The 57,671-nt window shown below is 49.3% G+C and carries 55 protein-coding genes, 1 other RNA gene and 2 other annotated features (1 of these 58 cut by a window edge); of the genes, 9 read left to right on the top strand and 47 right to left on the bottom strand.

What is annotated here, in order from left to right:
* The 20 genes from rny to FC99_RS13795 form a co-directional block, all read right to left on the bottom strand.
* Nucleotides 1–291 carry the 5' portion of a ribonuclease Y gene (rny, locus tag FC99_RS05530; RefSeq protein ID WP_048732102.1) on the bottom strand. It extends 1,269 nt beyond the left edge of the window, so the window shows 291 of its 1,560 coding nt (coding positions 1–291); its start codon is at nucleotides 289–291; the stop codon falls past the left edge of the window.
* 226 nt (nucleotides 292–517) lie between these two features.
* Nucleotides 518–1,657: a recombinase RecA gene (recA, locus tag FC99_RS05525; protein ID WP_048732104.1), complete on the bottom strand. Its 1,140-nt coding sequence runs from the start codon at nucleotides 1,655–1,657 to the stop codon at nucleotides 518–520.
* A gap of 90 nt (nucleotides 1,658–1,747) precedes the next feature.
* On the bottom strand, nucleotides 1,748–2,998 hold the full coding sequence (locus tag FC99_RS05520; RefSeq protein ID WP_048732106.1) for a competence/damage-inducible protein A: 1,251 nt from the start codon (nucleotides 2,996–2,998) through the stop codon (nucleotides 1,748–1,750).
* Between the two features lie 631 nt (nucleotides 2,999–3,629).
* Nucleotides 3,630–4,217, bottom strand: a complete 588-nt coding sequence (pgsA, locus tag FC99_RS05515; protein ID WP_048732107.1) for a CDP-diacylglycerol--glycerol-3-phosphate 3-phosphatidyltransferase — start codon at nucleotides 4,215–4,217, stop codon at nucleotides 3,630–3,632.
* Nucleotides 4,218–4,289: 72 nt separating this feature from the next.
* Nucleotides 4,290–5,228 (bottom strand): helix-turn-helix domain-containing protein, encoded by a 939-nt coding sequence (locus FC99_RS05510; RefSeq protein ID WP_048732108.1) that lies wholly within the window; start codon nucleotides 5,226–5,228, stop codon nucleotides 4,290–4,292.
* A 116-nt stretch (nucleotides 5,229–5,344) separates the two neighbouring features.
* Nucleotides 5,345–6,631, bottom strand: a complete 1,287-nt coding sequence (gene yfmH / locus FC99_RS05505; protein WP_048736238.1) for an EF-P 5-aminopentanol modification-associated protein YfmH — start codon at nucleotides 6,629–6,631, stop codon at nucleotides 5,345–5,347.
* On the bottom strand, nucleotides 6,624–7,904 hold the full coding sequence (yfmF, locus tag FC99_RS05500; protein WP_048732110.1) for an EF-P 5-aminopentanol modification-associated protein YfmF: 1,281 nt from the start codon (nucleotides 7,902–7,904) through the stop codon (nucleotides 6,624–6,626). Before yfmF ends, yfmH begins: the two co-directional genes overlap by 8 nt.
* 204 nt (nucleotides 7,905–8,108) lie before the next feature.
* Nucleotides 8,109–8,957 (bottom strand): amino acid ABC transporter substrate-binding protein, encoded by an 849-nt coding sequence (locus FC99_RS05495; RefSeq protein ID WP_048732112.1) that lies wholly within the window; start codon nucleotides 8,955–8,957, stop codon nucleotides 8,109–8,111.
* Between the two features lie 12 nt (nucleotides 8,958–8,969).
* A complete protein-coding gene (locus tag FC99_RS05490; RefSeq protein ID WP_048732114.1) occupies nucleotides 8,970–9,605 on the bottom strand; it encodes an amino acid ABC transporter ATP-binding protein in 636 nt (211 codons plus the stop codon).
* 18 nt (nucleotides 9,606–9,623) lie between these two features.
* A complete protein-coding gene (locus tag FC99_RS05485) occupies nucleotides 9,624–10,265 on the bottom strand; it encodes an amino acid ABC transporter permease (RefSeq protein ID WP_048732115.1) in 642 nt (213 codons plus the stop codon).
* Nucleotides 10,266–10,475: 210 nt separating this feature from the next.
* Nucleotides 10,476–10,703: a binding site (T-box leader), on the bottom strand.
* 913 nt (nucleotides 10,704–11,616) lie between these two features.
* On the bottom strand, nucleotides 11,617–12,423 hold the full coding sequence (minD, locus tag FC99_RS05480) for a septum site-determining protein MinD (protein WP_048732118.1): 807 nt from the start codon (nucleotides 12,421–12,423) through the stop codon (nucleotides 11,617–11,619).
* A 2-nt stretch (nucleotides 12,424–12,425) separates the two neighbouring features.
* Nucleotides 12,426–13,094 (bottom strand): septum site-determining protein MinC, encoded by a 669-nt coding sequence (locus tag FC99_RS05475; protein WP_048732120.1) that lies wholly within the window; start codon nucleotides 13,092–13,094, stop codon nucleotides 12,426–12,428.
* An 18-nt stretch (nucleotides 13,095–13,112) separates the two neighbouring features.
* Nucleotides 13,113–13,646, bottom strand: a complete 534-nt coding sequence (gene mreD, locus FC99_RS05470) for a rod shape-determining protein MreD (protein ID WP_048732122.1) — start codon at nucleotides 13,644–13,646, stop codon at nucleotides 13,113–13,115.
* Nucleotides 13,647–13,658: 12 nt separating this feature from the next.
* Nucleotides 13,659–14,510 (bottom strand): rod shape-determining protein MreC, encoded by an 852-nt coding sequence (mreC, locus tag FC99_RS05465; RefSeq protein ID WP_048732124.1) that lies wholly within the window; start codon nucleotides 14,508–14,510, stop codon nucleotides 13,659–13,661.
* A gap of 89 nt (nucleotides 14,511–14,599) precedes the next feature.
* Nucleotides 14,600–15,604, bottom strand: coding sequence for a rod shape-determining protein (locus FC99_RS05460; RefSeq protein ID WP_048732126.1), 1,005 nt, complete (start codon nucleotides 15,602–15,604; stop codon nucleotides 14,600–14,602).
* 151 nt (nucleotides 15,605–15,755) lie between these two features.
* Nucleotides 15,756–16,421, bottom strand: coding sequence for a JAB domain-containing protein (locus tag FC99_RS05455; protein ID WP_048732127.1), 666 nt, complete (start codon nucleotides 16,419–16,421; stop codon nucleotides 15,756–15,758).
* A gap of 41 nt (nucleotides 16,422–16,462) precedes the next feature.
* A complete protein-coding gene (locus FC99_RS05450) occupies nucleotides 16,463–17,785 on the bottom strand; it encodes a bifunctional folylpolyglutamate synthase/dihydrofolate synthase (protein WP_048732129.1) in 1,323 nt (440 codons plus the stop codon).
* Nucleotides 17,786–18,305: 520 nt separating this feature from the next.
* A complete protein-coding gene (locus FC99_RS05445; RefSeq protein WP_048732130.1) occupies nucleotides 18,306–20,972 on the bottom strand; it encodes a valine--tRNA ligase in 2,667 nt (888 codons plus the stop codon).
* A gap of 70 nt (nucleotides 20,973–21,042) precedes the next feature.
* Nucleotides 21,043–21,258, bottom strand: a binding site (T-box leader).
* Nucleotides 21,259–21,281: 23 nt separating this feature from the next.
* The gene (gene tpx, locus FC99_RS05440; RefSeq protein WP_048732132.1) at nucleotides 21,282–21,791 is read right to left on the bottom strand and encodes a thiol peroxidase; all 510 of its coding nucleotides are present in this window, start codon (nucleotides 21,789–21,791) and stop codon (nucleotides 21,282–21,284) included.
* A 200-nt stretch (nucleotides 21,792–21,991) separates the two neighbouring features.
* The gene (locus tag FC99_RS13795) at nucleotides 21,992–22,153 is read right to left on the bottom strand and encodes a hypothetical protein (RefSeq protein WP_156166873.1); all 162 of its coding nucleotides are present in this window, start codon (nucleotides 22,151–22,153) and stop codon (nucleotides 21,992–21,994) included.
* Between the two features lie 347 nt (nucleotides 22,154–22,500).
* Between FC99_RS13795 and FC99_RS05435 the strand changes: the two genes are divergently transcribed.
* Entirely contained in the window at nucleotides 22,501–23,487 is a 987-nt protein-coding gene (locus FC99_RS05435) for a D-2-hydroxyacid dehydrogenase (RefSeq protein WP_048732134.1), read from the top strand.
* 190 nt (nucleotides 23,488–23,677) lie between these two features.
* On the opposite strand, the gene thiI is transcribed toward FC99_RS05435, so the two are convergent.
* From thiI to ezrA, 3 genes are all read right to left on the bottom strand, one after another.
* Nucleotides 23,678–24,895: a tRNA uracil 4-sulfurtransferase ThiI gene (gene thiI / locus FC99_RS05430; protein WP_048732136.1), complete on the bottom strand. Its 1,218-nt coding sequence runs from the start codon at nucleotides 24,893–24,895 to the stop codon at nucleotides 23,678–23,680.
* A gap of 30 nt (nucleotides 24,896–24,925) precedes the next feature.
* Nucleotides 24,926–26,071: a cysteine desulfurase family protein gene (locus FC99_RS05425; RefSeq protein ID WP_048732138.1), complete on the bottom strand. Its 1,146-nt coding sequence runs from the start codon at nucleotides 26,069–26,071 to the stop codon at nucleotides 24,926–24,928.
* A gap of 618 nt (nucleotides 26,072–26,689) precedes the next feature.
* Nucleotides 26,690–28,417 (bottom strand): septation ring formation regulator EzrA, encoded by a 1,728-nt coding sequence (ezrA, locus tag FC99_RS05420; protein ID WP_048732140.1) that lies wholly within the window; start codon nucleotides 28,415–28,417, stop codon nucleotides 26,690–26,692.
* A 186-nt stretch (nucleotides 28,418–28,603) separates the two neighbouring features.
* Between ezrA and FC99_RS05415 the strand changes: the two genes are divergently transcribed.
* From FC99_RS05415 to FC99_RS05405, 3 genes are all read left to right on the top strand, one after another.
* The gene (locus FC99_RS05415; RefSeq protein WP_048732141.1) at nucleotides 28,604–29,071 is read left to right on the top strand and encodes a GAF domain-containing protein; all 468 of its coding nucleotides are present in this window, start codon (nucleotides 28,604–28,606) and stop codon (nucleotides 29,069–29,071) included.
* Between the two features lie 198 nt (nucleotides 29,072–29,269).
* Nucleotides 29,270–29,875 carry a 30S ribosomal protein S4 gene (gene rpsD, locus FC99_RS05410; RefSeq protein ID WP_048732143.1) on the top strand — a complete coding sequence of 202 codons (606 nt, stop codon included), beginning with the start codon at nucleotides 29,270–29,272 and terminating at the stop codon, nucleotides 29,873–29,875.
* Between the two features lie 113 nt (nucleotides 29,876–29,988).
* The gene (locus tag FC99_RS05405) at nucleotides 29,989–30,189 is read left to right on the top strand and encodes a hypothetical protein (RefSeq protein WP_048732145.1); all 201 of its coding nucleotides are present in this window, start codon (nucleotides 29,989–29,991) and stop codon (nucleotides 30,187–30,189) included.
* Nucleotides 30,190–30,254: 65 nt separating this feature from the next.
* On the opposite strand, the gene FC99_RS05400 is transcribed toward FC99_RS05405, so the two are convergent.
* The gene (locus FC99_RS05400; RefSeq protein WP_048732147.1) at nucleotides 30,255–31,301 is read right to left on the bottom strand and encodes an AI-2E family transporter; all 1,047 of its coding nucleotides are present in this window, start codon (nucleotides 31,299–31,301) and stop codon (nucleotides 30,255–30,257) included.
* A 118-nt stretch (nucleotides 31,302–31,419) separates the two neighbouring features.
* Nucleotides 31,420–32,019, bottom strand: coding sequence for a DUF1054 family protein (locus FC99_RS05395; RefSeq protein WP_048732149.1), 600 nt, complete (start codon nucleotides 32,017–32,019; stop codon nucleotides 31,420–31,422).
* 74 nt (nucleotides 32,020–32,093) lie between these two features.
* On the opposite strand from FC99_RS05395, the gene FC99_RS05390 reads away from it, so the two are divergent.
* The 5 genes from FC99_RS05390 (at nucleotide 32,094) to FC99_RS05375 (ending at nucleotide 35,395) form a co-directional block, all read left to right on the top strand.
* Nucleotides 32,094–32,549, top strand: coding sequence for a YueI family protein (locus tag FC99_RS05390; RefSeq protein ID WP_048732151.1), 456 nt, complete (start codon nucleotides 32,094–32,096; stop codon nucleotides 32,547–32,549).
* Between the two features lie 44 nt (nucleotides 32,550–32,593).
* Nucleotides 32,594–33,841, top strand: a complete 1,248-nt coding sequence (locus FC99_RS05385; protein ID WP_048736239.1) for a replication-associated recombination protein A — start codon at nucleotides 32,594–32,596, stop codon at nucleotides 33,839–33,841.
* A 41-nt stretch (nucleotides 33,842–33,882) separates the two neighbouring features.
* A non-coding RNA gene (gene ssrS, locus FC99_RS14455) (6S RNA) lies at nucleotides 33,883–34,073 on the top strand.
* A gap of 458 nt (nucleotides 34,074–34,531) precedes the next feature.
* The gene (locus FC99_RS05380) at nucleotides 34,532–34,819 is read left to right on the top strand and encodes a hypothetical protein (RefSeq protein ID WP_048732153.1); all 288 of its coding nucleotides are present in this window, start codon (nucleotides 34,532–34,534) and stop codon (nucleotides 34,817–34,819) included.
* Between the two features lie 96 nt (nucleotides 34,820–34,915).
* Nucleotides 34,916–35,395, top strand: a complete 480-nt coding sequence (locus FC99_RS05375) for a universal stress protein (RefSeq protein WP_048732154.1) — start codon at nucleotides 34,916–34,918, stop codon at nucleotides 35,393–35,395.
* A gap of 115 nt (nucleotides 35,396–35,510) precedes the next feature.
* On the opposite strand, the gene FC99_RS05370 is transcribed toward FC99_RS05375, so the two are convergent.
* The 22 genes from FC99_RS05370 to glyA all read right to left on the bottom strand — a co-directional run bounded on the left by FC99_RS05370 (nucleotide 35,511) and on the right by glyA (nucleotide 57,088).
* Complete coding sequence (locus FC99_RS05370; RefSeq protein WP_048732156.1) at nucleotides 35,511–36,368, bottom strand: helix-turn-helix transcriptional regulator; 858 nt, start codon at nucleotides 36,366–36,368, stop codon at nucleotides 35,511–35,513.
* A 416-nt stretch (nucleotides 36,369–36,784) separates the two neighbouring features.
* Nucleotides 36,785–38,386 (bottom strand): glycerophosphodiester phosphodiesterase, encoded by a 1,602-nt coding sequence (locus FC99_RS05365; protein ID WP_048732158.1) that lies wholly within the window; start codon nucleotides 38,384–38,386, stop codon nucleotides 36,785–36,787.
* A 260-nt stretch (nucleotides 38,387–38,646) separates the two neighbouring features.
* Nucleotides 38,647–39,789 carry a D-alanine--D-alanine ligase family protein gene (locus FC99_RS05360; RefSeq protein ID WP_048732159.1) on the bottom strand — a complete coding sequence of 381 codons (1,143 nt, stop codon included), beginning with the start codon at nucleotides 39,787–39,789 and terminating at the stop codon, nucleotides 38,647–38,649.
* Between the two features lie 74 nt (nucleotides 39,790–39,863).
* Nucleotides 39,864–40,832: a DUF2785 domain-containing protein gene (locus FC99_RS05355; protein WP_048732161.1), complete on the bottom strand. Its 969-nt coding sequence runs from the start codon at nucleotides 40,830–40,832 to the stop codon at nucleotides 39,864–39,866.
* A 22-nt stretch (nucleotides 40,833–40,854) separates the two neighbouring features.
* On the bottom strand, nucleotides 40,855–41,706 hold the full coding sequence (locus tag FC99_RS05350) for an SPFH domain-containing protein (RefSeq protein WP_048732163.1): 852 nt from the start codon (nucleotides 41,704–41,706) through the stop codon (nucleotides 40,855–40,857).
* A 787-nt stretch (nucleotides 41,707–42,493) separates the two neighbouring features.
* Nucleotides 42,494–42,796, bottom strand: a complete 303-nt coding sequence (locus tag FC99_RS05345; protein ID WP_048732165.1) for a glycine cleavage system H family protein — start codon at nucleotides 42,794–42,796, stop codon at nucleotides 42,494–42,496.
* Nucleotides 42,797–42,813: 17 nt separating this feature from the next.
* On the bottom strand, nucleotides 42,814–44,019 hold the full coding sequence (locus FC99_RS05340; RefSeq protein WP_048732167.1) for an FtsW/RodA/SpoVE family cell cycle protein: 1,206 nt from the start codon (nucleotides 44,017–44,019) through the stop codon (nucleotides 42,814–42,816).
* Between the two features lie 218 nt (nucleotides 44,020–44,237).
* Complete coding sequence (locus FC99_RS05335; protein ID WP_048732168.1) at nucleotides 44,238–44,462, bottom strand: DUF2969 domain-containing protein; 225 nt, start codon at nucleotides 44,460–44,462, stop codon at nucleotides 44,238–44,240.
* A gap of 12 nt (nucleotides 44,463–44,474) precedes the next feature.
* Complete coding sequence (yidD, locus tag FC99_RS05330) at nucleotides 44,475–44,768, bottom strand: membrane protein insertion efficiency factor YidD (protein ID WP_048732170.1); 294 nt, start codon at nucleotides 44,766–44,768, stop codon at nucleotides 44,475–44,477.
* A 24-nt stretch (nucleotides 44,769–44,792) separates the two neighbouring features.
* Nucleotides 44,793–45,800 carry a rod shape-determining protein gene (mreB, locus tag FC99_RS05325; protein ID WP_048732171.1) on the bottom strand — a complete coding sequence of 336 codons (1,008 nt, stop codon included), beginning with the start codon at nucleotides 45,798–45,800 and terminating at the stop codon, nucleotides 44,793–44,795.
* Between the two features lie 753 nt (nucleotides 45,801–46,553).
* The gene (gene murA / locus FC99_RS05310) at nucleotides 46,554–47,861 is read right to left on the bottom strand and encodes a UDP-N-acetylglucosamine 1-carboxyvinyltransferase (RefSeq protein WP_048732177.1); all 1,308 of its coding nucleotides are present in this window, start codon (nucleotides 47,859–47,861) and stop codon (nucleotides 46,554–46,556) included.
* A gap of 30 nt (nucleotides 47,862–47,891) precedes the next feature.
* Nucleotides 47,892–48,119, bottom strand: coding sequence for a DUF1146 family protein (locus tag FC99_RS05305; protein WP_048732179.1), 228 nt, complete (start codon nucleotides 48,117–48,119; stop codon nucleotides 47,892–47,894).
* Nucleotides 48,120–48,329: 210 nt separating this feature from the next.
* Entirely contained in the window at nucleotides 48,330–48,749 is a 420-nt protein-coding gene (locus FC99_RS05300; protein ID WP_048732181.1) for a F0F1 ATP synthase subunit epsilon, read from the bottom strand.
* A 13-nt stretch (nucleotides 48,750–48,762) separates the two neighbouring features.
* A complete protein-coding gene (atpD, locus tag FC99_RS05295; RefSeq protein WP_048732183.1) occupies nucleotides 48,763–50,178 on the bottom strand; it encodes a F0F1 ATP synthase subunit beta in 1,416 nt (471 codons plus the stop codon).
* Between the two features lie 22 nt (nucleotides 50,179–50,200).
* Nucleotides 50,201–51,100 carry a F0F1 ATP synthase subunit gamma gene (locus FC99_RS05290; protein ID WP_048732185.1) on the bottom strand — a complete coding sequence of 300 codons (900 nt, stop codon included), beginning with the start codon at nucleotides 51,098–51,100 and terminating at the stop codon, nucleotides 50,201–50,203.
* A gap of 30 nt (nucleotides 51,101–51,130) precedes the next feature.
* Nucleotides 51,131–52,672 (bottom strand): F0F1 ATP synthase subunit alpha, encoded by a 1,542-nt coding sequence (atpA, locus tag FC99_RS05285; protein WP_056986486.1) that lies wholly within the window; start codon nucleotides 52,670–52,672, stop codon nucleotides 51,131–51,133.
* Nucleotides 52,673–52,702: 30 nt separating this feature from the next.
* On the bottom strand, nucleotides 52,703–53,245 hold the full coding sequence (gene atpH / locus FC99_RS05280) for an ATP synthase F1 subunit delta (RefSeq protein ID WP_048732188.1): 543 nt from the start codon (nucleotides 53,243–53,245) through the stop codon (nucleotides 52,703–52,705).
* A complete protein-coding gene (atpF, locus tag FC99_RS05275; RefSeq protein ID WP_048732190.1) occupies nucleotides 53,235–53,750 on the bottom strand; it encodes a F0F1 ATP synthase subunit B in 516 nt (171 codons plus the stop codon). The genes atpH and atpF overlap by 11 nt, the downstream gene beginning before the upstream one ends.
* 59 nt (nucleotides 53,751–53,809) lie before the next feature.
* Nucleotides 53,810–54,022 carry a F0F1 ATP synthase subunit C gene (gene atpE, locus FC99_RS05270; RefSeq protein ID WP_048732192.1) on the bottom strand — a complete coding sequence of 71 codons (213 nt, stop codon included), beginning with the start codon at nucleotides 54,020–54,022 and terminating at the stop codon, nucleotides 53,810–53,812.
* Between the two features lie 32 nt (nucleotides 54,023–54,054).
* Nucleotides 54,055–54,774, bottom strand: coding sequence for a F0F1 ATP synthase subunit A (gene atpB, locus FC99_RS05265; RefSeq protein ID WP_048732193.1), 720 nt, complete (start codon nucleotides 54,772–54,774; stop codon nucleotides 54,055–54,057).
* Between the two features lie 344 nt (nucleotides 54,775–55,118).
* A complete protein-coding gene (upp, locus tag FC99_RS05260) occupies nucleotides 55,119–55,748 on the bottom strand; it encodes a uracil phosphoribosyltransferase (protein ID WP_048732195.1) in 630 nt (209 codons plus the stop codon).
* 98 nt (nucleotides 55,749–55,846) lie between these two features.
* On the bottom strand, nucleotides 55,847–57,088 hold the full coding sequence (gene glyA, locus FC99_RS05255; protein WP_048732196.1) for a serine hydroxymethyltransferase: 1,242 nt from the start codon (nucleotides 57,086–57,088) through the stop codon (nucleotides 55,847–55,849).
* Nucleotides 57,089–57,671: the final 583 nt, after the last annotated feature.

The raw sequence follows: 57,671 nt of genomic DNA, 5'->3' as shown, positions 1-57,671 counted from the left end.
TAACGTTTCTTCTCGTTGAATCAACCGGTCTTCTTGCTTCTGAACTTCGGCACGACGTTCTTTCAGCTCTTGTTCGACCTCTGCACGATACTTATGACTGTCCTCTTTGGCTTCAAGTAAAGCCTCTTTGGTAGCAGTCTCAGCTTGCTTTTTGGCTTCCGTCAAGACACCTTCAGCAGTGTACTTGGCAGCATCTAGCTTGCGTTCATGGACAGATTTGCGAAAATAATACCCGCCCACAACACCAACAACGATAGCGATGATTGCGAGGATTATAATTGGAACACTCATGATTCCACCTCCGCATCATCAAAAATGACTAATTTAAAATCAGACTTTTTTTAGATGGTGATTATGATAACTGACACAAGTTCAATTTTAATGGTTGCCATGAACGCTGTCAACTAAACTCACTGGAATCTCGGCCGGTTGGCCCGAAAACATTTACGGCAACTAAAAAAACGCTGTGGTTCCCCGACTCTCGGTCGAAGAAGAAACAACGTTTTACAGGAACAACTTATTTATTTTCTGGTTTTTTGGTCGTATCTGGGGTCAAGTTCATCTGAGTGGCCGTCTCTTTTGGCTTTGCCTTAGATTTGGCATCCTTCTCAGTGGTCTTATCTTTACCCTTGGCGTCAGCCTTAGCCTTCTTAGGGGCATCGTCCTCATCGGCAACACCGTAAGCGGCCCGGACCCGTTGGTTCACTTCAGCCATCATATCAGCGTGGTCAGCCAAGTATTGTTTGGCATTCTCACGACCTTGGCCGATCCGGTCTTCGCCATAAGAGTACCAAGAACCGCTCTTATCAACGATGTCCTTTTCAACGGCCATGTCGATCAGCTCACCGGTTTGTGAAATTCCACGACCATACATGATATCGACTTCGGCACGCTTAAATGGCGGCGCTACCTTGTTCTTAACAACCTTGATCCGTGTCCGGTTCCCAATCACGTTGGTTCCGTCCTTGATCTGTTCCGCACGCCGCACTTCCAAACGAACTGTAGCGTAGAACTTTAAGGCCCGACCACCAGGCGTGGTTTCAGGATTACCAAACATAACCCCAACCTTTTCACGAATTTGGTTAATAAACAGCGCAATCGTCTTGGTCTTGTTGATCGTCCCGGAAAGTTTCCGTAAGGCTTGTGACATCATCCGAGCTTGGAGGCCCACATGAGCATCACCCATTTCACCCTCGATTTCGGCACGCGGTACCAAGGCGGCAACGGAGTCAACGACCACGATGTCAACGGCACCACTGGAAATCAAGGCGTCAGCAATTTGCAACCCCTGTTCACCGGTATCCGGTTGTGAGAGTAGCAGATCATCGATATTAACTCCTAAGGCCGTTGCGTAAGCTGGGTCCAAGGCGTTTTCAGCATCGATATAAGCCGCGGTCCCACCCCGCTTTTGCACTTCGGCAACAGCGTGTAAGGCTACGGTCGTTTTCCCTGAAGATTCTGGACCGTAGATTTCTACGATTCGTCCTCGGGGATAACCGCCGACTCCTAACGCTACGTCAAGAGCTAACGAGCCAGATGGTACGACGCTTACTTGCATTTTGGTATTGTCGCCCATCCGCATGATGGACCCCTTACCAAAGTCTTTTTCAATTTTCTTCAGCGCTTTATCTAACGCCGCTTGTCGTTCGTCAGCCATCCAAATCCTCCTTTGAAACATCAATATTCAAGTAACACTATACCGGCTTATGTTCGAAAATGCAAGCAAAAGAAGAACAAAAGTTCCCCTTTATTTTTTATCTCGCAAAATCCGGCGAATCCAGTCTAATCCGGTCATGACCGTTCTTTCACGAATCTTAGCCCGGGTGCCGGCCAACCGAATCAACTGAGCCCGTGGAGCTTGTCCTCGCTGAGCTAAGCCGACCCACACGGTCCCCGCGGGTTGGCCCTCCAACGCATCCGGACCGGCGACACCGGTAAAGCTCAATCCAAAATCGGTGTCCAATTTTTGGCGGGAACGTTCCGCCATTTCCTTGGCCGTAGCTTCACTCACGACCCCTTGTTCGGCGATCGTTTTTTCAGGCACACCCAGTAACGCATGCTTTGCTTCGTTGGCGTACGTCACAAAACCACCGGGGAAGATAGCTGAGACTCCAGGAACATCGCCTAACGTACTCTGGAATTCACCAGCCGTTAAACTTTCGGCCGCCGTAATGGTTAAGTGGCGGGCAATCAGCTCGTTCACGACCACTTGGGCTAACGTATTGTCATCGCCGTAGCCGTAAAGGTAGTCGCCCACTCGGTCTTTGATCGTCGCAATCATGTCGTCCAACAAGCGTTCGCCAGCCGCCTCATTTTCAGCGCTAGCCGTTAACCGCAGTGTAACCTCGGTTTCCTTGGCATATGGGGCAATCGTTGGGTTCGTCTGGTTGGCAATCAAGTCGCCCAGTTCCGTCACCAGCTGCGATTCGCCAATACCGAAGAACCGTAGTACCCGTGATACCAAATATTCTTGGCGTTGATAAGCCTGCTTTAATCGCGGTAAAGCTTCCTTCAGAAACATTGGCTCCAATTCACTTGGCGGCCCAGGCAGCAACATCATATCTGCCCCATTAGGAGACTGATAGAAGGCACCCACAGCCATTCCCGTTGTATTCTTAAGGGATTGACTACCAGCTGGATAAAGCGCCTGTAAACGATTATTAGGCGTCAATTTTCGACCGGTTACAGCAAAGTGATGTTGAATCTTTGCCATAGCAACCTCGTCTTCAACCAACTTGACCCCTAGTAATTGGGCAACGGTCTGTTTGGTCAGATCATCCTTGGTTGGCCCTAAGCCCCCGCTAATGATAACCAAGTCACTCCGCGACCGCGCCCGTTCCAGCACCGCCGTTAACCGATCGGCATTGTCGCCCACTAACGAATGATAATAAACTTCGATTCCGGCTTCGGCTAGCTCGCGCGCAATAAACGCCGAGTTGGTATCCACCACTTGTCCCAATAAAATTTCCGTTCCAACGGCAATGATCTCCGCTTGCATTGGTGACCCCTCCTACGGTTACATAGTTATCTCCGCAAAAACTCTACGAATATTTTTTATTTAGCAAAACTTTTTTGAAATTAATTTGATTAAAACTTGGCAACCTAGTGTTCACCTCGCCTTACCGGCCGCCAGATATGGGCTGGAACGGTGCGAACACAACTTGAAGCCTCGAAAAACACGAGTCTCCAAGCTTGGTTTTCTGCTAAGCTGGCCAGAAACGCCAACTAAGCAGAACGACGCGCCTGAGCCCATATCTGCCGACCTCTCGGCTTACACTCGTGCTCTATGACAACTTTGAAAAAAACTAATATATGTTGGCTATAACTGCAAAAAATTTACAATCCCTGACATCTATCGTTGGCACGCTCAATCTAAGCCGGAGGAGGCCAGGGATGTAGCCAGCCGTGAAAATGGTGTTAACTGGCGGTTCATCAGCCAGTTTACAGCATGGGCGACTTTGAAGACACACGATTTGGGTGTGGCTTCAAATCGAGCGAGAAGCCCGCCTCTCAGGCTGAAGCGTCCCCACAGCAGGCGGAATCCCTGGCAGCCGCAGTGCGAACAGTTTGACATCTTCCCTCTAACGACAGATAACCTTCGTTAGTCAACGAAGGTTATCATAACATGTTTATTCTGCTGAGGACTCTGCGAAGACTTCGCGATTCTTCACGAAGTAGTCGATCCCGGAGTAAATGGTGAAGAAGAGGCAGATGTAGAAGAAGATCAACGCCATTGGAATGTGAATCGCGCCAAAGCCGATGTTATTCAACAACAAGAGGATGATCCCAACCATCTGCGTGGTCGTCTTGATTTTCCCTGGCCAAGCGGCGGCGAGAACCTTGCCACCAGTCTCAACCACGATCAACCGCAGTCCGGTCACCGCCAACTCCCGGCAAACGATGATGGCTACACCCCAAGCTGGGACGGCCCCCATGTTGACCAACAGAATGAAGGCCGTCATGACGATCATTTTATCCGCCAAAGGATCAGCAAACTTGCCAAAATTTGTGACTAAGTGTTGCCGCCGAGCAATCTGACCGTCCAAAAAATCCGTAATGGAAGCTGCCGCAAAAATCAGTGCACCCCAGATTTGCGTCACAGGAATCGCCGTTCCTAACCAGGTCACCGTTCCCCAGTCCAAGGGTAGGACCAGTAATAACAGAAAGACCGGGATCAAAATGATTCGAATAATAGTTAACCGATTCGGCAAGTTCACAAAAAATTCCTCCTTAAATTCCCACTTCACACAAAAAGCGCGCCAGTCGCCACGGACCGACCCGCTCTTTGACTATTTGAATTCCAAAATAACACTTTGTACTTGAGACGTGGTGGCCGTCGTACTACTTGAACTCGTAGTCGTCGTATCACTCGAACTCGAGCTAGAAGCGTTACTAGTGGCCGTGGTTGACGTAAAGTCAAAGCTCTTCCCATCGACCTTCACCTTAGTTGCCGGTGCGTTCCCAAACTTAAAGGTCACACTCGTCGCAGAACTAGGTAACGTCAAGGAATGCGTAGTTGAGCTGGACAGAGTCCCTTGCCAAACCGTGGACCCATTGGCCGTTACAGAGAGCCAAGCGCTCCCGGTTGCGGACAAGCTGATTTTTGGCTTAGAAGCGGCATTCTTCATTTCCCAAGTTGACCCAGAAGTCGTGGTGCTCAACTGTTTGAAGCTAGCCGTCTTCTTGGATGAAGATTTCTTAGAAGAAGACTTCTTGCTCGAACTGCTAGACTTCACACTACTACTGCTACTGCCAGAAACACTCACAGAACTGCTATCAACGTTATTCTTAGTCGACGTGCCGCCATTACGAGAAGCGGCCACCCAGATCCCAATCAACACGACCAGCACGACCACAACGATCCCGACAATAGGAATCGTCCGCCGTAACTTCACGTAGCGTTCATCGACCTGCCGTTGTTGCGAACGGGTCTCGGGATTGTTTTCGTTGACTTTATCAACGTACTCTTGCGTTTGGGTACTTGGTAAAGCACTGTCAAACTGCTTTAACAGTTCTGCACCATCCAAGTCAACCATGTCCGCATATTGTTTGATGAAGGCCCGGACGTAAAAATCCCCGGGGAGTTCGTCAAAGTTTTGGTCTTCGATTGCAATGAGATAGCGTTTCTGAATTTTCGTCGCCTGTTGCAGGTCGTCTAGGGTAAAGCCCTTGGCGATCCGCGCATCCTTTAGCGTCTTTCCCAATGTAATTTTACTGTTATCACTCATGATTAAATTCTCCACCTGTTCAAAATTTCTCTATCATGCAAAGTATAGCATAGGCGCCGCCGCATTTTTAGCAACTGCTCCCAGATTTCAGGATTTAACGGTTTCTTAACCTCCAGTTAGGGCAAAATCGTGTAGGTCGTACGCTGACTGTTGGTTAAGAAAGTTTGGGTAACATCTATGAGGTCCGTGAACTGCATGCGTTCGAGCGTTGCTAGCTCATCAAAAATAGTTGCCCCCGCGAATAACGGCCCGTCGTACTGGTTGGCAATCGCTTCAACCGAATTAATGGCCCCGATGATGCGACCAATGGCTTCCCGCTTGACCAGTTCAAATTGGCTTTCTGCCGCCGCCAACTGAGCCGGTGCATCATCTAAGATCGCCGTCAACTCACTAATGAAGGTCTCCGGATCATCCGTATCACCGGCCAATTGGGCAAACTGGGCCCCTCGTTGGACCTGGAAATCATAGCCAAAACTGTCATCGATCACGTTGGCATCATATAATCGCAAATAATTATCACTGGTATCGTTAAATAACAGATCAAATAGTAATGACAATGCCACACTGTAAGCTAATCCCGCTCGGCCACTTGGGACCTGATTGAAGCCCCGGATACCAATGCTGACCTTAGGCCGCGTCACGGCTAAATGACGGGTCACGGCCGGCACAATATCCGCTGGTGTCGCTTGGGGACTCGGAATTCGTTTGATCGGTTCAGCGGGGCCAAAGTCTTTACCAGCTTGATTGGTCGTCACCCAGTCCAAGGTTTCCTCTGGGTCAAGTTGGCCCACGACCACCAAACTCATGTTGCTGGGATGGTAGAACGTGTTATAGGCCGCGTACAGATCATCGGCCGTAATCTTGTCAATGGAGTCCACGGTCCCTGCAATATCAATGTGCAACGGCTCTTTGGGATATAACTGACCAATCATTCCAAAGTAGCTCTGCCAGCCCGGATCATCATCGTACATCTGAATTTCCTGGCCGATAATCCCCTTTTCCTTGTTCACCGTTGCCGCCGTAAAGTATGGCTGCTGAACAAAATCCAAGAGAATATCCAAGTTTTCCTTTAAGTGACTAGTCGTCGAGAACAAGTAACTGGTCTGCGTAAAACTCGTAAACGCATTGGCGCTGGCACCATACTGACCAAAGAGGTCAAAGGCGTCATGATCCTTCTTTTCAAATAACTTATGTTCCAAAAAATGAGCAATTCCGTCCGGAAAACGCACGGGTTCAGTCTGCCCACGGGGAACAAATTCGTTGTCGGTCGACCCGTAGTCGGTCGTCATAATCGCAAATGTCTTATGAAAACCAGCCTTAGGCATCAAAATTACTTTTAACCCATTAGCTAATGTGGTTTGGTAAATGGTCTCGTCCAACCGGTCGTACACTTGTTTATTCAGCATGCTGGGCACCTCCATGTAAGCAGTAAGTCGCCTGTAACGTTACCTTTTGCGCAACGCGTTGGACGTCAGCGATCGTCACGGCCGCCAAGCGTTCCTGCCATTTCTTTAAGGGTTCATTTAATTGTGTAAGTTGTGAGTTCAAGAGACCGGTCAACCGACGTTGCGGGCTATCTAGCCCAGCCAGGCGGGCATTTAATAGGCTCGCCTTTACCTCGGCCAATAGGTCCGGCGTCAGTTCGCCGCGCTGTAAGGCCTGTAATTGCTCGCCAATAATGGCCACAACGCGATCCTGATTTTCGGCTTGAATCCCGGCTTGCACGGACAGGGTCCCGGTAAATGGGCTGTAGCCACTACTTGCATAGTAGGCCAGACTCGCCTTTTCCCGGACGTTCGTGAAGAGCAAGGACAATGGTGAACCCCCGAAGGCCGCATTAAAGACCACGGCAGGCAGAAAGTCCGCATCATCCCGATAAACCGGTAATTGATACCCTAAATTCAGCTTGGCCTGGACAACGGGGGCAACATCGTCCCCATTTTGGACGTGGTCGCGCTTCTCCCACCGATAATATGGCGACTGGTCAGCCACCGTTCGGTCGGTCAACGGCCAGTCAGCTAATGCGGTCTGAACCCGTTCAGGCGTCACGTCACCGATAACGGCCACGTGGACCGCATCGTTTGCCAACATGTCATGGTACGTCTGCAAAACGGCCGTGGCTGACAACTCACCGAGCGTAGTGATATCACCCAATGCGCTCATGGCTTGAGCTGGCTGACCGGTGAATAAGAGTTCTTGTAAACGCCGGTTAGCGAGGTACTGTTTATCATCGTCCAGCGATTTAATCGCCGTCAATAAGTTCTGCCGTTGCTGGGTAAAGGTTGCCGGATCAAAGTTGCCCTGTGGTAATAAGGGGTTAAACAAGACCTCCCGTAAGAGAGCCATCCCCTGTTCAAACAATGGCGTCTTATCCGCAAATTGGTCCAAATACTGTTCATCAACTACAGATACCGTTAAGCGAATCACATGCTTAGTCCCTAACTTAATGACACTAATACCAAAGCTAGCTCCATAGAGTCGCGACAGCTGCCTAGCCAGTGCCGTCTGGGTAGGATAAGCTGCTGTACTGGTCTCTAAAACTTGTGCCAGTAGTGCCCGCGCCGTAATCGCTGTTGCTTGCAGAGGCGCTACAAAGTCCACCTTGATACCAATAGTCTTGAATTGTTTAGTGGGTAACAAGTCTAACGTTACCCCGTCTCGAATGCGAAAATGCACGCGCTATTGCCTCCTTCAGCAAAAACCTAATCGGTGTTTAATTCTAAGGGAACCCCGCCCTAAATACAAGCGGCGACCACAAAAAAATCACGGTTAGACCGGTCACCATGACGCGGCCTAACTGTGATTATCGGAGGTTACTTAGAATTTGTATACTGCTATATTTCACTTGCCCCGGTAAGACGAATGACCCCACCACGTTGTCTACTTAGAATTCAACAGTGGGGTATCGACTTTCTTACCGAACCATTTCTCGTTGATTTTTTCCAGCGTACCATTTTCGGCTAACCGCTTGAGGCCCGCGTTGATCTTGCGCCGCATCGTGACATCCCCCTTGCGCAGACCCACGGCGAACTTTTCCTTAGGGAAGTTTCCCACCGTGACCCGATAATCTTCGGGGTGCGCTTGGTGTTTGATATAGTAATTAGCGTAGGTACTGTCGATCAGTAGCCCCTTGATTCGACCAACATTCAGGTCGATAAAGGCATTAGTGAAGGAGTCATACGTAACGGCCTCATGGTTCTTGATGCGGTCCTTCAACAACTTAGGGTGTGCGTCGATATCCTGCGCACCAGATGAGCCGGTCTGCGCGCCCAGGACCTTGCCCTGCATGTCCGCAAACGATTTAATCTTGCTCTTCTTCAAGGTAACTAAGACCTGGTCGTTATTGAGGTAGGTGTCGGAAAATGCCACTTGCTTCGCCCGTTGTGGGGTGATTGAGAACCCGTTCCAGATGAGGTCGATCGTGCCATTGTGAAGTTCCGTGACGTTCAGCGACCAATCGATCGTTTGAAAGTCGACCTTGATACCGTAGAGCTTAAACACGGCGCGGGCAAGGTCAATGTCATAACCGACCAATTTACCACTCTTTTGCCGAAAACCCATCGGTACAAAACTATCATCGAGGCCCACAACGACCTTCTTTTTCTTCTTGATCTGTGACCATTTATCCGTATCGTTGGCCCGCTGCGTGACGGTCGTACACCCTGCCAGCACACCACTGAGGCCAATCATCACGGCAATTAGTGTCCAAATACGTCCTAATTTTCTCATCCGTGTTGCCTCCTAGTCCTTAGGTTCAACTCGCATCATCTGATCAGCGATGGCTTCAGCAAAGGGAATATCATGAGTGACCACGATCTGAGTAATGCCTTCGTCGCGGAGCTTCACAATGATCTGTTGTACCTCACGTCGTAAGTCGGGGTCCAACGCCGAGGTAGGTTCATCGTAGCACAGTAACTTGGGGTGCATGGCCAATGCCCGCACGATGGCAACCCGTTGCTTTTGCCCACCGGATAGTTCGTACGGATATAGGTCTGCTTTGTCGCCCAGATTCAGTTGATCCAGCAACCGTTTAGCTTCCTTTTTAGCGTCGATAGCGGATTGCTTCAACACCATCGTTGGTGCCAACGTCACGTTTTGCAAGACCGTCAGATTGGGGAACAGTTGATAGTCCTGGAAGACAACGCCGATAACGGAATCGTTGTCGCGGTTAGTGGCGGGGTCAAACGTCTGACCGTCCAAAACAAATTCACCACTGTCGACTTCTTCCAGGCCACTGATACACCGCAGTAGCGTGGTCTTCCCCGCACCGGACGGGCCAACGATCGTTAAGATCTTGCCGTCCTCCACGGTAAGGTTAACGCCGTCCAAGATGGTCTTGCCACCAAATTTTTTCGTAATTCCTTTAAGCTCTAACATATGTTGACCATCCTTTCTCTAACGCCAAGCGCTGTAGTGTTTCTCCAACTGGTGCAAAACTAACGTGCAGACAGCCGTTAACAGTAAATAGATAATGCCAACGAGCAGCATTGGGGCAATCGTTACATCGCGCGCCATGGCCACGTTGCCGGCCCGGAGTAAGTCGCCTAACCCGATAACATAAACCAGCGAGGAATCTTTGACTAAATTAATGACTTCGTTCCCAATGGAAGGTAAGACGATTTTGACCACTTGGGGAATCACGATTTTCCGTAGCGTTTGCCACCGCGTCAACCGCAGCACCCGGGCACTTTCGTACTGACCAACGGGAATGGCTTGCAACCCACCCCGAAAGATTTCGGCGAAGTAGGCCGTGTAATTCAGGATGAAGGCAAATAAAGCGGCGTCGTAACGCTGGAAGACAATACCGATGATTGGCAAGCCATAGAAAACGAAAATCAATTGCAGTAACAGTGGTGTCCCCCGCATCAGCCAAACGTAAATGTCGATGAGCCACGTTAAGGGCTTAAATTTAGTCTTCATCCCCAACCCAACTAGGATACCTAAGGGCACTGAGACGATGATGGTCCAAAAGAAGATGGACAACGTCATTCCAGTCCCGGAAATCAATGATGGTAAAATCTCGCTAAAATAATGCATAGTGCGCTTCCTCCTTTAACAACTCTAACAGCTAGTTATGTAATTGGCATTTAAACGACAAAAACGCCCCCTTGAGACTTTCATCTCAAGAGGGCGTATCAACGCGGTGCCACCTCATGTACTCGACGGGCTCACGCCACGCCGACTCAGCGAGTTGCTTGCAACGAAGGACTCCCGATAAATAAAAAAGTCCCCTTAGGCCCAAAAGCCTAAGAGGACGATCACATCGTGGTTCCACCTCTGATTCGCCGTTCTATCACTAAAACGACCTCAGTGAGTTGCAAGCAACTCCAGCGATAACGGGCTACCCCGGACCATCCTACTCGTTTCAAACGGTCAACTCACAGATGTGGTTCGATTAACTAAGACCGCCCGTTTCCATCAGCGGGGCTTTCTGGTGATCCTTAGCTACTCTACTCTTCTGTTCAACGTCTTTTGTTTCATTGCCAATATACTACGATTAATTCTGGCTAGCGTCAAGTCTTTATTTTCACCTTAGCTTTAAATTGGGAGTTGTTGGCTAAATTCTGACAGTGCCTATAGAAACAAATATCGGTTAAAAATTGCCGCACTCCGGCTGTCAGGGGTTCCGCCTGCTGTGGGGACGCTTCAGCCTGGAAAACCACCAGTCTTCTCGCTCGCTTTTAAGCCGGGAACTCCACCCGTCTTAAAAGTCGCCCATCTTGTTAGCTAGCCAGCGGCTAGCTAACAAGGTTACTACGGCTGGCTGCACCCCTGACCTCCTCCGGCTCGGACTGATTTTTTCCATGATAAACGTTGAGGGCCAAAGTCCCCTTAGCCATTCACTGTAATCCCAAACAAACAAATCCTTATTCCAAAAACGATAGTGTGAACAGTAATACTCAAACTAACCAGTAAAAATACCGCTAAGACTATCCCAACCGTCGAAAAGAGGAGATTAACGACAAACTCAACACATGACCAATTGAACTCCCAGGCTGTATTGTTCAGGGATACTGATTGTGTATGTACGCCGACTAACGATCACAATAAAAAAATTCGAGTAATCTTAAAATTAACGTTTGAATTGGCAACGCTCAATCTAAGCCGAAGGAAGCCAGGGATGTAGCCGGCCGTGGAGGTGATGTTAACTGGTGTTTCTCAGCCAGTTTACATCACGGCGACTTTGAAGACACACGGTTCTTGTGTGGCTTCAAAGCGAGAGGACCGATTCTCAGTCCGAAGTGTCCCCAAAGCAGGCGGAATCTCTGGCAGCCGCAGTGCGACCAGTTTACACCTACCCTGCTCCTAACACTTCAGAATTGAACAACAAAAAAGGCCAGCCACGCTAAAGCGCAACCGACCAATCTCTAAATTTTAAAATTTTATACTAACCGCGATGGAACCAGCCACTGACCTTGTGCCAGAAACCAGTCTCCTCTTGTTCCTCGATCTTCATCAAGGGCACCGTTTCACCCTCTAAACGACGAGCAACGTTGCGGTAGCCTTGTGAAGCTGGATTGTCGGTCTGCATGACGATGGGTTCACCCTTGTTGGACGTGGTAATGACCGCGTCGTCATCAAAGATGATGCCGAGTAGTTCGATGCCCAAGTGATGGGTGATCTCATCGATATCCATCATGGACCCGTCCTGCATCATGTTCCGGCGAATCCGATTGATCAACAGGCGTGGCGCCTCGGTCAAAGGATGTTGTTCCAACAATCCCACGACCCGGTCGGCATCCCGAACGGCGGAGATTTCTGGTGTGGTGACCACAATGGCCGCGTCAGCACCAGCAACGGCGTTCATGAAGCCCTGTTCGATCCCGGCTGGACAATCAATCAGCACGTAGTCGTAGTCCGGTTTCAGTTCATCCACGATTTCCTTGACCTGTTCAGGTTGGAGGGCCGTCTTATCGGTATTTTGTGCGGCCGGCAACAGGTAAAGCTTGTCGTCAAAGCGTTTATCCTTGACCAGTGCCTGCGGTAATTTAGCCCGACCCTCGGCGACGTCCACGATATCGTAGATAATCCGATTATCGAGGCCTAACACCACGTCCAGGTTCCGTAACCCAATGTCAAGATCCATCAGGCACACCCGCTTGCCCATCAAGGCTAACGCCGTCCCAATGTTGGCACTCGTTGTGGTCTTACCCACACCACCTTTACCGGAGGTGATCACAATTGCTTTTCCCATTTCTAAATTCCTCCAATCTGGTTATACAACTTTGGATTGATCTTCTTTAATTGCTCAAGCTTACCATACGACAAAACGTGTAGGTCGTTAACGTAAGCGATGGTTTGCCGCGAATCAGTCAGTTGCTCTGGTTCAACGATGTCAAACTGTTCTGCAATGCGGACTTGTTGTGCCGTCTGAAGATTTCCCATAATCAGCTTGGATTCATCATCGGGATAACCCGCTTGAAGAATTCCGGCGACGTTACCCATGGAAAAGATATTGCCACTTGTCCGGAGCTTACCACCTTCGTGAATCGTGCCCAGAAACAAGATATCTCCTTGCATGACCACTTCTTGACCGTTACGAATGACTTTGCTCAATAAGTGAACGTTCTCCCGCTCGCGGAGCTGAAGTGCATCCGCCAACGTAATCACGTTCGCCGCAATCTTATGAATTTCAAATCGCGGATAACCCGCCACAAGTTGTTCAATTTTAGTTTTCTCATCGGCCGTCAAAATACGGTCCTCAGTCAAGACATCCAAAGAAACTTTGGTATCCATCACCTGCGGATCGACCTTGAGATTTTCTAGTAGTGCTTTTAGATCGACCAAGATTTGGTCCAAACTTGCCGACTGTTTGAGCACCAAATCATAGCCGTTTTGCGTTCCCCGTAATACGGCAGCTTGCATAGCGTTCGTTCCCTTCACCTATTTTAGCCAATTATACACCCATCGAATGGGGAAATATAAAATTACAAACATTGCCAGGTTAAAGGCAAGTGTGGGCCCTAAAGTGTTCACCAAAAATGAACTCCCAGACATCGTCGTCAAATGAATCGCCCGACTTGCCAGGTACCCCAACGCTTCCACAATGGTAATGTCGATGAAGTAGATCAACAGGCCACTCAAAAAGTTAGGCCGAATGTACAGCACTAACCGCCGCGTCACGTAGATGACCACGGGGAAGACAAAGACGTACACCCCGAAAATACCGGTGTAGTACAAGTCAAAGACGGCGCCTGCGACGGCTGCCCACGACGCTAATGGCATCGGGTAAGCTTCACCCTGGTCGGCCTCGAAAATGGCACCGCAAACCAGCCACAATACGACGAGATGACTGACCATCGCCGACGGATAGTGAAATAATTGCACACTAAAGCTCTGACTGATCGACCCATCTAACAGGAGCAGTAGGAATAACCCAATGGGAAAGCCGAAGCGTAACTTTGATAATCGATACACGACTTATCCCCCCTACTGTTTCGTAACGGCTACCGTCACAACGTTTAGGCTGCTCAGGTCCGTTGCAGGTGTGATATAAAGTTTAGTTGCTAAACCGTAATCAGAACCCGAAGCCTTGGCGACCGTCCCGACATACAGGCCCTTAGGCGTCACACCACCGAGACCACTCGTCACGACCTTGTCGCCCTTACTGAGCTTAGCCTTAGTCGTAATGTTGTCCATCGTGATCTGCCCCGTCGTTGACTTATAGCCACTCAGCACCCCGTTGACCGTGGCCCCGGACTTGGTGGTAATCTGGACGGCAAATCGGTTGGCGGAATCGTTGTTATCCGTGATCAATTCAACTTTAGAGTTGGTCTTGTTCACTTCGGCGATTCGGCCAATCAGACCGGAACCAGACATCACGGGCATGTTCTTCTCAACCCCCGATGCGGCCCCCTTGTTAATGACCACTTGGTTTTGCCAAGACGATGGTGTCCGCGTGATTACAGCGGCGGAAACGGCTGTGTAGTCCGTCAACGACGCGTTTAACTCGAGTTCTTTTTTCAACTGCTTGTTTTCTTTGGCGAGGGTCTGGTCCCGCACCTTAGTCTGTGCCAGTTCACTGACCTGTTGCTTGAGTTGCTGGTTTTCTTGATACGTGTTCAACAGCTCCGAAATGGAACTCACTGAACTGCTCAGACCGTTGGTAGGTAACGCAACGACCCGGTCGACCAGCCCAACAATATCATTGCCAAATTGCTGAATCAGTGGTGGCGTTGACTTCTTATTACGAATAGTTACGGACACCGTCATCAAAGCAAAGCTAACAATCAAGCAGACAATGATAATGACCAGTCGCCGATTGAAAGAAAATTTCTGCATGTTTGACCTCCATCTTGTTCGGTATGTTCATTAAATTGATAAGCATACCGTCACAATAAAGAAGCGGGAAGCTGCCTTCCCGCTAGTCCCTATTTTTTCTTCATGACATCGATACTCTTTAAGGATTCACCAGTACCAGCTGCCACACAATCCAGCGGATCATTTGCAATGGAGACCGGAACCTTAGTTGCATCCGCAATCACTTCTGAGAAGTTCTTGAGTAATGCCCCACCACCAGTTAACACGATGCCGTGATCGATCACGTCAGCGGCGATTTCTGGTGAAGTTTCTTCGAGTGTTTCTTTGATTGCCGTAATAACTGCCTGAACGGGTTCCTGGATGGCCTTCGCCACGTCGACCGCTGAGACTTCAATTGCTTTTGGCAAACCAGTCACTAAGTCGCGGCCCCGAATCGTGGCACCTTCGATCTTAGCGGCATCTTCAACCGAAGCGGAACCAATGTCCATCTTCAGCTTTTCAGCCGTCCGTTCACCAATCAACAAATTGAAGTTCGAGCGGACGTACGTCGAAATGGCGTCATCCAGCTTGTCGCCAGCCATTCGGATTGAACGACTAGAAACGATCCCACCTAAGGAAATCGTGGCTACGTCGGTCGTCCCACCACCAATGTCGACAACCATACTACCGGTTGGGTCCATAACGGGCAACCCGGCACCAATGGCCGCAGCAAATGGTTCTTCGATGACGTATGCATCACGAGCACCAGCAACACGGGTTGCGTCAATGACGGCCCGCTTTTCAACTTCCGTTACACCGCTTGGCACACAAACCATAACGTAAGGCTTACCACCTGAACGACCAACTGTCTTGTCGATGAAGTACTTCATCATGGCAACCGTTGTATCGTAATCGGCGATAACCCCATCCTTCATGGGCCGAATGGCAACAATGCTTGCCGGAGTCCGGCCAATCATTGCTCGAGCGTCTTCACCAACGGACACAATTTCCCCAGACTTTGTGTTCTTGGCGACAACAGAAGGTTCGCGAAGAACGATTCCTTTACCGTCAACGTACACAATTGTATTGGCGGTACCTAAATCGATCCCAATATTTTTCGTTCCTAATCCGAACACTGTGTTTCATCCCTTCATTGTCAACAAAATATTAATATGCTTTGTCTTATTCATTGATAGACGTATTATAACATACCTATCTACGTGAGAACACGTCGTCAATGTCAAGAATACCGAACTTTTAACGAGAAAGAAATAGCAAAGAGCGATTTTAATCAGTTTTTAAAGGTTCTGACTCATTTACCCCCTGGGCGACCGGCAACTGACCGGTCTCGCGGAGACTAAAGTAGGTGGTTAGCCCAATGACAAAACCATCCAGTAATGGAATACCCATCAATTCCCCACAATGGGCCAGTCGTCGCATAAACCGCAGGTCATTGGCCGATGGCTCCGCGACCCCGCTAGGATGATTATGGGCGATCACGATGGCTGATCCGCCCGCTAGCACGGCTACTCGAAAGATTTCGCGGGGATGGACCGGACAACTGTCTAACGTCCCCTGAAAGACGATCTGGCGGTCGATAATCTGATGCTTGGCGTCGACCACTAATACTTCCAGACGCTCCTGCGGCACATAACGCAGGTCATCCATCAACAGCTGGCCGAGCTGACTGCTGGCCAATATCTCCCCCAGGATCAACCGTGGTGCCTGCTGCGCCCAACGTCCTAGGTCGATAGCCGTCAATAATGCTAACCGCTTGTTGTGACCCGCAATATAGCGCTGCGTTTGCCGCCGACTCGCATAGCGGAGGTCCGCGACACTATGGAAGTAGTGAAAGAAGCGGTCGGTCTCCTTAGCCGTGACTAATCCCAACTGCGTCAGAATCTGCCCGACCAGTTGGCGCTCCGTATGACTCGTTACCCTTACTCGTTGCATCAACTCATCCCCTTACAGTTAACTCCGTAAAAGGAGACGAATTATTCGTCAGATTCTTTAAAATATTGCCGAACTTCCGAAATAAAGTAGAGTGAGCCAGTCAACAGAATTAAATCATCGGCTGAAATGTTTGCCATCGCTTCTTTTAAGGCACTCGGCCAATCGGTCGCCATGGTGACTCGTTGGTTCGCTGCCACCGCGTCTTCCAATGCCTGAGGCGTCGCGGCTGCCCGCTTACCTGGCCCCTGAAATTGGGTCACGATGATATGGACGTTAGGCACCTTCAATAAGGTCCGCACCATCTTTCCGTACTGCTTGTCGGCCAGAACCGCCAGCACAATGTAAATATCGTGTTGCTTAAAGTGTTGCCGTAACAACCGGACCATTTCAACCATGGCGGGCTCATTGTGGGCACCGTCGATGGCAATCAGAGGTTCGTTTGCTAACCGTTCAAACCGACCCGGCCACGCGGTGTGCTTCAGTCCGGTACGAATGTCGGCAATGTCATATGGGAGCTCGCGCAACTGATGATACGTGACGAATGCCGTAAGAGCCGTCGCCGCGTTGTCGATTTGATATTGGCCAAGTAGGTCGACTTCTAAATGCCGCCAGCGTAAGTCATTCCAGGTGTAGTCAAAGCGCTCACCCCACCCGGGTTCCGGTTGATTCTGAACGTGGAAATCTCGGTCCAGCGCCCGCACCTCGGTCTGATTCTTAGCGGCCGTCTGATCCATGACTTCCAGTGCATCCGGTGTCAACCGTCCGCAGACCACGGGCACACCGGGCTTGATGATGCCGGCCTTCTGCGCGGCAATCTTAGGAATCGTGTCACCCAAGATTTTCATATGATCCATACCAATTGTGGTAATCACGGACACGGTCGGTTGAATAATGTTGGTTGAGTCATACAGTCCACCCAGCCCAACTTCGACGATCACAATATCCACGGGATGACTGGCGAAGTAACAAAACATCAGGGCCGTATCGATCTCAAATTCCGTTGGCCCCTCTTCGGCTAATTCCTGATCTAATCGCGCCACCACAGGTTGAATTCGGTTGACCATGGTCACCAGATTATCGTCACTGATGGGCTGACCATCCGTGCTGATCCGTTCGTTAAACCGCGTAATAAACGGCGAGGTAAAGGTGCCAACCGTCTGCCCCTCGGCCATGAATAGGTCCCGTAAGAAAGCGACCGTAGACCCCTTGCCGTTGGTGCCGGCCACGTGGATCATATTTTTCAACCGCTCCTGCGGGTCCCCCAGAGCGTGCATAAACTGCCGCATTCGCTTCAGCGTGGGCTTCTTCTTGAAGCGGTCTCTGCCGTGAATGAACTGCAGAGCCTCAGTATACGTTTTTACCAAAATTAAAACCTCCCGACTAATCGCTATTTCTCAGTCTAGCAGATTTTCTCTGGTAGTGAAGAGGCAATTCCATTGCTGACGATACTTGTTAAAAATTATCGTCTCCGGCTACCAGAGATTCCGCCTGTTGTGGGGACGCTTCGGCCTGGAAGAACGCCAGTCTTTGCACTCGGCTGGCTACACCCCTGGCCTCCTACGGCTAAGATCGATTACTGTTCTAACAAACGTTGAGCTGGAACATACAGCCACCATTAGCAAAATTACAGCTCACGTGAATTGTCATTGTATCCACTTGAAAGTAATCCCCGTGGCCAATCTAATCACAGTACCTGTCTCAACCGTGCTATGTTAATTGAAAACACAAGCATCGTTTTCAATCAAAGGAAGCCCACTTCACCGGCTTGGGCGCTCCCGCAACAGGTATAGTCTTAGAATCCACAACCGAAAAAATAGTCCAAGAAGTCAGCAAGTACTGACCTCTCGGACTATTCTAGTGACGTCTTCAAGCTAATTGAATAGCTTAAAGTTGTGCTTTGATGTCAGCTAACCGTTGTTGCGTGGCCGCTAACTTCTTTTCGTTATCTGCTTGTTTTTCGCGTTCGGCGTTGACCACGTCTTCTGGGGCGTTGGCCACGAAACGTTCGTTACCGAGCTTTTTGGTTGCCCGTTGAACTTCGGCCGTGTACTTGTCAACTTCCTTGTCCAAGCGTTTCACTTCGTCATGTAGGTCGACCAATTCGGCTAACGGTACAGAAACTTCGGCACCCGTGATGACACCAGTCATGGCTAACTTCGGTGCAACCAAGTCAGCACCAATTTCCAAGTTCTTTGGGTGAACGAACCGGTCGATGTAGTCGCGGTTGTTTTCAAAGACACTGTGGAGTTGGTCGTCGCTGGTCTTGATCTGCAAGTCGATTGGCGTTGACATCGGTGCGTTGGCTTCGGCCCGGATGTTCCGGACAGCCTTGATCAAGTCGATCAAACTAGTCATGTTAGCTTCCGCCGTGGCATTGTCAAATTCTGGGTGGTCGACTGGGTAAGCCGCCGTAACCAGAGATTGACCATCATGTGGCATCGCTTGCCAGATGGCTTCCGTCACGAATGGCATGATTGGTTGTAGCAAACGTAAGGTTTGGTCCAAGACGTAAGCTAACAAGTCCTGCTTGTTGGCCTTAGCGGCTGCATCGTCGCCCGTCAAGACTTCCTTACTCATTTCGATATACCAATCACAGAAGTCGTTCCAGATAAAGTTGTACAGTGCCCGACCGGCTTCACCGAATTCGAACTTGTCAAACATTTCCGTCACGTGCTTAACCGTGCCGTTCAAGCGGCTTAAGATCCACTTGTCGGTCAGGTCCCACTTGTCAGCAGCCGGAACTTCTGGCTTGGTGTTTTCGCCCAAATTCATGATGACAAACCGGCTGGCGTTCCAGATCTTGTTGATAAAGTTCCAGGCCGCGTCCATCTTATCATAGCTGAAGCGAACGTCTTGGCCCGCCGTTGAACCGGTAGATAAGAACCACCGCAGCGCGTCGGCACCATACTTATCGATGACGTCCATTGGGTCGATCCCGTTGCCCAGTGACTTACTCATCTTCCGACCATCTTCGGCCCGAATCAACCCGTGTAAGAGCACGTGTTTAAACGGCTTCTTGCCAGTAAATTCGAGGCTTTGGAAGATCATCCGGGAAACCCAGAAGAAGATGATGTCGTAACCGGTAACTAATGTGTCGGTTGGGAAGTAACGTTTATAATCGGCGCTATCTTCGTCTGGCCAGCCCATCGTGGAGAATGGCCACAGAGCACTGGAGAACCAGGTGTCCAAGACATCGGGATCTTGTTCCCAGTTTTCAATATCCTTCGGCGCTTCTTCGTTGACGTAGACTTCGCCGGTCTTCTTGTTGTACCAAGCCGGAATCCGGTGACCCCACCAGAGTTGACGCGAGATAACCCAGTCATGGACATTTTCCATCCATTGCGTAAAGGTGTGTTCGAACCGTTCTGGCACGAAATCAACCGCGTTGTCGCCCTCTTGGTTCTTGATGGCGGCTTCAGCAAGTGGCTTCATCTTCACAAACCATTGCGTGGACAGCCGGGCTTCGACTTGAACCCCGGTCCGTTCGGAATGACCAACGGAGTGAACGATTGGATCGATCTTGATCATTAAGCCTTGATCATCCAAGTCAGCGACCATGGCCTTACGGGCGTCGAAACGGTCCATACCAGCGTACTTGCCGGCACGGTCGTTCATGGAGGCGTCTTCGTTCATGGTGTTGATGCGCTCGAGGTTATGCCGGTTACCTACTAAGAAGTCATTAGGGTCATGGGCAGGGGTAATCTTAACCATCCCAGTCCCAAAGTTGATGTCCACGTATTGGTCGGCAATGATCGGAATTTCACGGTTGGCTAATGGCAGAATAACCTTCTTGCCCACTAAGTCCTTGTACCGGTCATCATCAGGGTTAACGGCAACGGCGGTGTCTCCCATCATGGTTTCAGGACGGGTCGTGGCAATTTCGATGTAGTGCTTGCCGTTAAACGTATAGTCGGGATCGGCAAATGGGTATTTAACGTGGTAGAACGCACCCTTATCGTCTTGGTGAATGACTTCGATATCAGACAGTGCAGTCCGAGCTTGAGGATCCCAGTTGATAATGTACTCGCCCCGGTAGATCAGGCCCTTCTTGTACAGCGTTACGAAGACCTTCTTGACGGCATCGGACAAGCCCTGGTCCAAGGTAAAGCGTTCACGGGAGTAGTCCATGGACAATCCCATTTTGGCCCATTGCTTGTGAATGGTGGCGGCGTATTCGTCCTTCCATTCCCAAACCTTGTCGACAAACTTTTTGCGGCCTAAGTCGTAACGGGTAATCCCCTGTTCGCGCAAACGAGCTTCGACCTTGGCTTGCGTGGCGATACCGGCATGGTCCATCCCGGGAATCCAGAGTGTATCAAAGCCCTGCATCCGCTTTTGCCGAATGATCATGTCTTGTAAAGTCGTGTCCCAGGCGTGGCCTAAATGCAGCTTCCCGGTAACGTTTGGTGGCGGTAAAACGATGGAATAAGGAGTGGCTTTCTTGTCACCACTGGGTTTGAAAACATCTTCGTCGAGCCAAGTTTGGTACCGGCCAGCTTCAACGGCGGTCGGATCGTACTTGGTTGGCATATCGATTTGCTTGTCAGCCATTTGTAATCAATTCCTTTCTTGTCTGCACGAAGTTAACGTTTGATGGCACAAAAAAATCTCCATCCTAAAAAATTAGGACGAAGATTTCTTCGCGGTACCACCTAAATTGGGCGTTCATGCCCCACTTAACTTCTTTGTTAACGGAGAGTGCTCCGGTCCGGACTTACTGTTGGTTCAGTCCGGCAGCTCGCAAGCTACTTTCGCGTTAGTCTGACCCACCGGTTTCCAGCAATTCCGGCTCTCTAAGCAGTCTAACTAACGCTACTGACTTGTTCAACGCTACTTTCACATAGTCTACTCAATTTTAGCCTAAAGGTCAACACGTGAGACTAACTTTTCGAGGGCGTTAATAGCAGCCAAGTAATCTGGTTCGTGCGTTTGTTCCTTGACGATCTGCCGGTAAACGATCTTACCAGTGTCATCAATGATCCAGATTGACCGCGCCAAATTCCCCAGGTTAGGAACGTACAGGCCCATTTCGTATCCAAATGACAATTCTTCATCGGATAACAGGTCAACGTTTTCTACACCCTGAGCGGCACACCAGCCAGTCTGTTCCGCAATCGAATTATTTGAGATCGTACAGAATTTGGCGTCTGGATAATGGTCTGCCTGCTGGGTAAACTTCCGCGTCTGAATCGTGCAAACGGGCGTATCGAGGTCCGGAACAACACTGATCAAAGTCACCTTACCAATTAAATTAGCAGTTTTAACTTTGACATTGTTCTGATCAAACACCTTAAACTTTGGTAACTGATCCCCTACTTCTGGCAAGTCGCCGGAAAGAGAGAATGTATCGCCGAGTCGTGTAACTTCCACGCAGATCAACCCCTTCGAGATATTTATCGGTTCTTCACCGATTAATTGCTTCAATTATCGCGCATTCGGCGGGTGAAAGACAAGCTTTTTGGTAGAAAATACGAAAAAACTAATTGATGAGTGTTTTATCAAGGAAAATTCAAGGAAAAATGTAGTTTGAGAGGCCGCGCCCCGGTTCAGAATGTGTCTTTACAACAAACTTAGCGCTTCTCAAGCCACTTGAATAATCCCCACTGACTCACGTAGATAACCAGAACGATTCCCCAAAACAAAATATAATTGCCACGCACAGCAAAGATGGCAATTACAATTAGAATGGCTAAGATCAGATTGATTATGTTTTTAATCTTTCTACTGGTCAACACCTATCCCCTCCTATAACCTTCACTTAGAATTAGATCGGCTTAAAGCACGAAATCAGCTTATCACAGTTATTCCATCTCTCAAAATGTTGTTTCCTATAAATATAATATAAGGTTAATTATATTATATCTGAATTCCATATGATGCTCCAATTGCCAATTCACTGAGTTTTAAAAGGTGAGTTTACCAGTTGTTATACTCACCTTTCGACCCTCCTAATTCTTAACTTTTTCGTCTAATATCCAAAACAAATTCCACCAGAAACTACTTTTCGGCTTGCACTCCCTACCCCCTCTGTAGTTCAATTGAGGAAAGCGGATTAAAAAATCATTTGGAGGCTTTCAGATTGAAAATCTTTTGTTACGGTGTTATCGATATCGAGGAACCCTACGCACAGGCCTGGGGCAAGGCAAACAACGTCGAAGTTGGCACAACCAGTGAAGCGCTCACCGCGGACACGGCTAAATTAGCGAAGGGGTATGATGGTGTCTCCTCTAAAGGAATTGCTCCCGTTACCGAAGAAGCCTACGCCACCTTTGAAAAGTTTGGCATCAAACAGCTGGCCGTTCGTCAAGTCGGCGTCGACAATCAGGACGTTGCTGCCGCCAGCAAGCACGGAATTACCCTGACCAACGTGGCCTCCTACTCACCACGGGCCATTGCTGAAATGGGCGTGACGCAAGCCATGTACCTGCTACGCCACATCGGCGAGTATCAAGCCCGCATGGCCGCTGGCAACTTTACCTGGGACGCGTCGATGAGTAGCACCGAAATTTTCAACTGCACAGTCGGTCTGATTGGTGCCGGTCATATTGGCGGGGCCACCGCCCAAATCTATAGCGCCCTGGGTGCCAAGGTCTTAACCTACGACCCCTTCTACGACGCCGGTCTGGAACCTTACACGACCTACACCGACTTGGAAACGATTTTTAAGGAAGCCGATATTATCTCACTGCACACGCCGCTCCTACCATCGACCAAGAACATCATCAACGCGGCCGCACTGAAGAAAATGAAATCCAACGCCATCCTGATCAACATGGCCCGCGGCGAACTCGTGGACACCCAGGCTCTGATTGACGCCCTCAAGACCAAAGAGATTGCCGGTGCCGGACTGGACACGCTGGCTAACGAGGTTGGCTTCTTCCGCCTCGAAAAGCCGTACGCCGAGACGCCAAAGGACTTCCAAGAGTTGAATGCCATGCCAAACGTGATTGTCACGCCACACGTTGCCTTCTTTACTAAGTTGGCCGTGAAGAACGGTTTGGAGATTGCGTTAAACGACGCTAAGGACATCATTGACGGCAAACACAGCCGACACGCCGTTAATTAAATTTGTTGTATACAAAAAGGGACTATGCAGGGTTTGCACAGTCCTTTTCATGTCTAATTTTAGATTGCTGAAACGTGTGCCAACAGGCAGCTGGTTCCGCTTAAGCCTGATAACCAAACAATCCAAACCCGGGATTATTCGGTTATCAATCTTAATACTCGCCAGCTAACCGCCTATTGGCACACTCTTTTTACAGTAATTCAGCAAACACGTCTTCATTCTGGTTCAGGTAGTTGTCCCCTGGCCGGATTTCCGTGATGGTGATCCCGTCGAGTGCTTCCTGCATCAAACCTTCAACATCAATGTACTTTTCGTACTTCCGAGACTTTTCCAAGTCGGGATGCGTCTTGGGTGCTGGTGGCGTGAAGATCGTACAGCAGTCTTCGTATGGCAAAATGGACAGGTCATAGGTGTCGATGTCTTCGGCAACCTTGATGATTTCCGTCTTATCCATCGACAAGAGTGGTCGTAAGATCGGCATGGACGTGACATCGTTGATGGCAGCCATACTTTCCAACGTTTGTGAGGCCACTTGGCCCAACGATTCCCCGTTGAAAATCCCCTTGGCGTGACGCTTCTCGGCAATCGCCGCCGTCAACCGTAACATCAGCCGGCGTTGAATCGTCATCAGGTAACCTTCGGGCACTTTTTCCTTGATGGTCTCTTGAATCTTGGTGAATGGCACCTGAATAAACTGAATTCCACCGGAGTAACCAGCCAAACGCGCCGTCAATTCCTTGGCCTTGGCTAAGGCTTGTTCGGACGTGTATGGCGGACTAAAGAAGTGGACCATGTCAATTTTGACACCACGTCGCAAAGCGTAGTAGGACGCGACCGGTGAGTCGATCCCACCGGAGAGCATCATGACGGCCTTGCCACCAGTTCCAACGGGCAATCCGCCGGCACCTTGAACGGTTTCACCGGATAAGAAGACCCCGTTCATCCGCACTTCGACCCGTAACTCCAGGTCGGGGTGCTTCATCTTAACGGTCAGTTCGGGAATACTTTCGAGTAACGTACTCCCCAGAATTTCGTTCATCTGGTAGGTATCGTATTCGAATTCCTTGTCTTGACGCCGCGTGTTGATTTTAAAGGTCATGCCTGGTTTGAAAGCTTCCTTGACCATGGCCACGGCCGTTTCCTTGATGGCGTCGATATCCTTCTCGACCTTGACCGATGGCGAGAAGTTTTCGATACCAAAGACACCCTTCAACCGTTTCATGACGGCTTCTGAGTCCGCCCCGTTTAACGTCACGTGTAGGCGGTCGTGTTGTGCTTTAACTTCAATACCCTCAAAGGTACTGAGCGCCTTGCGGACGTTTTGGCCCAGCTGCTTGATGAAGTCTTTTTTGTTCTTACCCTTCGTCGACAGCTCGCCGTAACGGACCATAATTTCGCTGTATTCCATTGCGCGACCCCTTTCGTTTGGTAGTTACTTTTAGTTTAATTTTGCAAATTGCGTGTATAACTCGTCAAATACACGGTTAAATTCTTCGGCTTCCGCCATAGTGTTATGTTCGTCCAAAGAAATCCGCACAGCACTCGTGGCAATGCCATCATCGATCTTCATGGCCTGCAACGTGCTGGACTCCACGTGCTTCTTGGAAGAACAAGCACTCGTCGTTGAAATGTAAATGTCGTGTTCCTCGAAGGCGTGCACGATAGTTTCACCACGGACACCGGCGATGGCAAAGCACAGAATGTGCGGTGCAAAGACGGGCAGGTCCTTAGAGAAAATCGTGACGTTCGGGAACTTTTCGACGTGATGCAAGATGGCTAAGCGAATCTCACGCTGCCGCTTGACCTTAACCGCCTCGTTATCGAGTAGCAACCGTAACGCCTTCGCCATGGCCGCAATAGCCGGTAGGTTTTCGGTTCCAGAGCGTAAATTACGTTCCTGACCCCCACCAGCCATCAGGGGATCAAGCTTACGGCCCTGTCGCTTGTACATAAAGCCGATACCACGTGGCGCATGGAACTTGTGACCGGAGAACGTTACGAAGTCAACGCGATCGTTAAAGATCTTGTCGGCCAGACCCTTACCGATTCCCTGAACGGCATCGATGTGCCAGTGAATCCGGGGGAAGTCCCGCAAAACGGCCGCAATCTCTTCGAGTGGTTGTACGGCCCCGATTTCGTTATTCACGGCCATCGTGGACACTAAGATCGTCGATGGTTTGATGGCGGCCCGCAAGTCTTCTGCGGAAACCCGGCCATTTTCATCGACTGGTAAATAAGTGACCTCAAAGCCCAGTTGCTTAAGTTGTTCCATGGAATTGTGAACCGCCGGATGTTCGACCTCGGTCGTAATCAAGTGGTTACCAAACTCCCGCTTAGCCATCGCTGTTCCCTTGATGGCCCAATTATCACCCTCGGTACCACCGCTGGTGAAAAGGATCTCACTGAGCTTGACGCCTAATAGATCAGCGATCTGTTGCCGGGATTGTTCAAGTAGATTAAAAGCTTGTTCCCCAAACTTGTGTAAGCTTGATGGGTTCCCCCAGTAATTCGCGCTGACCTTTGCATAAGTATCAACGACTTCGGGCGCGGCCTTAGTCGTTGCACTGTTATCAAAATAAATCATACAGAACCCTCTTATCTCTTTTCTATTGGTTCGACTCCGATAGAAATTCTTTCTCATTATAAACACAAACTTTACGAACCACAAGTGGCGCGGCCTAAATCTCGTGGTTTTCTGGTGAATCAAGGCTTAAAGTTCTTGATATTCTTATCCTGGCAACCTAGTGGTACCTTCGCCTTACCGGCCGCCAAATATGGGCCGGAACGGTGCGGACACAACTTGAAGCCTCGAAGACCACGAGTCTACAAGCTTGGTCTTCTGCTAAGCCGACAGAAGTTCACCGTCAACTAAGCAGAACGACGCGCCTGGGCCCATATTTAGCGACCTCTCGGCTTACACTAGTGTTCTAGTAAAAAAGACCTAGGTGGAAATCCATGCTGTCTACAGAATCTTGGTGGGACTCAATGTAAATCAACCAAAATCAGAAGAATTCAAAGACTTCTCTTAAAACGCTTAAGCGTAAATTTTAACGGTTGTAGTATTCAACTTGGAAAGACACATCGAGTTTCAACCTGTGCCTTAACCATCCCGCCGTCTCAAAAGGCAACACGGGCGCTACGTCCACGTGACCATGCTCTCATAGTCACACGACGTAACGCCCGTGTTCAATTTTAAATCAATTTATTCATCGTCGCGTTTTGGCTTCGCCGTTCCCTTACGTTGGTAATAGGCGTCTTCCAATCGCTTGTAGGAGCCTGGTTCCACGTCGTCCAGTACCGTGGCAATGGTTTCCAAGGCCTGGGCGTACTGGTGATCCTTTTCAAACAAATCGGCCGCCTTCTTGCTGGCTTCGGCAACGTTCTCGTGACTGGTCTGGTAGCGGTTAGCGTATTGCAAGAGCTGTTCCGCTAGCTGTGCGCTGTCGATCAGGTCATCCGTCTTTTCCTGCAGGGTATCCAGGTCCGTTTGGATGATCAGCAATTGCTTGGTGATCCGTTCCATGTCGATCTGTGGTTGATCCATGTCGGTTGCTAGCTGCGCCACTTCATCACGGACGACGAAGAAGTAATCCAAGTAATCTTGGGGAATCCCGGGGAGGTTTAAGTTCTCCACCTGACGCCGTAAACTATGTAGATTAAAGTCGAATTGTTGAAGCGTGTCGCGGGCCTGCCGTTCTTCGTCGGCCAGACCAGCTACGCCATTCAAAATTTGTGCTTGTTGTTCCTCAATTTGCTTCAAATCTTTTTCTTGCTGCTTTTGATGTTCCAAAACGTGTGAATAGGTCGCAGTCTTCCCCGTCAAATCTTGCACGTCCCGCTGGTAAATACCGTCAATGGCCCGTAATTGTTCATTGAGTTCACGTGCCGTTTCTAATTCTTGATGGTCCAGCGTGTAATTTTGACTCAACCGGTCCAACTCGTTAAGCAACGTATGGCTCTGGTTTTGGGCGTGCGCAATAAACTTCGCCACTCCGTCTAAATTAGCTTCAACGGGGTCCTTAGCATCGATTTCCGTTTGCATCAAATCGTAGAGCTGATCGATTTGCCCGGCGATCCGGTCATTAACGACTTTGGCATCGTCTGGCCGCAACTTACTCAACGTCTCTAAGTTTTCACTAATTCGGTCGGAGACCTGTTGAACCAGTTCCGGAATATTTTCATCGCCGAACTGATAGTGGTCGGCCGTCAATTGTTGATAGCCACCCTTGATTTCCTTAACTTGGTCGGGATAAATGACGGTCAAATCTTTGTACAGGAGCGGAATGGTCTTGATGAGGTCTTCAAGGTCGGCCGTATCGTCCTGCAACTGACTCAACACATCGGCGGCCCGTTCGTGGTCCCCTGACTGGGTCAACCGCGTGAACGTGTCGAAGTTATCTTCTAATTGGCTAAGGCGTTCTTCGAGGCCGTCAATGCTTGGCCCAAACGCAAAGTTCTTGGCGAGCAACGTCTTCCGCAGGTCCTGATACTTTTGTTCTAGGTCGCGAACGGCTTGTCGATGCTGCTTGTCGACCTCTTGTAAAGCGGCTAATTTGGCCTGCACGGATTGAACGAGTTCATCCGTTTGGTTAACCAACTCAGTAACCTTAGTGAGGTCCCGACGAAGGCCCATTAGATTTAATCCGCGAGAATCTTCGGTCAGCTTTGCCAGCTGCTGGTCGATTCGGGTAAACCGGTTCTCAGTGATGTCAGTAAAATCGGCCTGCAGCTGCTGATATTGTTCCAACGACTGTCCGGTCAGACTTAATTGACCGACAAGATTGACTTCGTCGGCTAGTGGGATTGCCACCATAGTTTCCTTTTTCGTGGTTAACGCCGCCACCTGTTGCCGTATTCGTTGCTGGTAAACGAGTACGCCGACATAGACGATAATCGCCACTACGACGACTCCGATTAGAACACCTAACATTTTGACCCCATCCTTCATCCGCTTTTAAACGTTTAACGAGTTGCAAAATAACTCGGTTCATTTTACAATTTAATCTAATTTCGATTATAGCATAAGTCACGCTTACGCTTCACTAGGTTTTCATGATTACCTTAACCTTTTTTCCTATATTCAATTACTGAAATCATCTACAGGAGGTCTTTTTAAATGAGTGATTCAATTAATCCTTTAATCACTGAACAACTTGACGCGCTCTTACACGGAGAAACCAACGTCATTGCTAACTTGTCAAATGCCTCAGCACTGTTGAAGCAAACCCTAGACGATGTCAACTGGGCCGGTTTTTATTTGTACCAACCGGAAACCGATGACTTGATCTTAGGACCCTTCCAAGGCAACGTGGCCTGCATGCACATTGAAAATAACCGTGGTGTCTGCGGAACGGCCCTAGCCACACAAGAGACCCAACGCGTCGCCGATGTTCATCAATTCGCTGGCCACATTGCGTGCGACTCCGCCAGTAACGCGGAGGTCGTCGTCCCTCTGACCACAGCGACTGGCAAGATCGGGGTTATGGACATCGATTCCCCTAGTAAGGATCGTTTCTCGGCGGATGACCAAGCCGTTTTGGAAGAATTCGCCCGCGTTTTGTTAAAACACATTGACAAAGACTAGCGGTTCTGGTTATACTGGTGCTTGTGTAAAATAATGCAGCGATAAGTGGTAAGCTCGTCAACAGATTGTTGCCGTTCAATTGGTTCAGGAAGTAACCTGCGGCTGCATACGGTGAAACCTGCAAAGCAATCTGCACGAATACTAAACTTATATACAGCTTATTTTACTCCAAATAATATTTTATTGGAGGAACTATCTATGTCTCGTTACACTGGCCCAAGCTGGCGTATTTCCCGTCGTTTAGGGGTATCCCTTTCCGGCACTGGTAAAGAATTAAACCGTCGTCCTTACGCACCTGGTGATCATGGTCAAGGTCGTCAAAAGAAACTTTCTGAATACGGTACGCAATTGCGTGAAAAGCAAAAGCTCCGGTTCACTTACGGCATGACTGAACGTCAATTCTACAACTTGTTCAAGCGTGCCGGCAAGATCAAGGAAGGTACCCATGGTACTAACTTCATGATCTTACTCGAACGTCGTCTGGACAACGTGGTTTACCGTTTAGGCTTGGCAACGACTCGTCGTCAAGCTCGTCAATTGGTTAACCATGGTCACATCACTGTTGATGGCAAGCGTGTTGACATCCCTTCATACGAAGTCGAAGTTGGCCAAGTTGTCTCAGTTCGTGAAAAGTCCAAGGACATGGCTATCATCAAGGGCGCTGTTGAAGCCGTTGTTGGTCGTCCACAATACGTCCAATTCGACGCTGACAAGCTGGAAGGTTCCCTTACCCGCTTACCACAACGTGAAGAATTAGATGCAGAACTCGACGATTCTCTTATCGTTGAATACTACAACCGTTAAGATCAACTTCTTAATTGGTTTGAACGAAGTCTTGCCGTTTGGCAGGGCTTTTTTCATATCATTATCTGCCAGCAGTTCGCCTGTTGGCAGAAATACATACTGGAGGCGCCATTATGCCTATCCTAAACGTTGTTATGAGTGTGTCATCCATCTTGAATATTCTACTTGGTCTAGCCGTGATTGCCCTACTCGTCGTTTTTGTCCTCTGGCTCCGTGACCGCCACAGCAAGACGCCTAAAGTGACCAATAAAACGTTGCTTTACTACGCCGGCTTACTGATTATTTTTATTATTGCCAAGTTACTCATTCACTAGCTTCAACCAGAAAAGCTTAGCATCCCCTACTCACTTGGGGTGCTAAGCTTATTTTGATACACCTTTTATTTCTTATCCGCCAGTTCCTCCGACGTAATCCGTTTTGGCTTCAGCTGCACGTCAAAGACATCCAGGAAGAATGCCACCAATGGCACCCCTACCAGTAGTCCCCAGGCACCAAAGATGCGCTCGCTGATAATCAGGGTAATAAAGGTGACGAAGATCGGCAGGTTCGTGGCGTTGGCCATTAATCGAGGATGTAAGAAGTACGACTCGAACATGTGAATCAAGATGACCAGCACCAACACCGCTAAGACTCGAATCAGGCCGCCCGTGATAAAGGCCACCGCGGTCAATGGAATCAGCGAAATCAAGACCCCAGCCACCGGAATCAGGCCTAGGAAGAAGACCAAGATTCCTAAAATCAGTAAGCTAGGCATGCCAATTGCCCACAGGCCTAGAACCATCAGTAGTGTATTGATCGTACAAATCACTAGCTGCGTCTCAATGACCGTACCGAAGATGTGGACAAATTTCAAAATCAATTCTCCCATCGGTACGAACAGACCGGCAAACCGACTGCGGGTAAAGGCATGGGCAAACGTCTTTAGCTGATTCTTCGTCAGGTTAAAAATGAAACTGAAGAAGAAAGCCAAGACGATGGTCTCTACTCCCGAACTGAGACGCGAGAGCTTACCAATGCCGCTAGTAAAGAGCATCTTCCCATTGCTGATGACCGACGCATTTTGCGACAGATTCTTCACCAGCTTGGTCACCGACGTCTCCAGCTGCGGATAGGTCTTGATCAACGTGTCCAACGCCTGGGGCAGACTAGATGCCTCCGATACGAGTGGCGGAATGATCTGGCCAAACGCCGCTACCAAAATCCCTAGAAATAAGATATAGACCAGTAACGTTGACCACAGATGATGCAGATGGACGTGACGCTCGATGCCCATGGTAGCCGCATTCCCTAAGTAAATAAAAATAATCGTGAAGAGTGTCAACGACAAGAAGTCGCGGACCTCCCACGCAATGATGATCAGTAGCACCAACGCCAAATAATACGTTGTCAGTGGATTTTGCCACCATCGTTTCAGTATCTCAATCACTAAAAATCCCCCTTCGACCCCAGTTCTATTTCAGCCTACACATGCGTCCCGACGATTGCAATCAACCACCGGAACACAGAAAAATCTGGAAACTAACTCCCAGATTTCCCAATCAAACTTAAATACGAATCAGCTGATCATACAGTGGCAACAGGGCTCGCACCGTCGCTTGAATGATCTGCGTCTGCTCGGCCGCCGACACCGCGAAGAAGTCACTCCCCCGCATGAAGTTGCGACCAACCTGCCATTCGGCATGCCGGTTCGGTTGCGTGGCCATCAACGCCTGATAGTTTTCACGGATCAACGGCACCCCGCAGTCCTTATCCGTGTGGTCACCACCGCACGCAAAACCCGCCGGTAACTGCATGACCGTATCTTCCTTCAAGCGACTCAGCAAGGCTTGACGGTCCTTGGCTTCTTGTAAGACGGCTAACCAAATAAAGAACCGGTCGTCCCAGAACCCCACTTCGATGTGCGGTAACATTTTGTACCCCCGTTTGGACGTGCTAAACGCCACCCAGGTATCTGGCGGTGGATTTTTCGACCGTCGCCGATGAAGCGAGATGTGATCATAAATTGGCACAGCCAACTCCGCGAAAACCGGTACGAGTTCCGTGACTGTCTGCTGAAATTTAGGGTCAATTTGCGCTCGAATTTTTCCCAATCGTCCCGGCAACGTCTGATCATCCCACACGCGAAAATCTTGATCCTGATACATCCAAAGCCCCCTTCCTAAACGTCTGTTCAATTCCATGTTATACTAGTGAAACTAACTTGAAAAGAGGGAATCCCATGGCAGAGAAGAGTCAAATGGAACAACATTTACAAAATTCCGTCTACGGTACGCCGCAGATCAATCCCGATGAACAACGCCACTACTTGGGGACGTTTCGCGAGCGGGTCTCCCTGGCAATGACCATTGCCGAAGTCACGGACCGCGACAACCTGGATTCATTTATCACGGAGATCAGCGCGCATCCGGACTATCAGGTCATCCTAAATGGCCACGTTGACCAGGCCGACCTCGCCCCGTACCTCAAGTTGGCGAGCCAACACAATCTAAAATTTACGATTCGTCAAGACACCATCTATGGCGTCAACGACAGTGACCTCGGTCTAGTCGTGGCCAGTGACCACGCTATCGACCAGAGTCCCATTGCCCTAAGTAAAAAGTACCCACCGAAATCACCAGCAGAACCTGAACGCCCCACTAAGAAGGGCTGGCTCGACAAGCTGCTGGGGCACTAAGAAAGGAGTCCCATTCCTTGGCACAACATCCGTTAGCCTACCGCATGCGGCCTCGCCGCCTGGAGGAAGTCGTTGGTCAACAAGACCTCGTCGGCCCCGGGAAAATTATTGCCCGCATGGTCGCCGCCAAATTACTTTCATCCATGATTCTTTACGGGCCGCCGGGCACCGGTAAAACCAGTATCGCCAGTGCCATTGCCGGCTCGACCAAGTATGCTTTTCGCAAACTAAACGCCGCGACCGACACCAAAAAGGACCTGCAAGTCGTCGCCGAAGAAGCCAAGATGAGTGGCACCGTCATTCTATTGCTCGATGAAATCCATCGGTTAGACAAGACCAAACAAGACTTTTTGTTGCCCCACTTAGAGAGTGGCCGTATCGTCTTGATCGGCGCGACGACCGAAAATCCTTATATCAACATCAACCCGGCCATTCGGAGTCGGACCCAGATCTTTGAGGTCCACCCGCTCTCTTTGGACGATATCAAGACTGCCCTGAAACGCGCCATGACGGATGAAGAACGGGGCCTCGGCAAACTGAAGCTAACCGTCGACGACGATGCCCTGGGCTTCATGGCCGGTGCCACCAACGGCGATCTCCGGAGTGCCCTGAACGGTCTCGAATTGGCCGCACAGTCCACGCCGCCCGCCAAAGATGGTGAAATTCACGTCACCCTTGAGGTAGCCGAAGCCTGCTTCCAACGCAAGGCGTTAATGGGTGACAAGGACGGCGACGCACACTACGACGTAATCTCCGCCTTTCAAAAGTCGATTCGGGGGAGCGATACCGATGCTGCCCTCCATTACCTGGCCCAGCTGGTTGCGGCCGGTGACCTGCCGTCGATTTGTCGGCGCCTGATGGTCATCGCCTATGAGGATATTGGCATGGCCAATTTACCAGCTGCTGGCCGAACGGTTCAAGCCGTTCAGGCAGCCCAACAACTCGGGTTACCCGAGGGGCGCATTCCGTTGGCCGACGCCGTCATCGAACTGTGTCTGTCGCCAAAATCCAACTCTGGCATTCTGGCAATGGATGCCGCATTGGCCGATGTCATGAATGGTCACAACGGCGCCGTCCCCGACCGGTTAAAGGACGCCCACTATAGCGGTGCCAAGAAGCTCGGTCACGGCAACGACTACCAGTATCCGCACGATTTCCCGGGTGATTGGGTCAAACAACAATACCTTCCCGACGACCTCAAACGTGCCGAATACTACCAGCCGAAAACCAACGGGCGCTTCGAAACTCAATTGGCGGAACAATACCGCCGCCTCCGCCAAGCCAACCGGTAATGGAAAAATTGTATTTTTATTATTTATATGATAATATACAAGTGGTTCTAAGGTGTACGCGTTGTCTCACTACAAGTTGCCGAACAAGTAATTCTTAAACGGGAACGCCTAACGATATCGTAGCTGACATGCCTTTTCACTTGGAAGTCAAAAACTTTATCAGACGCTCCCCCCTGCATTGTCATCGCGGGTCAACATGACTGGACAATTAACGGCACCACTTAGATCAACCAAAGCCTCGTGCTTTGAAGGCCATTCCATTGAATGGCCTTTTTCTTTTGCCCATTAATCTTTCCTGGGTGTCTCTTAAAACCATGGATTTGCTAAATATGACCGCGCTCCGGCTGACAGGGATTCCTCCGGCTCTGATTGATATCTGCAATTATACTGGTTGAGAATCCAAGAACCTTTAACTTTTCAGCCGCGTTATAACTAATTTAGTCGGCAATTCCTATGCAATACTGGTCGCATAGGATAAACTTCAGCTCTACTTAACAGACACCTCGGGTACGGTTGGCCTATTGAAGTTTGCTCTAATAAGCTTAACTATCCCGTTACACTTTCTGACCCAAGCCGTAATTCCTGACCTAAGAAGAAATTGGTTCCCCACCACTAATTTCACTCCCCTACTGCTTTTACGCCTGGACTCGGGTATACTAGGCAATAGATAATTTAAGGAGGAGTCCTCTCTTGGCTATAACGATTCTAATGATTTGCTACACCCTGATTTCCTTTGGGCTTGGCTGGTACTTTTTTAGTCACCGCCAACGGCCATTTCTAGTTTTTCATCCCGAAGAAAGTCGTGAATTACAACGTGTCCTATCAATTGGTGGAATCATCATGATGATCATCGGTGGGTTCTCGGCCGCTGCAACCATCATGAACAATACGATTTTTCTAGCGGCCGTTTTATTGGTTGGGGTCATCGCTATCATGGCCATCCAGCTCATCTTGTTGCACTGGTTTCCTAAGGGGTAACCGGTTACAACTTTCGTCACCTTTTTTGCCATTTTGCTTTTTATTTGGCGGTAAATAACGTATGATAAGAGTATAAAGTAATGAGAGGTGAACAATATGTTACAACAATACAAGCACATTTTAGTTCCAGTTGACGGGTCCTACGAAGCCGAATTAGCTTTTAAGAAGGCGGTCGCTGTGGCTAAACGTAACGATGCTGATTTACATCTCGTTCACGTTGTTGATACGCGGGCTTTCCAAAACATTTCCAGCTTCGATACCAGCATGGTTGAACAAGTCACGGAAACGGCAAAGAAGACACTCGACAAGTACGTTGCCGATGCAAAGGCTGATGGCCTGCAAAGCATTGACTACGCGATTGAATACGGGGCGCCAAAGACCATTATTGCTCGCGACGTTCCCCGGGATAACGATACCGACCTGATTATGATCGGTGCTACTGGACTGAATGCCGTTGAACGGCTCCTTATCGGTTCTGTAACTGAATACGTGACCCGGACTGCTGTCTGCGACGTTATCGTTGTTCGGACTGATCTGAACAACCAACCAGCCAAGGTTACCAAACCAGAAGGCTAAGTTAGCTTGAAACAGCAACACCGCTCCCGAATTTCGGGTAGCGGTGTTTTTTTATTTTGTAAATTAAAACCAGCCTAAATAAGTTAATTCGGCTGGTTTCCTTATTTATTCAACTTCAATCGGCTACTGCGCCTAGTGGAGACGTCGTTAAACGTTCCTGTAAGGCTACGTTGTGCGTCACTAACGCCAACGTTTTCGCAATCGTCAAGCTCCGTTTAGCAGCCACGGTTGCTAGCAAGGCTTGTTCGGCCTGACCGCGAACCTCGTACAAGACATCGATCAGGTACAAGGAGGCTTGCTTCTTCACGGCGGTCAACGCCGCTTCCACGTTTTCAATGACGAGTTGCGGTTGGTCTAATTCCAAGTACATCAGCGCAATCTGGTAGCGCGCCCAGACTAACCGTTTAAAGTTAGCTTCGTCGTGCCACTCGAAATCATCCAAGTATCCCGCAGCTTCGTTCAAGTAATAGTGGGCCTTGTCGAACTCCTTACGCGCAACGTAAGCCGAGGCCATCCCCACGTTACCGACGATAGCATACAGGTCCCACGGCATCCGGTAAGACCGGTGCAATAATAAATTAAAATGGAAAATAGCTTCATCCGGCCGATTGTGCGTGTTTAATTCAATAAAGCCGCGATAATAGTGATATCGTTCCCGGTCAAATGAATTCTGGACGCTGGTCATATTGACCTTGGTCAACAACTCACCCGCCGTTGGATAATCGTCGTGCCGAATTGCCTGAGAAATGGCCTCAAACTGGTCATCCATGCTACTGCCAAGTCCAGACAAAATATCTCCCAGTGACACATTCAGTCGCCGACAGATCTGCAAAATAATCTTGATGCTCGGCACCTTATTTTTCTTCTCCATCAGACTCACAGTCGCTTGCGTACAGATTCCCTCGGCGAGCTCCTGTTGCGATAAATTCTTTTGCTTACGGTATTGTTTGATCTTATTCCCTAGTAAACGCATCTCATCTCTCCCTCACGAATCGTGATGCTGGGCAACTTACCAATTAATGATAAAAACCGAACATTTGTCTAAGCGACCACCAGCAATCGTCCCCCGACCCGTCACACGATTCACCGATGATTTTTCCCTGATGATGATGATAACCGCTCGGTCGCTTCATCATTAATTATTATAATAAGCGATTTGTAAGGAATTACAAGCAATAAACCAATTTATGAAGGAACTCTAATCTGTCTATACCATTTTATCATTTTAAAATAAATATATTTATATTAGCGGCTTCCCTACCGTATATAAATTTATTAATACGACATAACATTCGTCATTAATTCATTTAGTTACTGTTATAAATGGTATTTCACCAAACAAAAACGTGCGGCCAAGACCATTACCCCTGTCTTTAACCACACGCCGTTCTAAACATAGCTCAAAATAAAGTTCTGGACGACCGCCCACCAGTTGGCTTCCGGATTCTGCTGGGTCACTGCCCGTAGCCGCGTCAGCTCATTGGTGATCTGGCCATCGGCCCCTAACGCCCAGGTCCGGGTCATCGCCGCATGTGAATCCGGCGTCCACACGTAAGCTGGCGCGCCAGTACTGTGCGCAGCGGCCAAGAATTGCTGACTCATCGAGATCCGCTGAAAGGAATAAAAGTCGGCCGGCACCACATTGGGCGCCACCCAGTTGAATGGCGTAATGTACCCCACTTTCAACTGGGGCGCTATCTCTCGCAGCTGGCGGACGACCCGGTAATCCAGCGAATGGACCGCTGCATGGTCACGGACTAGCCGTGTCCCGTATTGTCGGGCAAATCGGCGCGTCATCCCCCGTGAATCCTGCGGGGTCGTTTTAATTTCGACCAGCAAGCGTTGGTGTAAGTGCTCGGCCGTTTTCAGATATGCCGGCCACCCCGCTAATTTTGCTTGATGACCATCCTCGCGTAACGTCAACCGTTGAAGCTGACGCAGGGTCAATTGGTGCGGTGTGACGCGTTTCTTCGCAAGCACTTGCAGATTCTCATCATGCAAGACCACCCACTGATGGTCCCGCGTCTCATGGAGGTCCATCTCGACGTAGGTCGGCCGCTGCCGGTGAATCAATCGCAACGCCGTAATCGAATTCTGCACGGCCTGATGATGGTCGACGCCCCGGTGACTGATCAAGGTGGCCGTCGTAAACTGCGGGGTCTGCGTCATCGTCTGCCCCACGACAGCCAGACCTATCACCCCGGCGACGATGGCCAGCCGCCAAATCGGCCGCCGATAATAGCTGGCTCGCTGCGGTTGTTGCCCCGTCCAACTCCAAATAATCGTGATCACCGTCAAAATCGCTACTAAAGTAAACCCCATTAAAATTAGCCACAGTGACGTGCTAGCCACGACTCTTCGACCAGCTTGCATAACTTGTCCCACCCAGACGTTAACGGCCACCAGCAGCTCACTAGCGCCCAGCCACAGCAGGGTCAGCCCGCCACCCGTCACTAGGCCCGTAACCATTTGCCAGATAGACCCCGGCTGCGTTAATTGTGGGGTGAGTCGGCGAAAGTAATGGGGCCCGCGCAAGAGCACGATGCCAGCAATCAGAAAATAAACGACCGCCGCAACCATTAAGACTGGACGCCGATTAAGCCCGACAAAGTTGACCCAGCTAGCTGGCACGGGAAGACGCACCAAAAAACGACTGCCAAGCCCCCATAGTCCCCACGGTACCGTTAAAATAGCCACGGCAACTAGCACGCCACACCACGTGACCCAGTGCTGTGCGGCCAACCGATAGCTGACACGGCGGTCACTAACGGGAACGTTGGCCAGCGTCAATGCCAGCTGGGTCAGCTGAACGGCACTGGTCACCAATGTCGCCACTAGCACCAAAACAAGTGCTACCGACCAGCCCGGCCGCGTCGCCAGCAACCGGAGGCCACTAAATTCCAAGATCAACAGACCCCATCCCCGGAACAACCCCGGCGATGTCAACCCCCGTCGCCAACTCTGCCGTAGTTGACGCCATTTCTCACGCATAAAATCCCTCCCCATCAAAAAAAAGCCGACCGGAACGTTTCCGCTCCCAGCCGACTTGTCGTTGCTTTTAATTCTTATAAGAATTAGGCAACCTAATGTGTCCTTTGCCTTACTGCCCGCCAAATATGGGCTGGAACGTTGCAAACACACCTTGAAGACTAGCAAATTGCAAGTCTTCAAAGTTGGTCTTCTGCTAAACCACCGTCAACTAAGCAGAACGACATGCCGGTGCCTGTATCCGTCAGCCTCCGCTTATCTAGCTAGTTCTTCGGCTTGTACGTTGAGGCCGCTGAATTATCGCTCAGTGGAATAAAGTCGTAAGCCAGTTGGTCTTGCACCTTGAACTCATCTAAAGCGAGTTGAATCAGGCGGTCGATCAGGTCGGCGTAGCTAATCCCCGTGGCTTGCCACAATTGTGGATACAAGCTGATGTTGGTGAACCCAGGTAAGGTGTTGACCTCACCCACGTATGGCACCCCATCCTTGGAGACCAGGTAATCGATACGGGCCATCCCCTTAAGGCCTAATGCCGCATAGGTTTGAAGCCCCATTTGCGTGATTTCCTGCGTCAGGTCTTCTGGTAATTCGACGGGCACCTCAAAGGTCACCCCGCTAGCATCGACGAACTTGTTGTTGTAGTCGTAGAAAACATCCGACTTTGGTACCCGAATCGCACCCAGTTTAGAGGCTTCGGGACGTTCGTTACCCAAAATGGAAATTTCGACTTCCTCGGGACCATCGATCGTTTGTTCAACCAGTACCTTGTAATCGTACCGAAAAGCGTCAGCAATACCGTCGTTGTACTCCTGGGCGTTGCCTGCTTTGTGAATTCCGACCGAAGACCCTTGGTTTGCGGGCTTGATGAAGACGTTGTCGCCTAATTTAGCTTGGACCGTGGCGTAATCAAATGCGTCGCGGTTATCCGGCGTTAACACCACGTATTTCGTGTTGCGAATGCCATGGGCCGTCAAAACCTGCTTCGTCATATCCTTATCAAAGGACACAGCCGATGCCAAGACGCCACTCCCCACATAAGGCTTTTTCAATAAGCGGAAAAGCCCTTGGATCGTACCGTCTTCACCCAAATTACCATGAATAATTGGGAAGAAAACATCGATATCCTTTGCCTGAGATAAATTCCAAATGGGTGCCAATGGGTTGGAAGGGTCTACCTTGGTCTTTTCCTCAGCCGCAACGGTGGCCTCGTCTTCGCCATCGAAGACGCGCCGTGAAGCTGCGTCACTTAGCACAAAACCATCCCGTGTCAGTAAAAATAGACTAACATCGTAGTTGGCTTTATCCATTGCATCGTAGATGTTGTGGGCAGAACGCTTAGACACATCATGCTCCGAGGAATTACCACCGAATAATAGACCTACGTGTAACTTGCTTTTCGTTTCCATGTTGTCACTCATCCTATCGTATATATTTCGGTTAGCCTTCAGTATACCATTTCTCTTAAAAATTGAGAATAAAATCAGCCTAAAAAATCGATAGTTGAGTTCAAGTAATCACGGAGCTTGGCTGGCAGGTCTTGGTGTAAGCGCAGTGCGTCCACCAGCCGTTTGCGGTTAAAGAACTGATTCCACCCGGCGATGGTGTCGGGCCGCCGCTTATAGGCCACTTGCTGACGCCACTGCTTAAGCGTCATCAGAAAGGTCGTCTCATACAGCGGATGGCGGTTGGCCAACTCCACCAGATACGTCGCCATCCGGTCATTTTCGCCATAGATCAGCGGCGTGGTCAGCCGTTTCAGCCGTTCCATCAGTGTGACCAACAGAAATAGCTTATCGGCTCGTGGCAGGTCGCTGTTACCCGCCAAGACCGCTAACAGGTCCGTGATGGCCGTGTAGGCGTGCGCCCAGCCCTGATGATTCACGAAACCGCGGGTGTCCGTCTCCAAGCAAATATAGGTCGCTGTGAGCAACACGATTGGTCGCAAGTCCACATCGCGCGCATTGATGGGGTCCATAAAGTGGAGCAGGACCGCCAGTAAGGCCAAGCGCGCTGAGCGACCAAAGACGGCTGCATTAGCCGGTTCGAGGATATGGTCAAACAAATCGTCCTGTTGCGTTAACCGCTCGAACAGGTACTTCATCTGCGCGGAATCAAGCGCATCCTGCTGCAAGGCATCGTATACCGAGAAATTAATACCGTTATACCGAATCTGAGGGTCAGTTGAGGATAGGTGGTCAACCAAAATGCCTAATTTTTCCCGCGACAAAGTCACTGGAACATTTTCACCCAGTTGGCGGGTCAGTTCGGTCAAGATGTCCTTCACCCCGTCATCGTCATCTGGAAGCGTCACGGGCGTCCGGCGCTGCCGGTGAATGCCGTCCATGACTTTTCCCAGCCGTGTACCCAGCGATTGGTAGACCTCACCGTTTCTGACCTGCTCATTTAACGTCGCGAGTTGCTGCATGACCGCGCCTATCTGTTCATCCATCAAAAACCCTCCATACATTTGATTACGAATCGATCTTCCCGGTATTGATCACCGGTTGCGACCCCCGTTCATTAATTATTGAAACCATCATGTTATTGATCAATTGCAACTTTTGGTTGTCCGTTAATTTCAAATTTGTCTCGGCACCCAACCGATCGATGGCCCCTTCCGTAATGGACACGGCCCCTTCGACAATGATCTTTCGTGCTGACAGAATCGCTTGTGACTGTTGCCGTTGCAACATCGCCGAAGCAATTTCGGTTGCGTAAGCCAAGTGCGTCAACCGAGTCTCGATAATCTTGACACCGGCCACGTTCAATCGTTCTTGCAACTCCTCGGTCAGTCGATTTGAGACATCGGTCGGATTACTCCGTAGCGTCAATTCTTTCCCATCGCCAAAATTATCATAGGCATATTCGGAAGCCACGTGACGAATAGCGGATTCCGTTTGGATCTCTACGAACTGTTCGTAGTCTTCCACCGAGAACAACGCCTTGCTGGTGTCGACGACCTTGAAAACGATAACCGCTGCGATTTCCACAGGATTCCCTTGGAGATCGTTGACCTTCAAGATGGCACTGTTAAAGTTACGCACTCGTAATGACACCGTCGACTTATTTGTCAGCGGCACCGTCAAGTAAAGCCCGGCCTCGCGAATCGTCCCAATGTACCGACCAAAGAACGTCAGCACTTTAGACTGATTGGGACTGATAATGGTCAGACTGCTAGCGGCCAAAACGGCCACGACGATCACCAAGCCACCCAACACGACCATTGTACCGGTCGCCAGTAAAAAGCCGCCCCCGATGATCAGTGCTAAAACAATGACTAATCCCAGGTACCCGTTGATATGAAAAACATTCTTTTCTTGCATATCACTCACTCCATTCCCTTAGATTTAAAAACTGTTGGTTGATTGCTTTGGTAGCAAGTCAACTATATGTATACTGCGGTTGCCATAACAAACGTTGAAAGACCTCCTCCAGCCCCATATCTGGTAACTGGATTAGCTACTTCCATGCCCTTTGCGTTACATCAGCACGTGCAACCCTCACCAATAAATCTCAACCGACATTAGATGTATGTATATACCAAGCAGATTGGTAACTAGTTAACTGTCCTTACTTGAGAAGTTTCACTAACTGCCGCCACCTTCATTATACCCGACCAACGATAAAAACCCTAAGTATCTACTAGAATTATCGTTTCAACCGATTAGGGGCACGAGCAGACCGCCTACTGTAGCATTAGTTGTGCCGCTCAACTCTTACGTTTGTAACTAGCAAGAAGCCATCTATCAACATTTATAACTCACAGTTAGCCAGTACCCACTTATTATCCACAATCGCATTAAGTAGATGATCAGACACGTCTTACTAAAGGGGAAATGGTGTAGCATGTTTCAGGAGGCCAGGGACGGAGCCAGCCGTGGTAATTGTGTTGGCTGGCAGCCTTTGCTAGCCTACACAAAGACACGTGCTTTTCGTGGCTTCAAATCGAGCAAGAAGCCCGCTTCTCAGGCTGAAGCGTCCCCACAGCAGGTGTAGTCCCTGGTAGCCGGAGTGCGGAATCTGCTTTAATCTGCTTTAAACCGCTTTAAACTAATCTACTAAAAAAAGCGTCATCCCCAAAAAGGAATAACGCCATGCTTCAGTTCGTGCTTAGTCCTCTTGAACGTCGACGAACCATGCAGCATCTACATCGCTACCGTTTAAAGCATCGAAATCGTTGGCTAATGCCGGGTTAACGGCCGCAACCTTACCAGAAACTGGACTAGGAATGTCCGAAACCGCCTTGTCAGCTTCAACGCTCAACAGGTTTTCACCCTTCTTCACGTCGTCGCCAACTTCTGGCAATTTAGCAAACTTAATCGTTCCCAGTTCGTCTTGACCCTCGGTCGTTAAACCAATTCGCGTACCGTCGTTAACAGCTTTAGTCCAGAAATACTTTACCATTTCACTCATGTGTAAATAGTCTCCTTCTACTTAAACGATTCGTTACGACTAAACATGTAACTCTTATAATGATACCTCATTGACATGATTAAACCAATCCCTATCAGGTTCCCAATCAACGCGGACCCCCCTTGACTAACAAACGGTAACGGAATCCCCGTCAGTGGCAAGAGACCAATGCTCATCCCAATGTTTTCGAACACGTGGAAGAGAATCATCATGATGACCCCGGTCGAGATGTAGGCGTAGAACACGTTCTTCGTATCAAACGTTACCCGAATCATTTGGTAGATCAACAGGAAGTACAGGAAGATCAAGATACATCCGCCGATGAAGCCGAAGTTTTCCCCGATAACGGAGAAGACCATATCGGACTCACGGACGGGCACATACACATGGGACACGTTGAAGCCGGTTCCGAAGATACCACCGGACCCAACGGCCTTCATGCTTTGCCAGAGTTGATACCCGGAGTTTGACGTATCGGATGAAGGATGTAACCAGTTGTCGACCCGGGAAAATTGGTAAGCCTGAAAGCCGACACGTTCCAAGATTTTGCGACCCCAGTCAGTGGTGACAAACGTCAATGCGGTCCCCCCAACAACGGCAACCGTCCCAAAGGCTGGTGCAATAATTTTCCAGGTGATTCCTGACACTAGTAAGACCCCACCCACGATGGCAAAGAACACCAACATGGTTCCGAAGTCATTTTGTGCCTTCAGCAACACGGCGACCGGTAACGTCCACAGAATCAATTTGCCAATCAGCACCCAATCCGTCCGCACCGTATGCAGGGGATTCGCGTTGTTGTGTTCCGTCACGACCCGGGCCAACATCAAGATGAAGGCGGGCTTCATGACTTCTGAGGGTTGAAAGGTCAGTGAGCCAATGGCAAACCAACTTCTCGCCCCGGTATTTTGGTAGTAAACCCGGCTATAGAAGACTAACACGGCTACCAACAGGAAGATTCCCAGCCAGTAAAGCACCGGTGCCACCTTCCACAGTTGCTCTGAATCAAATTGCATAATAATCACGATGGCGACCGTCCCGATGATGTACCACATCAATTGGGAAACCACGGCCGACGTAATGCTGGTGGCACTACTATCGTGGGTCGCCGCCACGTAGATTGATGCTAGCCCAATCAGCGCTAACATCAGGACACAGAAGATAATTCCCCAATCGATCCGGGAATCAGGCTCGCTTCGTTGTTCCGTCGCATTCTTTGCCACAATGATTGCTCCTTAATTCAAAATAGATTGTTTCCTTAGTGACTTTCCCTAAGTTGACCAGCGCTAAAGCCCTACCGCCAACCCGGCAGTCACCAAGACGACTAGCCGACCACGCCATTATCCAGTGGTCAAGCCCGTCTCGTCGTCCACGCACATTGTAAGTATAAAGGCCGAAGTGTACGATAACGTCACACTCCGGCCAACTTTACTAAAATTTATTAACCGCGATGCAGGTGGTAGTCCCGCAACAGGAGTTCGACACCTTCGTCGACCGTTTTTACACGGTAAACGTCGCCGTCATTCAATTGGGCTTCGAAACGGTCATCCATTGGGGTAACTGTCCCGATGGTTTCATCGCCAATCTTTAACACGGACATCGTGCCACCGTCCGGCAGTTTTTGGTCGTCAACGGTAACTTCTACAGACTTTTCTCGTTTGCTCATGCCAACTCTCCTTTACTTGATGGGGGGTTCTTGATCCAATTTCATGGCTTCACGGTATTCTTTCTCCGCTGCCACGTTACGCTTCAGGGTGAAATGATCCGGTACTGGGTCCACGCCGCCCCGAACGAACGGCTGACACCGTAAAATACGCGCAATGCCCATGAGGCTTCCCTTGAATGCGCCATGCTTCTCTAGCGCCTGCAACATATAGGTTGAGCAGGTCGGATAGTACCGACAGGTCGGTGGAAATAACGGCGAAATAAACCGCTGATATCCCCGCACCAAGAAGCTTAGTAGGTGACGCATCGCCAGTCCCCCTTTAATGACTCACTAGTCGTTGTTTTCCTTAGCCGTCTTCGTATCCATGTGTTCCAGCAGAACGCCGGCACCCTTAGCCACATTGTCCAGTGGGTCTTCGGAAATGATGACGGGAACGGTCAACCGTTCTGAGAACAGCTTGTCGATACCGTCCAACAAAGCACCCCCGCCAGTCAGCATGATGCCCCGATCGATGATGTCAGCGGCCAGTTCTGGTGGTGTCGTTTCCAAGACAGCCATTGCTGCGGAAACGATTTGTTCAACGGAGTCATGAATAGCTTCTTCAACCTCAGCGGCGGTAATCGTCACTTCGGTAGGCATCCCACTAACGGAATCCCGGCCACGTACCGCCATGGTCTTTTCTTCATTGCCAGGTTCTGGGTAAGCTGTCCCAATCTTGATCTTGATGGTTTCAGCGGTCCGTTCCCCAATAATCAGATTGTGGTTACGCTTAACGTAATTGACGATCTCAGAGTTCATCCGATCACCGGCAACGCGAATTGAGCGGCTAGCCACAATGTCACCCAGAGAAAGGATGGCAATGTCACTAGTTCCCCCACCCATATCAATGACCATGTTACCACTAGGCTTGAAGATATCCATCCCAGCACCCAACGCAGCGACCTTAGGTTCAGCTTCCAAGTAAACCTTGGCGCCACCAGATTTTTCAGCAGCCTGAATGATGGCCTTGCGTTCGATTTCCGTGATGTTCGTGGGTGCACAGATCATAATGTTAGGCTTGGATAAGAAACCTTTGACACTAAGTTTGTTAATGAAGTAGGAGAGCATGGCTTCGGTAATATCGAAATCAGAAATGACCCCGTCCTTAAGGGGACGAATGGCCCGAATGTTACCTGGTGTCCGTCCAACCATTCGGTAAGCTTCTGAGCCCACCGCTAATACCTTATCCGTCTTGGTATCGATTGCCACAACGGACGGTTCGTTTAATACAATACCCTTACCGACCACGTAGATTAAAACGTTCGCGGTCCCTAGGTCAATTCCAATGTCTTTCGCCATACTTATGCGTCCTCCTGATTTTTAATGCCAATTTTCAACATTTCATTATACCATAATCCTTGCGAACACTAAATGATTTCTCGGGGAATGTTCGGTTAAGCCCCTTTGTTACCGTTTTCTTGGGTTATATAAAACGGCCGCACTCCGGCTGCCAGGGGTTCCGCCTGCCATGGGGAACGTCTCCAGCCTAGGGACCGGGCTTCCGCCTCGCTTTGAAGCCGTGAAAACCACACATCTCCAAAGTCGTCCCACGATGTAAGCCGGGAAAGAACCCCGCCTAACATCGTCGACACGGCTGGCTACACCCCTGGCCTCCTCCGGCTCAGATTGACCACTAACAGTATAGCCGTCGAGATCAGAAGACCAACAGCATTAGCTTATATTTGGGATAAAATTCTCAACTAAGAAAAAATCTCGTCAAAATGAGTTGAAGCAGATCCTCCGTTCAACAATAAATTGATGACGACATAGCCTACCGCAGACACAATTTAAAGTTCAGCGTTTCTCGTCATTCAACTACGATTGCAAGAAAAACCAGTTTAAGTCGGAGGAGGTCAGGGACGGAGCCAGCCGTGATAATGGCATGGGCGACTTTGAAGACACACGATTTTTGTGTGGCTTCAAAGCGAGTGAGAAGCCCGTCCTTCGGCTGAAGCGTCCCCACAGCAGGCGTCATCTCTGACCGACCAGTTAGCTCCCCCATTTCACCTAACAAAAACAAAAAGGCGGCAAACACTGCCACCTCATGATTACTTAATTATTAACGTGGGTATTCTTCAACACAACAGTATCATCGTCAGGAACATCGATCCGCTTAACCTCAGCCCCCAGCGCACTCAACTTCTTGTGGAAGTCGTAGTAGCCGCGATCCAAGTACTTCAGGTTCGTGACCTGCGTGTAGCCATCGGCAACTAGGCCAGCGAGAACCAGAGCAGCTGCGGCACGTAAGTCCGTGGCGGCCACTTCGGCACCGTTGAAATCAGTTGGGCCATGCATCACGACCGTGCGACCATTGATTTGGAATTGCGCGTTCATCCGGCGTAATTCTTCCAAATGCATGAAGCGGTTTTCAAATACCGTTTCGGTCATGGTACTCGTACCTTCAGCGGCCAGTTGTAGAATGGTCATCTGTGGCTGCATGTCGGTTGGGAAGCCCGGATATGGCAACGTCTTCACGTCCGTTGGCTTGAGCTTGTCTGGTCCGATAACACGGATACCAGCAGGTTCTTCCGTAACTTGGACGCCCATTTCTTGCATTTTTGAAATTAAAGGTTTGTTATGTTCAACGATACCATCCTTAATCAACACGTTCCCGTGTGTCAAGGCAGCACCGACCATGAACGTCCCGGCTTCAATTCGGTCTTGGACTACGCTGTGTTCGGCACCGTGCATCTTTTCGACCCCATCGATCCGTAACGTTTCGGTCCCCGCACCGCGGACCCGGCCGCCCATCTTGTTTAAGACATTTGCCAAGTCAACGATTTCGGGTTCGCGGGCAACATTATCGATCACGGTTGTCCCGTTTGCCAAACAAGCGGCCATCATAATGTTCTGGGTGGCCCCTACGCTTGGAAAATCTAAGTAAATGTGACTACCTTGTAGCCGATCGGCAAAGGCTTCGATGTACCCATCATGTTGTTCGATTCGGGCGCCCAAAGCTTCGAGGCCCTTTAAATGTAAATCAATTGGTCGCGTACCGATTGCACAACCACCAGGTAACGCTACCCGGGCATGGCCGAGACGAGCCAACAGTGGCCCCATGACGACGATAGAAGCCCGCATCTTGGAGACATATTCGAACGGCGCTTCACTGGAAACTTGCTTCGTCGCGTCGATCGTCACTTCCCGCTTGGCTTCGTCAAAATCAACGCGCAAGTTCAGGAAACGGAGAACCTTATTCATTGTATAAACATCAGACAAAACTGGAACATTTGCTAAATGAGTGAGTCCGTCTTGAGCCAGAATGGACGCTGCTAAGATTGGCAATACGGCATTCTTGGCCCCTTCAATGTGGACCACACCAGATAAGCGGTTCCCACCATGAACGACAATTTTTTCCATGGGATACCTCCAAAGATTTTTATAGGCCAATCACAACAGATAGCCTAGATTACGAACGTTATTGATGAAGTCCAAAAAGAATGAGCTACAAGCAAAGCCAACCGCAACCGCTAACATCACAATCAAGACGCGCGATTGGCGAGGGTAAAACGTCATTAATCGCTCAATGTGCAACGCCGAAATCGCCCAAAAAGCTAACGCGATAAAGGACAAGTGACTGATGATCGTTAATATGGCCTGTAACCCAATGAGTTTCATTACCTCAATCCTTCCTAAACATTCTCACTAACTATAGCATAATTTTTCGTGTGTGTCCCTGAGATTCCTTTAAAATCGGCATTTGTAATATTACAAATATTTTTATTAACCACGTTAACCGAACGAACCTGATACCAGGGTATCAAAAAAGCGAGCACTCCGCAATGGAAGTGCCCGCTTAAAGCGAACCAAAAATGGTTTACACAATATTTAATGATTAGCAACGTTAATCCGGTTGATGGCACGCCGCAAAGCGACTTCAGCCCGCGCTAAAGTATCTGGATCATGAGACTCTTGTGCCTTCTTGATCGTTTCTTCAGCCCGTTGACGTGCACTCTGCGCCCGATCAACATCAATATCGTCTTGACGTTCCGCACTGTCCGCAACAATGGTCGCCACATTGTCGGAGAACTCAATGAAACCACCGTTAACGGCAATTTCGTCTTCGTGATCGCCTAATTTTACCCGCGTCTCATCAACTTCGAGTGAAGCGATGAGCGGCACGTGATTCGGCATGATCCCTAATTCACCAATTGTCGTTTTGACAACCAGTAAATCACTGTCTCCTTCATAGACGCGACCATCAGGGGTAACGATACTAACAGATAACACTGATTGATTATCAGCCAATTAGAATCCCTCCCTACTTGTCGGCAACGGCAGCGTTCATTTTCTTCGCTTTCTCAACGGCGTCTTCGATAGCGCCACAGTTCCGGAAGGCATCTTCTGGTAGGTCGTCATACTTCCCATCGAGGATTTCCTTGAAACTCCGGATCGTATCTTCCAACTTAACGTACTTCCCGTCCATACCCGTAAATTGCGAAGCAACGGAGAATGGTTGTGACAGGAAGAATTGAATCCGCCGAGCACGGTTAACAATCGTCTGTTCTTCATCGGACAGTTCATCCATCCCCAAAATAGAGATGATGTCTTGCAATTCATGGTACCGTTGTAAGACGTGTTGAACTTCCGTGGCAACATCGTAGTGCTCTTGACCGATGATTTCAGGGGCCAAGGCAGTTGACGTTGAAGCCAGTGGATCCACGGCTGGGTAAATCCCTTGTTGCGTCAAAGAACGTTCCAAGTTAGTCGTCGCATCCAAATGGGCGAAGGTCGTGGCAGGAGCAGGGTCGGTATAGTCATCGGCAGGCACGTAAACGGCTTGGATCGAGGTGATAGACCCCTTCTTCGTCGACGTGATCCGTTCCTGTAACTGACCCATTTCAGTAGCCAACGTTGGTTGGTAACCAACGGCTGAAGGAATCCGCCCTAACAGAGCAGAAACTTCAGAACCGGCTTGCGTGAACCGGAAAATGTTATCGATGAACAACAGAACGTCTTGGCCCTTAACGTCACGGAAGTATTCCGCAATCGTCAAACCAGTCAAGGCAACCCGCATCCGGGCACCAGGAGGTTCGTTCATTTGACCATAAACCATGGCCGTCTGCTTCAGAACCCCGGACCCCTTCATTTCCCAGTACATATCGTTACCTTCACGGGTCCGTTCACCAACACCGGTGAAGACGGAAATCCCGTTATGGCCTTGAGCAATGTTATGAATTAATTCTTGAATTAAAACGGTCTTACCAACACCGGCACCACCGAACAACCCAATCTTCCCACCACGAACGTAAGGTTCGAGCAAGTCAATAACCTTGATCCCAGTTTCCAGGATTTCAGTCGTAGGGTTTAATTCGTCATACTTAGGTGCATCACGGTGAATTGGCATCCGTTCTGCGTCTGGTCCAAATTCGGCACCGCCGTCAATGGGATTCCCGAGAACGTTAAATACCCGACCAAGTGTGTCGTCACCAACAGGAACAGAAATAGAAGCACCAGTGTTTTCTACTTCCAATCCCCGGCGAAGACCATCGGTACCGTCCATGGCAATGGTCCGCATAACCCCGTCACCTAATTCCAAGGCAACTTCGGTTACAAGGATACTACCATCATCTTTTTTGATGTTAAGGGCAGTGTTGATATCAGGTAATTCATCGTTCAGCGGGAATTCAACGTCAACAACAGGTCCGATAACTTGAACAATTTTACCAGCACTCATTATTCGTTAATTCCTCCCGTAATTAGTTATTTAAGGCTTCCTGCCCACCGGTAATTTCGGTGATTTCAGTCGTGATCGCTGCTTGACGCGCACGGTTATAGTGCAGCTGCAGGGTCGCAATTAAATCATCGGCATTATCAGTAGCAGACTGCATCGCATTGGTACTTGATGCATGTTCGGCCGTCTTTGCGTCCAAAATCGCACCGTAAACTAAGCTTTCTGCGTATTGTGGCAGGACGACCTGCAGCACACCCTCTTCAGAAGGTTCTGTGTCGTACTCAGCCGTCAACGGTGTCGTTTTCGTATCGTTTGCCGCATCAGAAGACAGGGCTTCCCCATCGACTGGCAACATTTTTTCAGCCCGAAAACGGGATGAGATCCGGTTTACAAAGTGATTGTAGCATACGAAGAGTTCATCGAAGACCTCGTTGTTGAACATCGTGGTAACCGTCTTAACGATTTCCCGAACTTCATTGAATTCAGGAACGTCGCTGACGCCACGGTATTCATAAGCTACGTTAACGCCACGGTGCTTGTAAAAGTCAGCACCAGTGCCCCCAACGGCTAACACCATGTAGTCGTCAGGATTTGGCGTCCGTTCTTTAATGAACGCATTGGCATCCCGTAAAACGCTGCTATTGTAGCTCCCAACCATTCCACGATCGGAGGTGATCACTAAATATGCGGTTTTCTTTACTGGACGGTTCGACTGCAGGCTACTTGAGGAATTATCCAACAGATGAGACTGCGAAAGATGCATGACGACAGCCTTAACCTTAGAAACATAGTCTTGGTAGCCGACTGCTTGTTTCTGAATCTTATTTAACTTCGCCGTCGAGACCATGTGCATCGCCGCCGTAATTTGACGGGTCGCCTTCGTGGACGTAATTCGACGTTGAACGTCATGAATTGATTCAGCCATTATTTCTCACCATCCTTCCTTCAAGTACTCTTAATCAGCCGAGTTGGCCGCCGTATCATCTGCTTTGGCAGTCGGCTGGAAAGTCGTATCGAATTCAGCAATGGCGTCTTCCAGAGAGTTACCCTCAGGTAAGTTCCCGGTCGTCGTGATCGTGTCTTCAAGGTCTTGGTGACTAGCGTCCATGTAATCAAACAGTTCGTTTTGGTAACGTAAGACGTCAGCCACTTCAAGCTTGTCCAAATGACCATGAGTCAGTGCAAACAAGATAATAACTTCCTTGGCAACCGGAACGGATTCGTGCAAGCCTTGCTTTAAGACTTCCACGGTCCGGGCACCACGGTCTAATCGTGCCTTAGTAGCGGCATCCAAGTCAGAACCGAATTGGGCAAAGGATTCCAGTTCACGGTAGGCAGATAAGTCCAACCGCAACGTCCCAGCAACCTTCTTCATGGCTTTGATTTGAGCGTCCCCACCAACCCGAGACACAGAAGTCCCGGCATCCATGGCTGGTCGAATACCTGAATAGAAGGAATCACTGTTCAGGAAGATTTGACCATCGGTGATGGAAATAACGTTGGTTGGAATATAAGCAGAAACGTCACCGGCCTTGGTTTCGATGACAGGCAAAGCCGTCATTGAACCGCCACCAAGCTTATCGCTTAACTTAGCTGCCCGTTCCAACAAACGAGAGTGGGTGTAGAAAATGTCACCAGGGTAAGCTTCACGACCTGGTGCACGCCGCAGAATCAATGAAAGTTCACGGTAAGCATCGGCTTGCTTGGTTAAATCATCGTAGACAATCAACACGTGCTTACCGTTGTTCATGAACTCTTCACCCATCGCTGCACCGGCATATGGTGCCACGTACAGCATAGGTGCTGGTTCAGAAGGACTCGCCGTAACGACGATTGTGTAGTCCATTGCGCCGTATTGTTCCAGCGTCGCCACTTGTGCACGAACCGTAGAAGCCTTCTGACCAATGGCAACGTAAATACAGATCATGTCTTGACCCTTTTGGTTAATGATCGTGTCAATGGCAATGGAGGACTTCCCAGTCTTCCGGTCACCAATGGTCAATTCACGTTGGCCACGACCAATTGGAACCAAAGCATCGATGGCCTTGATCCCGGTTTGTAGAGGTTCACTAACCCCTTGCCGGTCCATAACACCAGGTGCTTTATGTTCGATAGGACGCGTCTTGTCTGTGGAAATGTCCCCTTTACCGTCAATTGGTTGACCCAATGGGTTAAGAACCCGGCCAATTAATTGCTCGCCAACGGGAACTTCCATGATTCGGCCAGTCCGCTTAACGGTATCGCCTTCAGTGATTCCAGTGAAATCACCCAAGATAACAATACCAACGTCACTGGCTTCGAGGTTTTGGACCATCCCATAAACCCCGTTATCAAACAACAGTAACTCACCTTGTAACGCATTGTTCAGACCGTGGGCCCGAGCGACACCGTCACCAACGTAAGTAACCGTACCAGTTTCTTCAACTGAGATTTCATCTTGATAGCTTTCTAATTGTTGTTTAATTAGAGCACTGATTTCCTCAGCTTTAATGCTCATGAAAGTTTCACCTCTTTATCACCGAATTCGTTATGCTAGCAGTTGCTGCCGTAAACGATTAATTTTAGTTCGTAAGCTACCGTCAAGAACCGTATCAGCAGCCTTAACGATGACGCCACCAATCACAGCGGGGTCAACCCGACTGCTCAAAATGACCTTTTCGGCACCCACTCGCTTAGCGTAAGCCGTCTCAATCTGTGACTTTTGGTCATCAGATAAGGCTACTGCCGTCGTCACTTGTGCGTAAACCGTGTGATGTAATTCATCGTATAGGACCTGGAATTGATCGATAATATCGACCAAATTTTCCACGCGACCGTAGTCGTAGACCATTTGAATCAGGTTCTTGATATACGGTGATGCTTGCTTCAACAGTGGTTGAAGTAACGCTTCGCGATCAGCAACCTGCAGGCTAGCGTCTGAGAGCATCGTGCTCAATTTTGGGTTGTCCTGGAAGATACGCCGAAGTTCTTGTAGCTCTGTGTAGCCTGACTCCAGTTGGTCTTTTTCGGACAACAAATCAAATAATGCTTTAGAGTAGCGCTTGGCTACCGTTGCCCTATTAAGACTCATGTTGCTTCCCCAACCCTTCGATATAAGAATCAATTAACGCCTTTTGATCGTCAGCCTTCAATTCTCGTTGAATGATCTTGGAAGCAATCTCAATAGATAAATCCGCCACATCGTTACGGGCATCGGACAGAGCGTCTTGACGTTCTTGTTCAATATCCTTTTGGGCATTTTGCTTCATCGTCTGAACGTCCGCTTGTGCTTGCGTCACGATTTGTTCGCGTTGCTGTTGACCATTGGACTTGGCATCGCTCACAATCGTTTGGGCTTCAGAACGAGAATTTGCCAAGGCTGCTTGGCGTTTTTCAACCAAGCTAGCGGCATCGGTACGGGACTTTTCTGCTGAGTCAATATCATTACTGATCTTATCAGCCCGGTCCTGCATCATCTTCGTCACTGGACCCCATGCAAAGATCTTAATGATCCACATTAAAAGTACGAAACTAATAATATAGAAAAGCGAATCTCCAAAGTAAAGCGTCTGACCAACTACTAAATGTGAGAGCATCTATTGACACCTCCTTTTGCTATCAGATATTTACAAATTTTACCGGTTGTTCGTTGTAACTACTTGTTCATAACCATCAAAGCAACAACGAAGGAAATGATAGGCATGGCTTCAACCAGCCCAACACCAATAAACATGTTCGTCCGTAATTGACCTGATAATTCAGGTTGACGAACCATACCTTCTAGCATCTTGGAAATAACGATACCATCACCGATACCCCCACCAATGGCGGCACCAAACATAGCAATACCAGCTGCAATAGCTCCCATAATCTGTGTTTCCTCCTTAAATTAGATAAAACTTATTCCTCGAGTTCTAGCTTTTGAGAAATATAAACTGATGACAACGTAACGAAAACGAACGCTTGGATAGCCCCTAAGAACGCGGAGAACCCTTGCCAAGCCATTTCGATTGGCAATGCAATAATCATCGTTACAATACCGTGTGAAACTGCCAGATCCCAGATTACTCCTAATAGCATTTCACCAGAGAAGATAACCCCGAAAATACGAAGACCCAACGTCAAGAAGTTCGTGAATTCCTCAAAAATACTGATCGGAAGCCAGAACACAAAGGGTTTCATGTAGTTTGCAAAGTGCGCTTTGTAACCTAATTTCCAAACACCAGCGAATTGGGCAATCATCATCGTCATCAACGAGAACGTCAACGTCGCGATAGGATCTGAAGTTGGACTACGCATAATCGTTGCCCCACTTCGGGTCGCCACCTGGATAAACAACCCAATTTCGTTAGAAAGAAAGAGAAACAGGAACAGAGTGAACCCCCACAAACCGAACTTACCGACATCGCCGGCAGGAATGGATCCCTTCAAAATTCCGTTGGTAAAATCAATCAACCATTCCAAGAAGTTTTGCCCCTTGGTCGGCTTCATGGCCAATTTCCTAGAAGTGAAAAAAACGACTGCTATCACCAGCAGGAAAACAACCAAACCGGATACAACGTTAGCAGTACTAAATGTCAGTCCCAAGAACTGGAAGGTTGAAACTGGATCATCACTCACCGAATATCACCTCTTTTCAACACTATATGGACGCAATTCCTAAGGTAAACCCCCTCATGCAAGCGGTTCTCTCACGAAATGCGGAATAGCGAACGAAGCGAGCGCTCCATTCAAATACACTGGAAATGATACCACCAATCCTAATAAAAAACAAAACAATTTTTCACAGGCTAAACATTCCCGACTAGTCGGGTAAAATTCAGGCCCTAAAAGGGTAGTTAGCGTTTTCACAGTCTATTTGCGTGCGCAATGGCCCCGCTAAAAAACTGACCTCAATCATTAAAAAAGTGACCTTACTGAAACAAAGAAGAGACTCGGCCTCATTAGCCGAATCTCTTTAAAGTTTACTTCGTCCCAAACAGCCGGTCACCGGCATCGCCGAGACCAGGCACAATGTAGCCATCTTCGTTCAGGTGGTCATCAAGCGCCGCCGTATAAATGTCAACGTCCGGGTGCTTCTCGCGCAGGGCTTTGACCCCTTCAGGAGCGGATACCAAGCAAACAAACTTAATGTTGCTAGCGCCACGCTTCTTCAGTGCGTCAATCGCCATGATAGCAGAGCCACCGGTTGCTAACATTGGGTCCACAACAAAGACTTGTCGTTGATCAATGTCAGACGGCAACTTAACGAAATATTCATGAGGCTGGAGTGTTTCTTCGTCCCGGTACATCCCAATGTGACCTACCTTAGCAGCAGGGATCAACTCAAGGATACCGTCGACCATCCCGATCCCAGCACGCAGAATCGGCACAATGGCCACTTTCTTACCGGAAAGCTCTTTGGCCGTCATCTTAGCCACTGGCGTCTCGATCTTCTTATCTTGTAGCGGCATATCACGTGAAACCTCATATGCCATTAAAGTCGAGATTTCGTTGACTACCTCCCGAAAGCTGCGGGTCCCACAGTCTTTGTTCCGGATAATCGTCAGTTTGTGTTGAATCAACGGGTGGTCAAGTACTTGAAACTTCCCCATGAATAAACGCTCCTTTATGATTTCTTACAATTGTACCATTATCTACGCTACCAAAACGGACAAATTTTAAATGAAAACGTTTTTTCTAAAACTTTTTTCTAGGGTAAGGCATTTAACGGGTGGGCACTGGTTAATGCATGAACGCGTTGCCGCACATCGGCCAAGACTTGTTCGTCGTCAGGGTGCGTAATCGTCTGCACAATCAGTCGAGCCACTTCCCGTGATTCATCGGCATTGAAGCCGCGGGTGGTGATGGCTGGCGTCCCAATTCGAATCCCAGACGTCTTGAACGGACTCAATTTTTCATTCGGAATGGCTTCCTTGTTGGTCGTGATCATGACGCTATCCAACAAGTCCTGCGCCTGCTTCCCATTGAGGGTCGTTGCCGACAGATCGAGGGTCATCAAGTGATTGTCCGTCCCGCCAGAAATCACACGTACGGCCGGTAACTTGGTAAACTCATCGGCCATGGCATGAGCGTTCACGATGATCTGCTTAGCGTAGTCCTTGAATTCCGGTTGTAGGTCTTCGAAAAATGCTGCTGCCTTACCGGCAATCACGTGTTCTAATGGACCACCCTGGGTGCCGGGGAACACAGCCGAGTTAATGCGTTTGGCATTCTCTTCTTGGGAAAGAATCAAGCCGCCGCGTGGTCCCCGCAACGTCTTATGCGTGGTTGTCGTCACTACGTCAGCAATTCCCACTGGACTAGGATGTAAGCCCGTGGCGACCAGACCGGCAATGTGGGCCATGTCAACCATCAAGTAGGCCCCAACTTCATCCGCAATTTTACGAAAGGCGTTCCAGTCAATGAACCGGGAGTACGCGGAAGCCCCAGCAACGATCATCTGCGGCTTGACCTTCTGAGCCACCTCGCGAATCATGTCGTAGTCCAAGAGTTCCGTTTCGGGATTCAACGCATAACTATAGGCGTTGTAGATCTTACCAGAGAAGTTGACCTTGGCACCGTGGGTCAAATGACCACCGGCATCAAGCCCCATCCCCAAAATCGTGTCGCCAGGCTTCAAAAATGCCGCATAGACGGCTTGATTGGCCTGCGACCCGGAGTGGGGTTGGACATTCGCATATTCAGCGTGAAACAGCTTCTTAGCCCGGTCAATGGCAAGTTGCTCTACCACGTCAATGTATTGGGTACCCCCATAGTATCGTTTACCCGGATAACCTTCAGCATACTTATTCGTCAACACGGACCCTTGTGCTGTCCGTACGGCTTCGCTCACAATGTTTTCGGAAGCAATCAATTCAATCGTATCTTCTTGTCGTTGCTCTTCCTTAGCAATGGCGCCCCATAATTCTGGATCTTTTTCTTTAAAATTCACTGGCAATCCCTCCTGAACTGTAATTAGTTTCATTCTACCAAATTTTCTCGCACCGTGGGGCCATGAGGGCTTATTTATCTTTTTATAGCGGGCGTTGTGGTATGCGCCCCTACAAACTCCCCTGCCCCTTGATGAAATTAGTTGCCAGGGATGGTGTAGATTGACCGTACTCCGGCTGCCAGGGATTCCGCCTGCTGTGGGGACGCTTCAGACTGGAAGAACACCAGTCTTCTCGCTCGCTTTTAAGCCACGAAGAGCCCGTGTCTTAAAAGTCGCCCATCTTGTTAGCTAGCCAGCGGCCAGCTAACAAGATTACCACGGCCGGCTACATCCCTGGCCTCCTCCGGCTCAGATTGTACTTCCACAAAACAACAGTTTAGAATCTCTAACTGAACTCATAACAATATCGTCTGACCCACAAGTATTCAACGATAAAAGAGCTATACCCTCGCTAGTCAGAATTTCTGTTAGTTTGTGGGGACAGTCACTTCACCGTTAATTTCTTGCACAACCTATATTTCAGTTCCGGTCGATAACAATAACTTCTCCTAGCCATCCGGTGACGATGACCTTCTGACAACCA

This window comes from Levilactobacillus koreensis JCM 16448 (assembly GCF_001435525.1).
Classification (GTDB): domain Bacteria; phylum Bacillota; class Bacilli; order Lactobacillales; family Lactobacillaceae; genus Levilactobacillus; species Levilactobacillus koreensis.
The sequence above is the reverse complement of the archived record's forward strand: the minus strand, read 5'-3'. Positions and strand labels throughout refer to the sequence as shown.

Excerpts from the sequence above, each read along its gene's own strand:
- recA (WP_048732104.1), bottom strand. The coding sequence starts at position 1,657 with ATGGCTGACGAACGACAAGCGGCGTTAGATAAAGCGCTGAAGAAAATT.
- FC99_RS05520 (WP_048732106.1), bottom strand. The coding sequence starts at position 2,998 with ATGCAAGCGGAGATCATTGCCGTTGGAACGGAAATTTTATTGGGACAA.
- FC99_RS05510 (WP_048732108.1), bottom strand. The coding sequence starts at position 5,228 with ATGAGTGATAACAGTAAAATTACATTGGGAAAGACGCTAAAGGATGCG.
- FC99_RS05495 (WP_048732112.1), bottom strand. The coding sequence starts at position 8,957 with ATGAGAAAATTAGGACGTATTTGGACACTAATTGCCGTGATGATTGGC.
- FC99_RS05490 (WP_048732114.1), bottom strand. The coding sequence starts at position 9,605 with ATGTTAGAGCTTAAAGGAATTACGAAAAAATTTGGTGGCAAGACCATC.
- FC99_RS05485 (WP_048732115.1), bottom strand. The coding sequence starts at position 10,265 with ATGCATTATTTTAGCGAGATTTTACCATCATTGATTTCCGGGACTGGA.
- minD (WP_048732118.1), bottom strand. The coding sequence starts at position 12,423 with ATGGGAAAAGCAATTGTGATCACCTCCGGTAAAGGTGGTGTGGGTAAG.
- FC99_RS05475 (WP_048732120.1), bottom strand. The coding sequence starts at position 13,094 with ATGCAAGCTGCCGTATTACGGGGAACGCAAAACGGCTATGATTTGGTG.
- mreC (WP_048732124.1), bottom strand. The coding sequence starts at position 14,510 with ATGCAGAAATTTTCTTTCAATCGGCGACTGGTCATTATCATTGTCTGC.
- FC99_RS05455 (WP_048732127.1), bottom strand. The coding sequence starts at position 16,421 with ATGCAACGAGTAAGGGTAACGAGTCATACGGAGCGCCAACTGGTCGGG.
- FC99_RS05445 (WP_048732130.1), bottom strand. The coding sequence starts at position 20,972 with ATGGCTGACAAGCAAATCGATATGCCAACCAAGTACGATCCGACCGCC.
- thiI (WP_048732136.1), bottom strand. The coding sequence starts at position 24,895 with ATGGAATACAGCGAAATTATGGTCCGTTACGGCGAGCTGTCGACGAAG.
- FC99_RS05425 (WP_048732138.1), bottom strand. The coding sequence starts at position 26,071 with ATGATTTATTTTGATAACAGTGCAACGACTAAGGCCGCGCCCGAAGTC.
- ezrA (WP_048732140.1), bottom strand. The coding sequence starts at position 28,417 with ATGTTAGGTGTTCTAATCGGAGTCGTCGTAGTGGCGATTATCGTCTAT.
- FC99_RS05415 (WP_048732141.1), top strand. The coding sequence starts at position 28,604 with ATGAGTGATTCAATTAATCCTTTAATCACTGAACAACTTGACGCGCTC.
- rpsD (WP_048732143.1), top strand. The coding sequence starts at position 29,270 with ATGTCTCGTTACACTGGCCCAAGCTGGCGTATTTCCCGTCGTTTAGGG.
- FC99_RS05405 (WP_048732145.1), top strand. The coding sequence starts at position 29,989 with ATGCCTATCCTAAACGTTGTTATGAGTGTGTCATCCATCTTGAATATT.
- FC99_RS05395 (WP_048732149.1), bottom strand. The coding sequence starts at position 32,019 with ATGTATCAGGATCAAGATTTTCGCGTGTGGGATGATCAGACGTTGCCG.
- FC99_RS05390 (WP_048732151.1), top strand. The coding sequence starts at position 32,094 with ATGGCAGAGAAGAGTCAAATGGAACAACATTTACAAAATTCCGTCTAC.
- FC99_RS05385 (WP_048736239.1), top strand. The coding sequence starts at position 32,594 with ATGCGGCCTCGCCGCCTGGAGGAAGTCGTTGGTCAACAAGACCTCGTC.
- FC99_RS05375 (WP_048732154.1), top strand. The coding sequence starts at position 34,916 with ATGTTACAACAATACAAGCACATTTTAGTTCCAGTTGACGGGTCCTAC.
- FC99_RS05370 (WP_048732156.1), bottom strand. The coding sequence starts at position 36,368 with ATGCGTTTACTAGGGAATAAGATCAAACAATACCGTAAGCAAAAGAAT.
- FC99_RS05365 (WP_048732158.1), bottom strand. The coding sequence starts at position 38,386 with ATGCGTGAGAAATGGCGTCAACTACGGCAGAGTTGGCGACGGGGGTTG.
- FC99_RS05360 (WP_048732159.1), bottom strand. The coding sequence starts at position 39,789 with ATGGAAACGAAAAGCAAGTTACACGTAGGTCTATTATTCGGTGGTAAT.
- FC99_RS05355 (WP_048732161.1), bottom strand. The coding sequence starts at position 40,832 with ATGGATGAACAGATAGGCGCGGTCATGCAGCAACTCGCGACGTTAAAT.
- FC99_RS05350 (WP_048732163.1), bottom strand. The coding sequence starts at position 41,706 with ATGCAAGAAAAGAATGTTTTTCATATCAACGGGTACCTGGGATTAGTC.
- FC99_RS05345 (WP_048732165.1), bottom strand. The coding sequence starts at position 42,796 with ATGAGTGAAATGGTAAAGTATTTCTGGACTAAAGCTGTTAACGACGGT.
- FC99_RS05335 (WP_048732168.1), bottom strand. The coding sequence starts at position 44,462 with ATGAGCAAACGAGAAAAGTCTGTAGAAGTTACCGTTGACGACCAAAAA.
- yidD (WP_048732170.1), bottom strand. The coding sequence starts at position 44,768 with ATGCGTCACCTACTAAGCTTCTTGGTGCGGGGATATCAGCGGTTTATT.
- mreB (WP_048732171.1), bottom strand. The coding sequence starts at position 45,800 with ATGGCGAAAGACATTGGAATTGACCTAGGGACCGCGAACGTTTTAATC.
- murA (WP_048732177.1), bottom strand. The coding sequence starts at position 47,861 with ATGGAAAAAATTGTCGTTCATGGTGGGAACCGCTTATCTGGTGTGGTC.
- FC99_RS05305 (WP_048732179.1), bottom strand. The coding sequence starts at position 48,119 with ATGAAACTCATTGGGTTACAGGCCATATTAACGATCATCAGTCACTTG.
- atpD (WP_048732183.1), bottom strand. The coding sequence starts at position 50,178 with ATGAGTGCTGGTAAAATTGTTCAAGTTATCGGACCTGTTGTTGACGTT.
- FC99_RS05290 (WP_048732185.1), bottom strand. The coding sequence starts at position 51,100 with ATGGCTGAATCAATTCATGACGTTCAACGTCGAATTACGTCCACGAAG.
- atpA (WP_056986486.1), bottom strand. The coding sequence starts at position 52,672 with ATGAGCATTAAAGCTGAGGAAATCAGTGCTCTAATTAAACAACAATTA.
- atpH (WP_048732188.1), bottom strand. The coding sequence starts at position 53,245 with ATGAGTCTTAATAGGGCAACGGTAGCCAAGCGCTACTCTAAAGCATTA.
- atpF (WP_048732190.1), bottom strand. The coding sequence starts at position 53,750 with ATGCTCTCACATTTAGTAGTTGGTCAGACGCTTTACTTTGGAGATTCG.
- atpE (WP_048732192.1), bottom strand. The coding sequence starts at position 54,022 with ATGGGAGCTATTGCAGCTGGTATTGCTATGTTTGGTGCCGCCATTGGT.
- upp (WP_048732195.1), bottom strand. The coding sequence starts at position 55,748 with ATGGGGAAGTTTCAAGTACTTGACCACCCGTTGATTCAACACAAACTG.